Below are 56,365 nucleotides of genomic sequence, written 5' to 3'. Positions count from 1 at the left end.
ACCGGGCCCCCGCTCGGCGGGGGCCCGGAGTCGGTCAGGCGTCGGCGATGGGCGAGGTGCTCAGCCTGATGTTGTCCACCGCCCAGAACCAGTTGTTGCCCGCGTGGTGGATGCGGAAGCCCACCTTCACCGAGCGCGCGTCGGCAGGCACCGGGACGGACGCGGTGACGAGACGGTTCTGCTGGTCGCGGCCGCCGTTGCTGTTCCCCGACGCCGCGCTGGAGTAGTACAGCACCCGGGAGGTGGCGCCGGTGTCGAAGGCCACGGTCACCTCCGCCTCCTGCGGGCTCTCCTGCCGGTAGTGGGAGTCGAAGCCCAGGTGCAGCGTCGGGGTCCCCGCCGGGATCGCGACGGCGGGCGTCGTCAGCGTCGAGTCGAAGGTGCCCCGGCTGGACGGGCTGCCGGTGTCGTCCCAGTCGTCCGGGTCGGCGACGGCGACGATGCCCAGGGACCGGCCGAACGCCGCGCGTTCCTGGCCGGCCGGGAACCAGAACTGCCGGGACAGGAACGCCCAGCCGTTGAGCTCCTCCGTGCCCTGCGGCATCCCGGGGGCGTTGGTGACCGTCCATCCCTCGGGCGCGGTCCGCGTCCACCCCCGCAGCCCCGGACGGCTCAGATCGGTGGCCGGGGCCAGCCGGTCGGCGAGGGACTCGAAGTCCTCGGCGAGCAGGTAGCCGGTCATCACCGGGCCCACCCGGGTGGCCAGCGATCCGGTCTGGTCCACCGTCGTGCCGGCCGCGGTGCGCCCGCCGACGGTCGCCGTCAGCGTGGCGGAGGTGCGGGCCGCCGACGCGGGCGCGGTGACCTTCCAGACCACCTTCGCCGAGGCACGGGCCGGGACCGAGGCGGGGGTCCCGGCGGCCGGCTCGGCACGCCACCCGTCCGGTACCGCCAGCCGGGCGGACAGGGCGGTCAGCGGAGCGCTCCCCGCGTTGGTGACGGTCGCGGTGACGGTCAGGGGCTTCTCCGGGGACAGCACGCTGCCGTCGGTATCGGGAGAGCTCGCGGGCGCGGTCAGGGTGAGGCTGACCGCGCGGGCGACCTGCGCCCGGACCCGGGCGTCCGCGACCCGGAGCAGGCCGTCGCCCTCGGCGCGGGCGGCGACGGTGAGCGTTCCGGCCGTGGCGTCCGCCGCGGGGGTGACGGTGAATCGCAGGTCCGCCGTCCCGCCGCCGGGCAGGCCGCGTGGGACGGGCCCGGAGGACTTCACCGTCCAGCCGCCCGGGGCCAGCAGGGACACGGCCAGGTCCCGCAGCCGTCCCTTCTCCTCGTTGCGTACGCGCACCACGACCTCGGCGGGGCTGCCCTGCACGAGCGGCGCGGTCAGCGGGGGCAGCGGCTCGGGCAGCACGATCGCCGCGCCCAGCGCCGGCGCGGTCCCGATCGCCGGGTCGGTGGTGCCCCGTCCGCCGTCCGCGGGCCTGCCGGACATCCGGCGCAGGAAGCGCGGGTCGTCCTCGTCGAGGACCACGATGTCGTACCAGCCGTGCCGGGCGAGCGGTACGGACACGGTCCGCTTCCCGCCGGGCGCCAGCCGCACGGTCTGTACGCCGCCCTCTCCGCGCCGCTCGTGGGTGGACTCGCCCACCACGAGCGTCCGGGTGCGCCGGGTGGGGTTGGTGCACCGCACGTCCACGTGACGGGCGTGGGCGTGCTCCACCACGTGCGCCTCGGCGCCGATGCCGGCTCCGCGCAGCTCCCACAGGGCCCAGCCGGGGCCGTGCACCTGGAGGTCGTAGCCCTCGGGACCGTACGGGAGGCTGCCGGTGGCGCTGTCCCGGCCGGCGACGGTCCAGGCGCGCGGGGCGGTTCCGTCGCCCGGGTACGCGGTGATCGGGGCGCTCCGCCGCCCCTCGTTGCCGAGGGTCAGTCGTACCTCGGTCTCGGTGACGGTGGCGCTGAGCGCGAGGCGGTACGGGGAGGGCCGGGTCGGGCGGACGCCGGTCTCCTGGGCGGGGCGCTCCTGCGTCGACGGGGGCACCGGGTTCCAGCGGCCGATGGGTGCCGGAACCGCGCCGGGGCGTTCCACCTCGGGCTTGCGGTAGGCGCGGTCGAAGTCGAACACGGAGGTCAGGTCGCCGAAGACGCTGCGGCGCCAGGCGCTGATGTTGGGCTCCTGGACGCCCGTCCACGTCTCCAGGAACCTGATCACCGACGTGTGGTCGAAGAGCTCCGAGTTCACGAAACCGCCGACCGTCCAGGGGGACACGACGGTCATCGGGACGCGGGGGCCGGGCCCGACCGGACGGCCGCCCACCCAGTCGTCGCCGTCTCCGCTCTCCGGCCGGGGGGCGGTGGGGGCGGGGACGTGGTCGAAGTAGCCGTCGTTCTCGTCGAAGTTGATGAACAGCGCGGTCTTCGACCAGGTCTTGGGGTCGGAGGCGATGGCGTCGAGCAGGTCGTAGACGAGGCCGGCGCTGCCGACGGGCGTGGAGGAGCTGGGGTGTTCGGAGAGGGCGGCCGTGGGCACCACCCAGCTGACCTTCGGCAGGGTCCCCGCCTTGATGTCGGCCTTGATGCGGGTGAGCAGGGTGCCGGGTCCGGACCGGTGGGCGCCGCGCCGGAAGAGTCGGCGCTCGTCCTCGGGAAGGGCGTCGACCGCGGCCTCGAACCGGGCCAGGTCCGCCTTCCGCGTGCTGTCGCTCTTGTCCCACAGCTTGTCGTAGAACTCCTCGGTGGTGGCGTAGGCGAACCCGGCGGCGTCGAGGATCTTCCGGCCGATCCGCTTCCACGGCTTGAAGTACTCCACCGCGTTGTCGGTGAAGTTGTCCCACTCCTGGTAGATCTGCCAGGACACCCCGGCCGCCTCCAGGCGCTCCGGGTAGGTGGTCCAGTCGTAGCCGGCGTGGCCGTAGGAGTACGCGGCGTTGGTGACCGCGCGTCCGCCGCCGTTGGGCTCGAACCCGGTCGTGCCGGTCCACAGGAAGTTGCGGTTGGGGTTCGTGGAGCCGAAGACGGAGCAGTGGTAGGCGTCGCAGATGGTGAAGCGGTCGGCGAGCTCGTACTGGAGGGGGATGTCGCGCCGGTCGTAGTGGGCCATGGTGCTCTGGCCCTTGGCCGCGATCCAGTCGTTCCACCAGCCGTTCGCGCGGGCCTGCACCCCGTCGTTGAAGCCGTGCGGCAGTGAGCCGAGGTACTGGATGTCGCCCTCGGGCCGTCCGGCGGCGAGGGCCGCCCCGCGTGCGGAGAACGGCAGGACGGAGGAGCCGCCGGAGCGGGGCTGCTCGAACACGCTGGCACCGTCGGGCAGTCGCAGCGCCCGCCGGTCGCCGAAGCCGCGGACGCCTCTGAGGGTGCCGAAGTAGTTGTCGAAGGAACGGTTCTCCTGCATCAGCACGATGACGTGCTCGACGGCCCGGAGTCCCCCGCGGGGCAGGGGGGCGGCCATGGCCGTCAGGAGGGACGGCGGGAGGACGGAGAGCGCGGAACCGGCGGCGAGGGTGCCGAGGACCTTACGGCGTGAGAAGTCGGACATGGCGGGGAGGCTAGGGCGTGGCACAGCGCCTCCGAAACCCATCCCGCCAGGGGTTCGCCGACTGTTCACGCTCGCGACTCGTACGAAATCCGCAGGTCAAGGCCATGATCACGGTGAGTCGGTACGGAGGGAGCCACCCTCGGGCCCCACCGCCTCGACCGCTGCCCCGGCACCCCGGCGTCCAGGCACCGGGCATCCGGACAGTCCCTTTCTCGGTTCTTCACGGCGCGGCCGATGAGTTTGCGGCTCCGGAGCGGTCCAAGCTCGTGACACACCAGGAAAGGACACCGCCATGTCGGAGCTTCTCGTCGACTTCATCACCTCCCTCGACGGATACGCGTCAGGAGAGGGATGGCCCGGGTTCTGGGGCCTGGAGGGCCCGGAGTACCTCGCCTGGCTGGGTGAGCAGCCCGAGGTCACCTATCTGATGGGGGCGAACACGTACCGCCTGATGTCGGGCTTCGCCGCCGGCGAGGTGCCGAGCGGTCAGGACGACTTCAGGCCCGAGGAGGAGGCGTCGGTCGACGCGCTCACGCGCGCGTCGAAGGTGGTCTTCTCCCGCTCGCTCGCGTAGCCGCTCACGTGGGCCAACGCCACGCTCGTCCGGGACGACGCCGTCGAGACCGTCCGCGCCATGAAGACGAGCGGCTCGGGAGTGCTCACCACGATCGGCAGCCTCAGCCTCGCCCGGTCCCTGCTGCGGGCCGGACTCGTCGACCGCTTCCGGGTCGTGATGTTCCCGGTGATCACCGGGGCCACGGGCGCGGAACGCATCTACGACGGCTACCCGGACGTGGCCCTCGACATGACCGGGCACCGCACCTTCGACGGCCGCATCCAGCTGGTCGAGTACCGGCCCCGCGTGCTCGACCACCCGCCGCTCGGCGCCCCTGCGTGACGTCGCGTACTCGCCTGGTGCGAGTGGCCCGGCTGGGCCGGAGGCGGCCCGGCCGTCGGCCGGTCGGGACGGGCAGGGCGGGCGGGACGGGTCGGCGCCGAAGGGCTCGGAGCACGACCGACCGCCGGTCGACGCCCGCCCGGGGCACCGGGGAGGGCCGCCGCGCGGGTCAGCGGCGTGAGAAGTGGATGCTGAGGACGTTGGCTCCGACGACGGCTCCGATGGCGGCCCCGTCGGTCCGTCCGAGGCTCTGCCCGAGACCGACCCAGCCGACCACGGCCGCGAGCACCGGATTGACACTCATGAACAGGCCGAAGGCGGCGGCCGGTACATGGCGCAGCGTGTACAGGTCCACCAGGTACGGCACCGCCGAGGCGAGGACCCCGGCGGCGACGGCGTACGCGAGGGAGACGGCCGTCGGCGGGTGGCGCAGCACGACGTGCAGACCGACCGGCAGGAACATGACGGCGGAGAGGAGCGCGGCGGCGGCACTGCCCTGCGCGCCCGGGACGAGGCGCCCGACCTTCTGGTTGAGCTTGATGTACGAGGCCCAGCACACGGCACCGAGCAGCCCCGATGCCATGCCGACGTAGTCGGTGGAGGGCTGGGGCCGCATCAGGGTGACGACCCCGGCCGCGGCCAGCAGGGCGCACAGCACGTCGGTCCGGCGGCGGGTCGCGGCCAGGGCGATGGCGAGCGGACCGAGGAACTCCAGGGTCACGGCGAGCCCCAGGCCGACCCGGTCGATGGCGGTGTACAGGGAGAGGTTCATCGTCGCGAACACGACCGCGAGCAGGATGACGAGCCGCCACTGCCGCCAGGTGAAGCCGCGCAGCGCGGGCCGGCCGACGGCGAGCAGCACGGCGGCGGCGACGTACTGGCGGACCGCGACGACTCCGACGGGCCCGATGGCGGGAAAGGCGAGGGAACCGGTGGCCGCACCGATCTGGTTGGAGAGGCCGCTGCCGAGCATGGCGGCCACACCGGCCGGGGAGGCCTGGGGCGTCGGCGGCGCGCTCGTCGCCAGGGCGGGTTCGGACGGGGCTGTTCGCATGAGTCGATGCTGGCGGCGAGGCTTCTTTGCGCAAAATGCATGTACGAGATCGATCTATACGCTGAAGTCATGGATATCGAGCTCCGGCAGCTGCGCTGTCTCGTAGCGATCGTCGACGAGGGCACCTTCACCGACGCCGCGCTGACGCTGGGTGTCTCCCAGGCGGCCGTCTCCCGGACCCTGGCCTCTCTCGAACGGACTTTGGGCGTACGGCTGTTGCGTCGCACCTCGCGTTCCGTGGCGCCGACGAGTGCCGGGGTGCGCGTGGTGGCGCACGCACGGCTGCTCCTCGCGGCGGCGGACGAGCTGGTCCGCGAGGCGACGGCGGGACAGCGCGTCCTGCGCGTGGGCTACGCCTGGTCGGCGCTCGGCCGCCACACCCCGGCGTTCCAGCGCCGGTGGGCCGCGGCGCACCCCGGCACAGAGCTGCACATGGTGCGGGTGAACTCGGCGACGGCCGGGCTGGCAGAAGGCTCGTGCGACCTGGCCGTGCTGCGCAGGGGGCTGGAGGACCGGCGCTTCGACTCGGCGATCGTGGGTCTGGAGCGACGGCTCTGCGCGATGGCGGCGGACGACCCGCTCGCCCGGCGCCGTTCGCTGCGCCTGGCGGACCTGAGCGGGCACACCCTGCTGATCGACCGGCGCACCGGCACCACGACACCGGAGCTCTGGCCGCCCGAATCCCGCCCCGCGACCGAGGACACGTACGACGTGGACGACTGGCTCACGGCGATCTCCACCGGGCGATGCATGGGCATGAGCGCGGAGGCGACGGCCAGCCAGTACCGCAGACCGGGCGTGGTCTACCGGCCGGTCCGCGACGCCGAACCGGTCGCGGTACGCCTCGCCTGGTGGCGCGACGACCCGCATCCGGCGGCCCCACACGTCATCGAGCTGCTCAGCGAGCTCTACCGGGAGGCGTGACGTCCGCCCGTTGGCCGGCCCTCGGGTGCCGTGTTCCCGGCCTGACCGAGGCCCCCTTTCGTCACGCGGCGCCGAAGGGTTCGGCGGCGCGCAGGAGGTCCTGCGGGAGGTAGGGCGAGTCCACGCGGATGGTCCAGCCCCGGCGACGCGCGTGGCAGGCCAGGGCGAGGACGTCGAGATCGACGGAGACGCCGGGCTCCTCGGAGCGGTCGGCGACCTGGTAGTGGGCGCGATGGGCTTCGAGCGCGTCGGCCAGGGCAAGGTTGAAGCTCTCCTCGTCCCCCTCCACGAGCTGCGACAGCAGCACGGCCGGTGGCATCGGGAGGCCCCAGTCCTCGGCCTTCTCGGCTTCCCGCAGCGCCCGCTGGGCCGCCGCTTCGGGCTCGACGCCCTTCAGATAGGCGTGCAGGGCTTCGCGGTACGCGGTGAAGGCGGCGCCGTCCGGGCGGGCGCACGTGGGGCCGGCGAGGACCAGCGGGGCCAGGTCCTCGCGTGCTCCGGCGACCAGGGCGCAGGCGACGGCCGTCTGCCAGTTCCCCGCGTTGACCTCCCGGCCTCGCTCGGCCGGACAGCGCAGGCTGTGGCCGTGGAGGGTCAGCTCGACTTCCGTGTCCGGTTCGGCCAGGGCGATGCGGAACAGGGACGCCCCGATGCGCGAGGCCAGCCGCAGCGTGGCCAGCTGGGCGGCCGCGTTGTCGCCGGGGTTCCCCGCCCGCCACAGGAAGAGGCGGCGCTGGTCCGCCAGGGCACTGCCCAGACGCCGGACGGCGAGCGGCTTCCCCTCGTCGGCGGTGAGCGCCTTCTCCAGGTGCTCCTCGTACACGGCCTCGATCCGCGCGATGCCGACCCGCTCGCAGGGCGGCCGGTCCACCACCAGGGGGCCGGCGGCGAGCGCGGCCACCGCGTCGGGCCGACGGTCGCGGCCGAAGCCCGCGACCCGGGGTGCCCGGGTCTCGAAGCCCGTGATCAGCGCGTGCGGGAGGTAGTCGGTGTGTACGGCCGGTGTCCAGCCGAGCGTCCGGTACGCGAGCGCGGCGAGGGTGAGGGGTACGAGGGGGAGCAGCGTGCGCGCCGATGCCGTGGGGCCCTGGAGGGCGGCGTGCCCGAGGAGCAGCTCGGCGAGCGCGGCGTCGAAGGCGTCCCGGTCCTCGACGACCAGGGCGCGCAGGGCGTGGAGGGCCCTGCTGTCCGGGCGGTCCAGGAGGGGGGCGCCGGTCCGCGCGCCGTGACTGCGGATCCGGTCCAGAGCGGCGGCGACGGCGGCGAGCTTGGCCCGCGCACCGAGCGGGTACTCCTCGTCGCCGCCCGTCCAGTCCAGGACCACGGCCGTCAAGCCGGTCACGAGTTCACCGGCAGGTGTGCCCCGCGCCCGGTCGTCGAACTTCTGGCGGGCGAGGTGGAAGGCCTCGCCGTGCCACGCGGCCTTGTCCCTGAGGACGGCGAGGCAGAGCGCGTCGATCCAGTCTCCCGCGGTGACGCTCTCCGCGGGGGCGTCCTCACCGGGGTCGTAGCTCATGCCGAAGTTCACGTAGTCCAGGAACACCTGGAAGGAGCAGTGCGGGTGGTACGCGGCGTAGGCGACGGCGCCGGCCGCGGCTTCGGAGGCGTCCTTGAGCGCGGCCTTGGCCTCCGGGGTGTCGAGGTCGGGTGTCTCGACGGAGAGCGCACCCAGGTAGGCGACGAATTCGTCGGCGATCGACTGCCACGCGTACGTGGTCATCCGGTCGGCCCTCGACAGGGAGTGCACCAGGCGTCCGATGCGGTTCGTGAAGTCGTCGCGCGCCGCGGACACGGCGGCCTCGTCCACCTGGTGACGCTCTATTCGCACAGCCCTGCTCCTTGATCGACGTTCCACGACAGCCTAGGCCGTGGTGCCGACAGTCGTTGAAGCTCTCAGGTCGTCGTCGGGGCCCAGAGGCCCTCTGCCTTGCCGCGGGCGAGGTGTTCGGCGTAGACGGCCACCTTCCAGGTGATGAGGGACCTGCACTCCTCCAGCGCGTGAATCTGTTCCTCGACGCGCTGCCGGTGAGCGTCGAGGAGCCGCAGGCGTTCGGCCTCGTTGCCCTGGCCCTGCCGCACGAGCTCGGCGAACCGCTTGAGGTCGGCGAGCGGCATGCCCGACTCCCTCAGCCTGACGCAGATCTGGAGCCACTCGACGTCCACGGTGGTGTACCGCCGCCGGCCGCCGGAGGTGCGCCGGACCGGTCCGACGAGCAGGCCCTCCCGCTCGTAGAAGCGCAGGGCGTGCACCGTGAGTCCGGTCCGCTCGGCCACCTCGCCGATGCTCATCGGCTCCGCGGGGGTGTCGCTGCTTGCCATGGCCCGCAGTCTAGGACTTGATCTAGACCTCACTCGAGTTCGTAACGTCGTCGGCATGACCAGCATCGAACAGCAGCCGCTCGGCTCGCCCTTCTCCGCCACCAGCACCGCCCAGGACATCACGGCGGGGCTCGACCTGTCGGGAGCGAGTGTCGTCGTGACCGGTGGCTCGTCCGGACTCGGGTGGGAGACCACCCGCGCCCTGGCCGCCGCCGGCGCCCGGGTCGTCGTTCCCGCCCGCCGACCCGACGTCGCGCGCTCCGCCCTCGCCGACGTGAAGGGCTGCGAGGTCGTCCCGATGGATCTGACGGACCTCGCCAGTGTGCGGGCCGCGGCCGCGTGGATCAGCGGCTCCCGGACGACGATCGACCTGCTCATGGCCGTCGCCGGTGTCATGGCCACTCCCGAACGCCACGTGGGGCCCGGTTGGGAGAGCCAGCTGGCCGCCAACCACTTCGGGCACTTCACCCTCGTCTGTGAGCTCTACCCCCTCCTGGCCGCGGCCGACGGCGCCCGCGTCGTGGTCAACAGCTCCGCCGGTCACACGCTGACCGACATCCGGTGGCACGACCCGCATTTTCGTACCGGCTACGACAAGTGGCTGGCCTACGGCCAGGCGAAGACCGCCAACGCCCTCTTCGCCGTGCACCTCGACGCCCTCGGGAGGGGTGACGGCGTCCGGGCGTTCGCCCTCCACCCGGGCAAGATCATCACCGGGTTGCAGCGGGAGATGGCCCTCCAGGAGCAGATCGACCGGGGGTGGGTGGACGAGCGGGGCCGGGTGATCGCACCCGACTTCAAGACCCCGGCACAGGGCGCCGCCACCGGTCTGTGGGCCGCCACCTCTCCGCTCCTCCAGGACCGGGGCGGCCTGTATCTGGAGGACTGCGACGTCGCCCGCGTGTCCGCGCCCGACGCGCCCATGGACGACGGCGGCGTCCGCGCGTACGCCGTCGACCCCGACGCGGCCGCCCGCCTCTGGGACCTCTCCCTCGCCGCGACCGGAGCCGCACCGGTCCTCTGACAGCAGGCGCCGGCCGCTCGTCGGGCGCGAGGTCGGCCGCGTGTCGGTCGTACGTCGGCGGGCCGCAGGTGACGCCTGGAACCGTGGGCGTCGCCCGGCCCCGGCGAACAGCCGCGGCCGCCGTCGACAGCGAGGGAGTCGCGTCACCATGCCGTCCCATCTGCCCTGGAGCGTCCGCCACCTGCCCGATGCCGGGGGACGCGTCTTCCTGGTCACCGGCGGCAACGCCGGCATCGGGTACTTCACCGCCGAGCAGCTGTCGGCGACGGGAGCCACCGTCGTGCTCGGCAGCCGGAGGCCCGACAGGGCGGAGGGCGCCCTCGCCTCGATCCGTGCGCGGGTCCCCGGCGCCTCGGTTCGGGCCGTACGGCTCGACCTCGCCGATCTCCCGTCGCTCGAAGCGGCGGTCCGGTCACTGGAGACGGACCGCCTGGACGCGGTCGTCCTCAACGCGGGCGTCGCGCTCGACGACCCGCTACGCAGGGAGACCGGGGACGGGCACGAGCTCATGTTCGGCACGAACCACCTCGGGCACTTCGCACTGACCCACTGGCTGATGCCCCTGCTGTCCGCCGCGCCGGACGCCCGCGTCGTGACCGTGGGCAGCTTCGCGGCGAAGTCCGAGCGGCTCGACCTCGACGATCCACAGTCCCGGCACGACTACAGGGCCAAGCGCGCCTACGGACGCTCCAAGCTGGCGCAGATGTGCTTCGGCATCGAGCTCGATCGTCGCCTCCGGGGCGCAGGAAGTACGGTCACGAGCGTGGTGGTCCATCCCGGCGGCGCCCTGGACTCCCTCACCCCGTCGCGGCCTCCGGTCCATGTGCGCACCGCCGTGGCCCGGCTGAGCGCCGCACCCACGGGGCTGCTCGTCCAGGGCAAGGACGCGGGAGCATGGCCCTCGGTCCGGGCGGTGCTCGACCGGGGCGTGGGCGGCGGCGAGTTGTGGGGGCCTCGCGTCTTCGGCCTGCGGGGCGAGCCCCGGCGTGAAGCGGTCTGGAGTCAGCTGGCCGACCTGTCCGTCGCGGCGCGGTTGTGGCGGGCGAGCCGCGATCTGACCGGCGTCGACCCCGGCGTCCTCTCCTGACGGCCCGGCCGTGCGCGCACGGCCCGTGCGGGCACGGTCCTCCGCCGGGTCGCCTCTTCCTCATCGGCCGACGGCTGTTCAGGGCGTCTGCCGCCGCGCGGTGGCCGCCGTCCGCTCGGCGGGACGCCGAGGCGTCGCACCGGCTTCGGCGGGCCCGGTCGCCGTGAGCCACAGGCCGGTGAGCACGGCGGTGGCCAGAGTGACGCACCCGGCCACGAGGAAGGCGCTGTCGAGGCCGGTCTCGAAGGATGCGCCGCCGGACTGGCGGGTGCGGACCACGGCTCCGAGCACTGCCACGCCGAGGACCGCGCCGATCTGCCGGGTCGCGCTGCTGACGCCCGAGGCGAGGCCGCCCTCCTGCGGGCCGACCGCCAGGACGGCGGCTCCCGTCAGCGGGGACATGGCCAGGGCGAAGCCGGCGCCGACGGCACCCAGTCGCCACCACACGTTCCCGTAGCCGGTGTCGGCGTGCACCGTGCCGAGCGCCAGAAGTCCCAGACCGGCCAGGGCCAGACCGGCGGTGACCACGACGCGGAAGCCGTGCCGGACCGCGAGCCGCCCGGCGTACGGGCTGACGACGACCATGGCGAGGGAGACGGGCAGGGTCTGGAGGCCGGCGCGCAGGATCGAGCTTCCCTGGACGTACACGAAGAACTGCGAGAAGAAGAACGACGCGCCCATGAGCGCGAACCCGACCACGACCATGGCCGTGTGGGACACGGTGAACTGACGCCGTCGGAACAGGCGCGGCGGCAGCATCGGCGCCACGCGGCGCGCTTCGACGGCGACGAAGACGCAGAGGAGGACGGCCGCGGCGGCGAGACTTCCCACGATGACCGGTGAGGTCCAGCCCCGGGCGCCCCCTTCGATGAGCCCGTACGTCAGCGCCCCCACCCACAAGACGGACAGCAGCGTTCCCGGGACGTCGATCGCCGGGGCGTCCGGGTTGCGGGTCTCCCCCAGGCCGCGCCCGCCGAGCACCAGAAGGGCCACGCCGACGGGGAGGTTGACCAGGAAGACGGCGGGCCAGCCGAAGGCGTCCGTCAGCAGCCCGCCCGCCACGGGGCCCGCGGCCAGACCGATGCCGCTGAAGCCCGCCCACAGCCCGATCGCCCTGACGCGTTCGTGCGGCGCGGGATACGCGGCGGCGAGCAGGGCGAGCGAGGCGGGGCTCAGCGCCGCGGCTCCGATGCCCTGCAAGACCCGTCCGGCGACGAGCCAGCCGAGCGAGGGCGCGAGGCCGCACAGCACCGACGCGGCCGTGAACACCGCCACGCCCGCGAGGTACACCCGCTTGCGGCCGAACCGGTCGGCGAAGACACCGCCGGAGAGCAGCAGCATGGCGACCATCAGGACGTACGCGTCGACGATCCATTGCAGCCCGGTCATCCCCGTGTGCAGGCGGTCGCGCATGTCGGGGAGCGCCGCTCCGACGATGGTGTTGTCGAGCAGGACCATGAACTGCCCCAGGCAGGTCATGGCGAGCAGTGCGGTCCGGCTCGATCGACTGCCTGCGGTCACGTGCGGTACGGCCATGAACTCCCCCTGGATCGTGAGTCGTGCCGGGCCGCTGTCCACGTGGTCGACGCGACACCCGGGCACACTAAAGCAGCCTAGGGCTGCGTTAGTGGACTGTAGAGAGGGTCGCCCTCAAACGCAAGCACGGCCTGCGTTAAGGTGCGTGGCATGAACGAGCGACAGCCGGCCCGGCGGCCCGGCGGACGGAGCGCCCGCGTCGGCGCGCAGGTGCACCAGGCCGTCACCGACCTGATCGGTGAGCGCGGTTACGGCAACTTCACCGTCGGCGAGGTCGCCGCCCGGGCCGGAGTGGCCGACAGCAGCATCTACCGGCGGTGGGGCAGTCTGGAGAGCCTGCTCAGCGATGTGGCGCTCACCCGCCTCAACGCGCGGTCGCCGATGCCCGACACCGGGAGTCTGGCCGGCGATCTGCGCACCTACGCGGCGCAGGTGGCCCGGGAGATCACCGGGCCGGACGGTCCGGCCGTGCTGCACCTGGCCGTCGCCCTGTCGAGCAGCGGCCGGCGGGGGCTGGAGGCCGGCGCCGACCTCCGCGCCGAACGCACCCGGCAGCTCCAGTCCATGCTCGATCGCGCCCGCGACCGCGGTGAACGGGCGCCCGACGCGTTCGACGTGCTGGACCACATCCTGGCCCCGATGTACATCCGGGTGCTGTTCGGCATGGAACTCACCCCGGAGTACGTCGACGGGCTGGTCGACCGCATGCTGTGACCGGCCGCGGTCCCGCGGCACGGCCGGCCGGGCTCAGGGGCGGAGCGAGCCTCGGCGGGTGCCGTCGAGGCGGGCGCCGTTGAGGACCGTGCCCGTGGTCCTGGCCGCGACCAGGACGGCGTCCGAGAGGTCGGCGTCCGAGAGGTCGGCGTCGCCGAGTTCCGCCGCCACGAACTTCACGCGGCGCAGGGACGCACTGGTGAGCCGGGTGCCGACGAGGCGGGCGCGGGAGAACACGGCGTCGTCCGCGTGCGCGCCGCTCAGGTCGGCGCCGCTGAGGTCGCTCAGTCCGGCGTTGACGCGGGTGAGGGTCGCCCGCGTGAGCGTGGCCTCGCGCAGGTCGGTGCCCGTCAGGAACGCGTCGGTGAGGTCGCAGCCGCTCAGGTCGCAGCCCCGCAGGTCGGCGTAGCTGAGGATGACGCCCGTCAGGTCCGCGCCGGCGAGGCCCGCACCGGCGAGCGGGATGCCGGCCAGGTCGTTCTCGGTGGCCCAGGGCAGGGTCCACTCGCGTACGAGCGCACGCCAGTCACCACCCCCCGTGAGGGCGGCGCGGAGGGCGTCGAGGGCCGGGGCGTTCTCCGGGCGGGCCCATCGCTCCCGTACCTCGGAGGCGTGGCTGTTGTCGTCGGTCATGGACGCACTGTTCCGTTTCTGGGGGTCGGGGAGCCGGTCACGGCTGTTGTTTGATCTGGTGCAGGAAGCCTTTCACACGGTCCAGGTGGTAGACGGTCTCGTCGTGCTTCTTCAGGAGCACTTCGAGTCCGCGCTCGGACATGCCCTCCGGAAGTTTCTCCATCTCCTTCCAGAGCGCCTTGCGGACGTTCTCCAGTCCGTTCGCGGCCTGCGTGAGGTCCTGCACGTGGTCGAAGGGGGTCCCGTCCGGCTTGCGCGCCACCACCTCGCCGTTCGCCTCGCGCCGCGCCGCCGAGTAATGGTTGTGATTGGGTTCGGAGTTGATGCGGCCGATCGGGTCGGCCTTGATGTTCTCCAGTTTCTGGATGGCGTTCATGGCCTCGTCGCTGAGGCCGAGCCCGCGGTACGGGGACAGTCCGAGCGGGTCGCACCAGGTGACCGGGTTGTGGACGTAGGCGGCCGGGTTCGGTGCGGGAAGGAGCCCCAGCGGGTCGGGGGTGAGGTAGCGGGCGGTCTCCGGGTCGTACTGCCGGAAGTAGTTGTGGTGCAGGCCGGTCTCGGGGTCGAAGTACTGGCCGGGGAACCGGAGCGGGGTGTAGGCGGTGGCGCCGCTGTTCCACGTGGTGGTGCCCCAGAGCGTGGCGCGGCTGTGCCACGCCACCTGCCCGGTCTCGTCGACGAGTTCGGTGGGGGTCCCGACGAGGTCGGTGGCGATGGCGAAGAACCGCTCGTCGACGGCCTCGCGCGAGGCGTCGGGGCCGAGGACGCGCTCGGTCTGGGCCAGTGGCTTGGCGTGCCGGTGGTCCCAGGTGAGGGCGACGGGGAGGGGCAGCTCGGGTGCGGTCGTGACCTGCTCGCACAGGGTGGGTCCGTCCCAGGTGAAGAGCGTCTCCTCGACCACCGTGTCGCCGTCGGGGGCGAGCCGCTGCTTCGCGGTGCGGCGGCCGAGCGGGTCGTACCGGTAGCGCCAGCGCGTCCCGTCGGGTGTGGTGACGGCGGTGAGGCGGCTCTCGGCGTCCCAGGTGTACCGCCAGGTGTCCGTCTTTCCGGAGAGGCGGACCCGGCGGCGCGAGGTGATCCGGCCGCCGGAGTCGTGGGCGTACCGGACGGCTCCGGCGCGGGTGAGGGTCGTGCCGGTGTAGCTGCGCGGGCCCGTGGCGTCCTGGCCGGGGTGGCCGCCGGGCCAGGACGCGGAGGTCTGGTTGCCGGAGGCGTCGTAGGCGTACGACTCCGTCCAGCCCTCGGCGGAGACCGTGGTGACGCGGCCGGTGGTGTCGAGGCCGTAGTGGAAGGAGCCGCGCAGCGCGTCGTCGAGCGTGGTGAGGTGGCCGTCGGCACGGTAGGTGTAGGCGCGGCGGTTGACGGTGCGGGCGCCCGCGGTCAGGTGCTGGCCGGCCAGTCGCCCGGAGCCGTCCCAGGACGAGGCGAGCGCGAGGGTGTCACCGAAGTCGCGGCGCAGTTCCCGTCCGGCGGCGTCGTGCGCGAAGGAGATCCGCCGGGTGCCGCTGGTCAGCAGGGCGAGTCGGCCGGTGGTGTCGTAGGCGTAGCCGGTGACGTGGCCGGTGGGGGTGACGCGGCGGGCGAGGCGCCCGGTGTCGTCGTACGTGTAGGTGAGCGGACGGCCGTCGACGACTTCGGCCTTGAGTTCGCCGCGGCGGTCGTACTGCCGGACGAGTTCGCTGTCGGGGCCGTCCGCGCGGACCATGCGGCCGGCGGTGTCATAGGCGTACCTGGTGACGGCTCCCGCCGCGTCCTTGCGGACGACCCGGTCCAGGGCGTCGCGCTCGTAGCGGACGGTCTGTCCGGTGGGGGCGGTGCGGGCGGTGACCTGTCCGACCGCGTCCAGCTCGTACGCGACGGTACGGCCGTCGAAGTCGGTCTCGGCGACCGTGCGGCCGGCCCGGTCGTAGGTGTAGTCCCACGTCAGCCCCCGCGGGTCGGTGACCCGGGTGAGGCGGAGGGCGGCGTCGTGCTCGAAGGCGTGCCGGGCGCCGTCGGGGCCCGTGCGGGCGGCGAGCAGGTCGAAGTGCGTGTAGGAGAAGCGGGTCGTGAGACCGTTCGGATCGGTGTACGCGGTGCAGTTGCCCTCGCCGTCGTAGGCCCAGGCCTCGGCGGTGCCGTCCGAGCGGCTGCGGCGGGCGAGTTCGCCGTCCTCGGTCCACTCCAGCGTGGTGACGGTGCCGAGCGGGTCGGTGATGCGGACGAGCCGGCCGTGGGCGTCGCGGGCGCACCGTGTGGTGCCGCCGAGGGGATCGGTGACCTCCAGGGGAAGACCGGCGGGGTCGCAGCGGAAGGCGGTGACCGCGCCGGAGGGGTCGGTGGCGGCGACGAGGTGGCCCCGGTCGTAGGCGTAGCGGGTGGTGCGGCCGGAGGGGTCGGTGACGGAGGTGAGGTTGCCGCGGTCGTCGAACTCCTGGCGGGTCCGCCCGCCGTCGGCGTCGGTGAACTCCACGGGCAGGCCCCGCTCGTCCCGCACGGTGGAGAGGCGGCTGCCGTCGGGACGCAGGACGGTGAGCAGGCGGCCCTCCTCGTCGTACGAGAAGGCCGTCGTCCGGCCGAGGGCGTCGGTGCGGGTGAGCAGGTTCCCGCGGGTGTCGTGGCCGAGCCGGGTGGTGTGACCGAGGGGGTCGACGGTGGCGAGGACCCGGCAGGCGCCGTCGATGAGGTGGCGGGTGGCCCGGCCGTCGGCCGTGGTGAGGGTGGTGGTGCGGTGGCCGGTGGCGGGATCGGGGTGGCCGTAGGCGAGGGTGAGCTGGACGTGGCCGTCCTCGCCGCCCTCTCCGACGACCCGGTCGTGCTCGTCGTAGGCGTAGTCGTAGCGGCTGCCGTTGGAGTCGGTCCAGGTGATCACCCGGTGCCGTTCGTCGTAGGCGAGGGTGAGGGTGGCGCCGGAGGGCTTGGTGATGGTGGTCAGGTCGCCGTCGGTGTGGCCGTAGCGGACGAGGACGTCTCCGGTGCCGTCGGGACGGCGCAGGGCGAGGCCCGTCACCCGGTCGTGCTCCGTGGTGACGTCGACGTGGTAGCCGGCCGTGTGCACGAGGGCGAGCGGGGTGCCGTCCTCGGTGCGGTCGACGGTGACGGCGTGGCCGTTGCGGTCCACCGTCCGTACGAGCCAGGCCTCTCCGTCGCCGCCCGGTTCCGTGCCGGCGGGGGCGGCGAAGTGCCGGGTCAGGCCGGTGTCCGGGTCGGTGAGGGTGTAGTCGCCCGCGGCGTCGAGGGCGAGTGCCCGTCGGCCGGTGCCGGAGGCGGGGAGGGTGGGGAGGCCGGGCACGGGGTGCGGGTAGGGAAGCAGGAGGCCGTCGTCCGTCACGTGGACGACGCCCTGGGCGTCGATCTCCAGGTGCTCGTCGACGGTGGAGGACCACGAGGGGCCGAAGAAGCGTCCGGCGGTGTAGCCGGACTCGACGCGCCGGGTGAAGGCGAGCGGCAGGGTGCCGGGGAGGTCCACGTCGGTCTGGGGCAGGAACATGCGGCCCGAGGCGAGGTCCACCGGGTCGGTCTCGTCGATGAGCCGGTGGGCGTCGGGGCGGGTGTGGGTGCCGTTCGGAGATCCGTCGATCAGGCGGCGGGCGCGGTTGGCGTCGGAGGCCAGGTCCGCTCCCTCGGCGGCGACCCGGACTCCCTTGACGGCCGCTCCGCCGCCGGCGGTCGCGGCGGTCAGCACCAGATCGGGGACGAGCCGGCCGAGGCCCTCCGCCGGGTCCTTCATGAAGTTGTCGATCATCTGCTTGCCGGTGCCCCACGGGTCGTTGGCCATGACGACGAGACCGGAGGCGAGGCTGTTGAGCTGGGTGAAGTACTCGGCGGGGTGGGTGAGGTTGTACGGGTCGGTGGGGTTGACGCTGCGGACGAAGCTGAGCAGTCCCGCGGTGCCCTTGACGATGCCTCCGCCGAAGTGGTTCTGCATCACCTGGAGTTCATCGAGCCCGTCCATGGCCTGCTCGGCGTACGAGGGTTTGGGCGGGGCGGCGTCCCGGGCGGCCCGGATGGCGCCGCGCGCCGTCTCCGCGGCGGCGTTCCGCTGGGTTCGGGCCTCGGCGAGGATGTCCTGCGCCTCCTGCATCCCCGCCTTGCCGGGATCGGTGAAGGCGCCCGGCTTCGGTGGCAGGGAGGCCGGGTTCCGCTTGTCGGCCGGCTGGGCGTTGTAGGCGTCGACGGCCTTGTTGTACCCGTCGACGCTCTTGTTGTGCGCGTCGGCGGCGTCGGCCGACGCCTTGGTCCCGGCCTTCCACTTGTCGATGGCGGTCTGGGCCTGTCCCTGGGCCCACTCGACGGTGAGGCCGAAGCTCGCCAGGGCGTCGGCCGCCTTGCCGAAGGCGTCCGCGCCCTTGAACCACTTGGGCGGCTCGACGGCGACCTTCTCCCGGAAGGCGTCGGCGGCCTCGCCCTTCACGGCGGACGCGTCGAGCCCCTTCAGCCCCTTTCCCACCTTCTCGAAGGAGGCCTGGAGGTCCCGCAGGTGGGCGGCGGTCTCCGACAGCTTGGAGGGGCTGCCGTAGATCAGCTTGGTCTTGTCCTCGGTCTGGCCGAGGTCCATCTCGTCGACCTCGGCGCCCATCCGGTTCGCCACGGAACGCGACTGCTCGCGCACCCAGTCGGCACCGGATTCCCAGCCGACGTCCTCCAGCCGGTCCGCGGTCCAGTTCCCGGCGTCCTCGACGCGGTTGCCGACCCACTCGACGCCGTCCTCGACCGCGTCCTCGACGACGTCCGGCGTGAGGTCGCTGATGAAGTCCCCGATGCCCACGGTCAGTTCCCCTGGTTGTTCTGCTGCTGGGCCCGCTCCTCGGGGGACGGTCCGAACGTCTCGTCCACGGCGCGGTCGTATGCTCCCTGGTCCACTCCGAGGAGCTCGTTGAGGATCCGGGCGCGGCTTCCGCCCTGGCCCTCCGTGAGGACCGTCCGTCCGGTGTCCTTCCAGGTCTGGGCGGCCTCGTCGCCGGCGCGCCGGAAGGACTCGGGGCTCCAGTCGGGGTTCAGGTAGTCCGGGGTGAGGACGTCGCCCCAGCCCTGCTTGACGATGTCGGCCTCGGAGGCGTGCGGGTTGCCCACGGCGGAGTTCACGGCGACCTTGAAGGCCCCCTGGAGGTACTGGTCCTCCTCCCACACCAGTCCGGCGGAGAGCCCGAGCGCGGCCGCGAGCGTGTTGGCGTCCTGGATCTGTGCCCGTACGCCCCATTCCCAGCGCTCGCAGTAGTCCTCGAAGTCCACGGAGAGACCGTGGTGCCCGGCTTCCATGCCGGTCATCGAGAGGTCGGAGAAGCCCTTGCCCAGCACGGCTCCCGTCCCCGTGCCGATGTCACGGAGTTCGGCGGTGGCCGCGCGGATCCCCTCGGTGATCTGCTGGATGCTCTCCGCGTCGAACCGCAGGTTCTCCTGCCCGCCGCCGCTCATCGGACGCCGCCCTCGGCGTCGGGACCCGGGGATGCGGGCGGGGCGGGGGGCGTCGCGGTCGGCGGGGTGGCCGGCGCTTCGGCCAGGACGTCGACGGCCACGGAGTCGGGCACGATTCCCTGGACCGGGGGGAAGGCCATCGCCCCTTCGGGATCGGCGACGTCGACGGCCACTCCGGCGGGAACGCCCAGCGCGGGGACGATCTCGTCCAGCAGTCGGGCTCCGCGCAGGACGGCGTACTCCCAGGCGTCGCCCGCCTCCCGCCCGGTGTCGGCGGCCGTCCGGGCGCCGGCGAACCGGGCCAGCGCCGCCTCGTCGGTGAAGGCACAGATCCAGCGCACCCCGCCGAACTCCGCCGTCCACAGACCGCCTGAGTCCATCGGCACGAGCACCAGCGCGCGCCGCAGCTCCCCGACCAGCTCCCTGGGGTCGCCGCCCCCGGCCCGCCGCTCGGCGATCCTCTCCGCCAGTGCCGTCGCTCCGCCCACCGCTCCGCCTCCCCGTCGCCGTACCTGGGGCCTCCCCCGTCTCGCGGGAATACACGCCTGCTTCTGCGCCCCCGGTTCCCGGACCGTCGGAACGGACACCGCCCTGACGGCTCCGGGCCGGGGAAAGGCGACCCTCCGGTGACCCGGCAGCGGCGGCGCTCGTGACGGTCGGCGCGAGGTCCGCACACAGGACTGCCGCCGCCTCGCACGTCGTGCGAGGCGGCGGCAGTGGTGTCCCGCGCGGTGGGCGCGCGGCGGCGCGTTGCGGCGTGGGCCCGGTGCTCGGGTCAGGGAAGGGTGACGTTGTTGAGGGCGTCGTGGGTGGGCAGGGTGTCGGCGACGCTCGCCTTCTGATCGCCGTTTCCGAAGGCCTGGGACAGGAGTCCGGCCCCGGGGAGCTTGTTGCCGACGCTGTCGGCCGATGCCACGCCGGCGGAGGCGAGGACCGCGGTGGCGGCGACGGTGGCGGCGGCGATTACGCGGCGGTGGAAGATCGTCATGCCGGGCTCAACGACGCAGGCCGCGAGGGGACACGCGCCGACGGCGTCCGGCGGTGCTGTCGACCGAGCCTCGGACACGCCGACGGCGTCCGGCGGCGGAGTGCCGGACGCCGTCGGGTGTCGTGGAGAGGATCAGCCGGTGGTGCGAGGCGCGTGGAGCCTGCGCTCGAAGGCGGTGAAGGCCGCCTCCTGACGCCACTCGGCCGTCGCCTTGGCACTGGTGTCGAGCAGGCGCCGGCAGGCGGGGCGGGGCGCTGCCGTGCCCGGGCGCTCGCCTCGGCAGGGGCCGGCGAGGCGGTAGCCGTCACGGGTCGGGTTGCCCTGCCACAGGCTCGTACCCGGCAGGAACGCGTACTCCAGCGAGGCGCGGGCCAGGTCCTTGAGGTCGCGGTAGCCCAGGCCGTAGGTCCTGCTGGCGTACGCGTACTCGTGGGTGATGTCGATGCGCGAGACGCCGGGGTCGTCGGTGGCCAGGACGACGGGGACGCCGAAGGCCCGGTAGGTCTCGAAGGGGTGGTCGGCGCCCTTGACGCCGAGGATCTGCGCGTTGCTGGTGAACGGCACCTCGACGGCCGTCTCGCGCGCGGCCATGGTGGCGGCGGTGCGCTGCCAGGTGTCCTCGTGGCGCAGGTCGACGCCGTGGCCGACGCGCTCGGTGCCCGCCACGTTCACGGCCTCGGCGATGTGGAAGCTGAGGTCCTCGGGCTTGACGAGTCCGGGCCAGAGCTCCCCGGCGTGCAGGGTGAGGTGGGCCTTCGGGTAGACCCCGCGCAGGTACCGGAGCATCCGCATCTGCACACGGTAGTTGGCGAGGGAGGTGTCCCAGTCCTCGGGCTGGACGAGGTTGACCGCGACGAAGCGGGGATCGCGCTCGGCCAGGCGCATGCCGAGCGCCATCTGGGTGAAGACCCGCTCGTTGGTGCTGCCTCGGGAGACCTGGGAGATCCAGCGTACGGCGATGCGGCAGCCGGGTCGGGCCTGGGCGGTGCCGCAGCGGGACTCGGTGCGGAACTCGGTGTCGCCGTCGTCCGCCTCCTCGACCGCCGCGTCGACGACCTTGTCGAGCTTGCCGTCCGCGACGAGCTTGCCGTGCAGCCGGGCGAGGTCGGCGTCCCAGCCGACGTCGGTGGCGAGCTTCTTGGCCTCCTCCGAGGCCGGGGAGACCATGGCCTCCAGGTAGAACTGGTTCTGCGCGGCCATGGTGTCGGCGAACTCGGCCAGCAGCTTGCCCCGGTGGCGCCAGGTGACCTCGCCGAACTTGCCGAAGGTGTCGAAGAAGTGGTCGTGGCCGTTGCCGTCCGGCGGGAAGTCCTGCATGGACCAGGCGCGGACGATCGCGTCCCGGAAGGCGGGGTCGGTGCGGGCGTCGGCCGCGGGGCGGGTGCCGGGGCCGCACGGCGGCACGACGGCCGTCATCGTGGTGGTGTCGACGCAGAGCCCGTCCTCGGCGGCCAGCTCGATGAGGTACTCGGTGCTGACCGCGCCGGAGAGGTGGTTGTGCAGCTCGCCGCCCTTGGGCAGGGCGCGGAAGAACGCGCGGAGCGCCGCCGGGTCGTTGCGGATCGCGGAGAGGCGGGCCGAGGCGCGGGCCTCCCCCGGTGTCGCGGGCGGCCGGTGCGCGTCGGCGGGTGTCGTGACCGGCGTGGCGGGGGCGGCCGCGGGCGCGGCGACGGCCGCGGTCGGGAGCAGACAGAGGGCGGTCAGTGCGGCGACCCCCGTCGCGGCGGGACGCAGGCGTACGGTCCGCTTCGTGCCCGGGTCGCGCGTCTCGCGCGCCGCGGAGTCCTGGTTGGCGTGGAAAGAGATCACCCGCGCATGATCGCCACCGAAACAGACCGCTCGGGCGGTTTCCGCGCCGTTCGCCGTCCACTCCACCCGCACGGGGGAACTTTCGCACTCCACCGCCGCGCGGCGGGGCGGCACTTGTCGCCCACGGCTCCCGGCACGTGCGCACCGCCAAACCGGCGTACGGGAGTGTGCGCGCCGACTGTCGCGATCTCGTGCGCCGTTGGCCCGTCGGCGCGGTGGGGCAGCCTGCCCGCAGCACTGTCGACGAGGAGGCACGCGATGGCGAGTTCGTTCCAGCGGGCGAAGGTCCGGGCGATGTTCGAGGCGTTCGACGCCGACGGCAACGGCTACCTGGAGGAGCGGGACTTCGAGGCGCTGGCGGCGCGCTGGGAGCTGCTGCCGAGGGTCGCGTCAGGACCCGAACTGACGGCCCGCGTCCGTGCCGTGATGCTGGGCTGGTGGCAGCACCTGTCCACCGTCGCCGGCGGCGGGCCCGCCGAGCAGATCGACCTGGACGACCTGATGGCCATGGTCGACCGGCTGCCGGCCATGCGGGAGGCGGTCGTCGCGACGGCCGACGTCGTCTTCGACGCGGTCGACGAGAACGGCGACGGCCGCATCTCGCGGCACGAGCACGGGCGGCTGGTCGACACCTGGCACGGCCGGAGCACCCCGACCGGTGACGTCTTCGACCGGCTCGACCAGGACGGCGACGGCTTCCTCAGCCGTCCCGAGTTCGCGCTGCTGTGGACGCAGTTCTGGACCAGCGACGACCCCGCCGAACCGGGCAACCTGATGTGCGGGCCCGTCAACGGCACGCCTGCCGCCTGACGACGCGCCGGCTGCTCAGAGGCACGAGCGGACCGCCTCGTCCCAGGCGCCGGGGCTGCGGTGGTGGTTCTCGTGCCCGGCGGCCAGGACATGGCGCAGTGCGGCGAGGTGCTGGGTGTCCGCGGGGAGATCCAGCTGGTCGAGGAGGGCCAGAGCGGCAGCGGCTTCCAGGTCGCCGTAGATGTCGTGGAAGCTCGCGCGCAGGCCCCGGAAGACGGCCGGGTGGAGGGCCGGCAGGCGCAGGGCCGTGCGGTACGTCGGCTCCTTCACCGCCCACTCCACGGGGCCCGAGCACTCCAGAACCCGACGGGCTCGGCGTAGCAGGGCGTCCGTCCGCTCGGCCACCACGCGGCCGATGTCGTGACCCAGGACCTCGGCGAAGGCCGTCGCGGACGTGGTGCGGTCCTCGAACCAGTCCACCCACAGCGAGTACGTCACGGCCTCGGCGTCCCGGTCTCGCTCCAGCCGTCGACGGTAGCCGTCCCACAGCGCGTCGGCCGGCAGCGGACCTGCCGCGGCCTCGTTCGCGAACCGGATCTCGCACGTGACCCAGTACTCGCCGAGGACATCCAGCAGCCCGAACGCCAACCGCACCTGGTCCGCCGCGTCCAGGTCCTCGGCGAACACGTCACCGGCCCAGGAATGCGCCACCTCGCCGGCGGTCAGCGACACCTCCGGCTTCCCGTCGCTCACCCACCCCTCACCGGCCTGTCTCACGCCCTGCTCGGCGAGCCAGCGCCGCGCCGCGTCCTCGTCTCGCCTCTCCACTCGGAAAGTATGACGAGCCTGCTGGGATCGCGACGAGGCGCCGCGTTCTCCGCCCTCCTCAGTCGGAGGACGGCGGGTTGGGGCGGCCGCGGAGCGCGCGGCCCACGAGGACGGCGAGGGGAACCACGATCACGACGTACGCCGCGCAGGCCACCGAGGCCACGACGCTGCCGCTGAGTGCGAGGACGAGCCCTCCGAGCACGAGGGCCCCGGTGAGGGTCCAGAAGAACAGGCGCATAGGACCATTAACGACCGACGGGGCGTGGGGATATTCCGGCCGTAACAGGACTTTCTTGCTAGGGGCGGCGTCAACGTCCACTGGGGTGACGCGGATTGAAGACTGAGGCGCAGGTGACGCGGACACCGACGCCGGGTCGGAGCGCGCCGCCCTGCGCGCGGTGCTCCCCCGTACCACCCCGTACCACCCCGTACCACCCCGAGCTCCTTCGTGCGCCTTCGTGCTGTGACCCCGTCCCTCCATGTGCCTCGTGCCCCCTGTGAGCGGCGATTCCCATGTCCTGCGCGCGGGTGCCTTTCTCGTGACCGTGCGGGTTCAGCGACGGGGGCGCGCCGGCGGGAAGGCGAGGCCCGTCGGGGTGTTGAGGCCGGTGACGGGGAGGGTGGTCTGTCCGCCGCCCGACTCCTCGACGCGGACCACGCGGTTGTTGAAGCCGTCGGCGATGTACAGGCCGCCGCAGCCGTCGAGCGCGAGGCCGAGCGGGTCGCTGAGGCCGTTCGTGGGGACGGTCGTCTGGCCTCCGTCCTTCGCGATCCTCACGACCCGGTTGTTGCCGCTGTCGGCGACGTACAGGTCCCCCGCGGCGTTCAGTGCCAGGCCCGTCGGCTGGGAGAGGCCGGTCGTGGGGACCGTGGACTGGCCGCTCCCGTCACCGGCCACTTTCACGACGCGGTCGTTGACGAAGTCGGAGACGTACAGGTCTCCGGCGGCGTCCAGGGCCAGCCCCCAGGGGTGCAGCAGCCCCGTGGTCGGCACGGTCGTCTGGGTACCGCTCGCCACGGACACCTTCACGACCCGGTCGTTGAAGCTGTCGGCGACGTAGAGGTTCCCGGTCGGGTCCAGGGCGAGGCCCAGGGGGCGCGACAGGCCGTCGGTGGGGACGGTGGACTGCCCGCCGTCGCGTGCCGTCCTGACGAGCACGCGGTTGTTGCCGGTGTCCGACACGTAGAGACGGCCGGCCGCGTCCGCGACCATGCCGGTCGGCCGTACGAGCCCGTCGAAGGGGACGGGGGTCGGGGCGCCGTCCCTCGCGGGCAGGGCCACGACCCGGTCGTTGCCGTAGTCGGACACGTACAGGGGCGCGTGGCGGGAGGTCGTGCCGGTCTCGGGCGGGGTGGCGCCCGCCGTGGCCGTGGGCAGCGCGGACAGCGCCACGAGGCCCACCGCGGCGGCGAGCCGTCGGGCCCATCGGCGCGCGGCGGGGGCGGGCGGCGGGGTTCCGGGCTCGGCCTGCGTACGTGTCATGACTCCCCATCGGGTCGGAGCGGCCGGCCCACTGCCGTACCTGGGCCGACCCTAGGAACCGATGCCGGGCGATCCGGGAACCACGCCGCCCGGCCGTCCCGCGACCACTCCGATGTCGGGCGCGCCGTCGGAGACCGGGGACGACTGTGGGGCGGCGCTCGGGTCCGCCGGCGAGCGGCCCGCGCGCCTCGGTGTCACAGCGCCTGCGGGAAGTCGAAGAGCCTGTCCGGGTCGTAGCGGTGCTTCAGCTCGGTCAGCCGGTGCGCGGCCGCGCCGTAGTACGCGGAGCGCCAGTCGCTCAGCTTCGCGTCCGTGTAGTTCTGGTAGGCCGCGCCCGAGGCGTACCGGCGCATCGCGGTGTGCGTGCCGTCCAGCCAGGCCGTCTGCGGGGCGCCGGTGCGGCCGGCGGGCCAGGACGCGGTGTACTGCGCCAGGAAGCGCGACCTCCTGTGCACGAAGGCCGTCGCCTGCGGGGAGACGCGGTTGACGGCGCCGCCCAGCGCGGTGAGCGCGACGGACACGCCGCCACCGCCGCTGCCGCGCCCGTACCGCTCGACCTGGTCGAGCAGCGCGCGGATGCCGGCGGCGCTCAGCGAACGGTCGAAGAAGTCCGAGCGCGCCGCGTACGTCTCCCTCCGCAGCACGCCGCCGGGCTGCCGGCCCGGTGTGCTGCCCGGCAGGTGACACTGCGTCGTCGACGTCGTCGAGCAGCCCGCGTACATCCGCATGGTGTCGAGGTGGCCGCGGCGGCGCATGGTGATGCGGGATGCGGAGCCCGGGCCGCCGGAGCGGTCCGCCAGCCGGTCGACGGCGTTCTGGAGGGCGCCGTACGTGCCCAGCGAGAAGCAGCTGATGGAGACGGTGGGCGTCCGGCCGGGAACGGCCGACAGGTGCAGGGCCGACCAGATCTCGTCGGGCTGGGTGGGTCCCCACTCCTGCCAGGAGCGGAGCGCGGCGGCGGCCTTGGACCACGGCCACGTCATGTACGCGGTGACGCCCTGCGCCGTCTGGTGCGTGCGGAACCGGAGTTCGGTGACGACGCCGAAGTTTCCGTTCCCGGCGCCGCGCAGGGCCCAGAAGAGGTCGGCCTCCCGGTCCTTGGACACGTCGAGGGTCCTGCCGTCGGCGGTGACGATCCGGGCGCCGGTGAGGTTGTCGGAGGTGAGGCCGTAGGCGCGGGAGACCACGCCGTGGCCGCCGCCGAGCGTCAGCCCGGAGATGCCGACGGTCGGGCAGGAGCCACCGGGGATGGTGACGCCTCGTGCGCCGAGCTCGCTGTAGACGTCTATGAGCTTGGCGCCGGCCCCGATGACCGCGCTGCCCGTGCCCGTGCGGACGGTCTTCAGCGCGGAGACGTCGATGACGAGCCGTCCGTTGCCGCTGGACCAGCCGGCGTAGGAGTGGCCGCCGTTGCGGATGGCGACGGGCGTACGGTGGCGGCGCGCGAAGGCCAGGCACTCGGTGACGTCCGTGGGGTTGGCCACGTACGCGACGGCGGCGGGGCGCAGGCTGTCGAAGCGGGTGTTGTACAGCTGGCGGGCGGTGGCGTAGTCGGCGTCGCCCGGGCGCACCAGACCGCCCTGGAGCCCCCTGCCGAGCGCCGTCCAGTCCGCGGTGGTCGGCGCGGCCGCACGGGCTCCGGCCGCGGCGGACGCGAAGCCCCGGGGTCCGGGGTGGCTGTCGGCGCCGACCGGCTGGGGGCTCACCCGGCCGTTGTCCCGGCTCACCGTCAAGACGGCCGCCGCCGCGTAGCTGGTACCCGCTGCGAGCAGGGTGCGCCGGTTCATGGCTGCCTCCGTTCTCGATGTACTGCTGTCGCCCAGACAGAGTAAGAATGAGCGGAGTTGGTTCCGTGCGGCGGACAAGTGCGCTCTCCGCTCTCCCAGGTGCCCCAGCGGTCACTCCCGTGCCGGAGTTGTCCCTTCGTCAGATACCGTCTCGCCCCGCGGGGGCGTCATCTCCACAGGGCGAAAGGGGACTTCCCCGGCCTCGCACCGACCGCCGTAAACTGCCGCGATGGGGTTCTTCGAACGGCTGAACGGCACCAGGCGCCCGCCGAGCGGCGTGACACCGCGGACCGCGGCCGAGGTCCGCGACGCCGTCCTCGCGGTGAGCGGTCCCGGGACGCCCTACCGGGTGCGCCGCGCCGCTCCTTCGGAGAAGGCCGACCTGGTGGCGGACTGGAGGATCCGGCACCGGTCCTCCGGCGAGGACGTGGACCTGCGGGTGAGCATCCGCATGCGGCTGGACCCCCACCGGCGTGAGGTGCGGGCCCTCCAGGAGCGGCGGTCGACCACGAAGGGGCGGCTGTCGGCCGCGCGCGAGTACGGCCGCGGGCCCGGGTTCTCGGTGGAATGGACGTACGAGCGGGGTCCCGACGGCCGTCGCCGCAGGGTCACGTCGTTCGACACCCGGGACCTGCGGAACGCCCTGCGTGAGGCGGTGGTCGGCGCCGGGTGGACCTGGCGACCCCGCCTGCTGAAGCTCTGACCGTCCGCGCCCGGCGCGGCGTCATCGGCCGTTCGGGCGGCGCGGGGCCGTGACCCGCCGTGGTCGTGCGCGGGCCGTCGTGGGGTCTGGTGCACTGGGGCCGTGACGTGGGCGCGGGCCGTGGGCGGCGGGGCGACGCGGGCGGTGGCCCGGTGGATGTTCCCCGAGGGGCATCGTGACTCGCGGCTCGCCCCGCTGCTGCTCGTACTGACCTTCGTCAGCGGCCTGGTCGACGCGGCGAGCTTCCTCGGACTCGGGCGGGTCTTCGTGGCCAACATGACGGGCAACGTGGTCTTCCTCGGTTTCGCCCTGTCCGGTGTCGCCCAGTTGTCGGCCCTGGCCTCCGTCGTGGCGCTGGCGGGCTTCCTCGCCGGGGCGGTCGCGGGCGGTGCGTGGCGCCGGGGCGGGGCGGCGGGAGAGCTCTTCGCGCCCCTGGTCGCGGTGCAGGCGCTTCTGGCCGCGTGCGCGCTCGCCGCCGCGACGGCCGGATGGGGGCGGTACGCGGTCCTGGTCCCGCTGGCGTGCGGCATGGGTCTGCAGAACGCCGTCGTGCATCGCCTCGGCGTCCCCGATCTGACCACCACCGTCATGACCCGCACCCTCACGGGTCTCGCGGCGGACCGCGCGGGACGGGCGACCGTGCGGCGGGGGGTGTCGGTGGTGGCGCTCGCCGCGGGCGCGCTGTGCGGCGGTCTGCTGCATGCCCGGGGCGGAGTGGAGGCGGTGGTCGCCGTGGTCCTGGGCCTGTGGTTCCTGGTCGCCCTCGCCGGGCTCCGGTGGCGCCGGGGGCCGCAGCCCTCGGCGGTGTGAGGGTGCGGCGGCTCCGATCCAGGGGTTGATCGGAGCCGCCACAGCGCACCGGCCACAGGGCGGTGCGGACCGTTGGAACATCGGGGCCGTTAAGAGGAGGAGGGGGCACGGCCTTCGATGTTCTGTTCGGGCCCGGGGGCCTAGTAAATATATATACCGTCGAGTAGGCAAGAGCATGAAAATTTTCATGCCAGACCTCGCCTTCCCGGGCCGTGTCACTCCTCCAGGAAGACGTCGTTCTGCTCCGCGGCGTGCTCGTACTTCTCGAGCCGCGCCTGCGTGCGCTCCGGGTCCGCGTCGGCGATGGCCTGGAGGATGCCCGCGGAGAGCAGTCCGGGCGCCGCGTACGAGTCGAAGACCAGCCTCGAGCCAGTGCCCGCGGTGAACACCTCGTCGGCCTCGTCGACCAGCGGCCCCAGCGCGAGGTCCGTGATCAGCGCGACGCGCAGCCCGACGCCGTGGGCCGCGCGCACGACGGCGAGGGTCTCCTTGGCGTGCCGGGGCATCGCGAAGGCCAGCACCCAGGTGCCGCCCGCCTCGCGCGCCTGGAGCAGTCCGTCGTAGGCGACGCTGCCGCCCCGCGTCACCACCCGGACGTCGGGATGGATGCGGCGCGCCGCGTAGGCGAAGTACTCGGCGAGGGAGACCGAGATCCGCAGGCCCAAGACGGTCAGGGGGACGGACCGGGCCAGCTCGTGGCCGATGCCGACGATCCGGTCGGGGTCGGCGAGGGCACGGCGCAGGGACATCAGGTTCTCGATCTCGGCGTCGATCGCCGACTGGAGCTCGTTGCGGTGCTGCTCCTCGCCCTCGCCCGGGGCTCCGGCGACCGCGCTGAGCGCGATCGGCTGAAGGGCCTCCCGCAGGGCGGGATAGCCGCTGAATCCCAGGGAGGAGGCGAACCGGGTCACGGACGGCTGGCTGACCCCCACGCGCTCGGCGAGCTCGGTGATGGACAGGAACGCGGCCTCGGTCAGGTGGTCGGTCAGGAACTGGGCGATGCGCCGCTGCGCGGGAGACAGCCGGTGACCACCGAACAGTGCCCGTACGCGCTCGGAGGGAGAGGCCGCCGTCGCCTCTCCCCCGGCCCCGGGCGCGCGCCCGCCCGGTGTGATCGCGGCCGCCTGCGCACGCTCCCGCTGCCCCGATGCCACAGGATGCCTCCTCCTCGTCCCAGTGCCGCCCAAGATAGTTCACCCGCGCCACGCCCCCACGAGAACGACCGCGCCGCCGTCCCGTCCCTCGCGGGGACGGGTGGCGTGGGCCGGTGCTCGTCGGCGTGGTCCAGGAGCGGCTCGACCGTGCCGTGCGGAGGGGTGGTCTCGGGGTCAGCCCCTCAGGGTGGCGAGGGCCTTCTCGATGCGCCGAAGCCGCGTCTCGGGCTTCTTGGCGCTCTCGACGGCGCGCACGTGCTCGCGCTTGCGGCTGGGGGTGAGGGCGTCGTACGCGGCACGGGCGGCGGGGTCGTCGTCCAGGGCCCGGGCGAAGTCCTCGGGCTCGACGACGGTGCGCGGCTCGGTGTCGAGCTCCAGCTCGACCTCGACCTCCTCGCCGACCGAGACGCCGGCGGCCTGCCGGTGGGCATTGCTGAGGCCGAGCAGGTGACGGCCTCGCAGGATGGCGACCCGGCTCTTCCAGGCATGCCCGTTGACCGTGATCGTCACGGGCGGGCGGGCGCCGCCGCCGAGCGCCGCGACCACCTCGGGCGGCACCTCCAGACCCCGCATGGGCTCCGGCGGCTCGACCTGCGCACGGAACTTCATGATCGTCCTCCTGTTCGTCTGTCACGTCGGCGGGTGGCGGCGGTCGGTGCGGGATGGTGGCGCGGCGGCGGGTGGCAAGGGCGGCCGGTGCGGGCCCGCCACCTGTCGGCGGGCGGCAAGAGCCGGTGCGGCCGGTCACCTGTCGGCGGGTGGGCGGCGCGTCCCCGGAAGCGCGGGGAGCCGGCGGTCGCTACGGCGTGGGGACCGGCGCCCCGGTGGCCTCCCAGACGAACCCGTCCAGGTCGGTGAAGGCCCCGGCGGTGCCGCCCAGGACGAGGCGGTGCGCGCCGGTGCCGTCGACCGGGACGCCGAGGTCCTTGGCCAGCGCGCGGCGCTTGTACAGCGCCAGCTTCACGGCGCCGGGCCGCCCCGGGGCGAACTCGGCGTACTTGCCGCCGAAGCTCTTCGCCGCGGTGAGGCCCCGGCCGACGTAGAACTCACGGGTGGCCTTCACGTCCTCGACGCCGATCAGCAGCACGACCTCGTCGATCTCCCGGGTCGCGGGGCCGGTGTGCTTCTTCTCCGAGGTCGCGATCTTCCAGATCGTCCCGTCCGGGGCCCGCACGACGCCTCCGTAGCCCCACAGGGACCGTGTGGCGGGCTTCAGCACCGTCGCGCCCGCCGCCATCGCGGCGCCCACGAAGCCGTCGACGGTCGCCGCGCCGGTCACGGTGAGCGCCAGGGTGAAGCCGCGGAATCCGGCCGAGGGCGTCTCGGCCGCCCGCAGGCGTACGTACGCGTCGACGCCGAAGTCGCGGTAGAAGCCGCGAGCCGCGTCGAGGTCGGCCACCTCGAGCGTGACCGAAGCGAGGGACATGGGGACCGTGGTGGAAGTGGTGTTCGCCATGACCACCACGCTAGGCGCCGCGTATCCACCGGCGCTTCTCGAATCCTGACCGGTCCCGAGGACGGCTGGACGGGGGCCTCATCGACGGAGTCGTCCGACGCTTCCGGCGCGCGGCCCGCCCCGTGGTACTTTCCCGCACCGGATGGCCGACATGGATCAATCTTCGGAAGCGCGGGACGAACTGGACCGGCTGGGCCGGGCCCTGCGTCGACAACTGGTGCCGCTGATCAGGGATCTGACGGTCCGGGTCCATCTCCGGTGGCTGGCTCTCGACGAGCCGAAGGTCGCCGGCCGGGGCGAGCCGCCGCGTCACCACTACGTGGCGGACTACCAGGGGAATCGCCCCGGCGGCGTCAGCGCCGCCGAGACGGCGTCGCGTGCGAGCTCCGCGCTCCGCGCGGCCGGCTGGGACGTCACGGTGTCGCGGGAGGACGACGACGGGATCCTCTGGACCGTGATCGACGCGGACCGGGACGGCACCCGCATCCGCGTGCTGACGGGCGAGGACACGGCCGCCGTGGTGGTCCGGGGATGGACGCCGGCGCTGGACCTGTCGCCGGACCGGCGCGGCTCCGCTCCGGGGCTGGAGCCGCGTACCGACTGACCGGCAGGGCTCACATCCGGGATCTCAGCACATCGACCTCGCAGCCCGGTGCGAACGGGTCGAAGCCGTGCTCGGTCAGCCAGCGCACCGCCAGCAGGCTTCGCAGCGACCACCAGGCGCGGATGACGTCGAGGTCGACGGCGGTGCCGTATCCGGCGAGGACGTCGTCGAGGTGCTCCTCGTGGCCGAGCAGGAAAGTGGCGAGGTCGTAGAGGGGGTCGCCGTGGCCCGCCTCGGACCAGTCGATGATGCCCGTGACCTCGTCGTCGTCGAGGAAGACGTGCGCGATCTGAAGGTCGCCGTGCGTGAAGGCGGGAGTCCACGGCCGGAGCGCGGCCTCGGCGACCTGACGGTTGCGGGTGACCAGGGCGGCGGGCAGGAGGCCTCTCGCGACGAGCGACGCGCACTCGGCGTCGAGTTCCGCCGCGAGCGCGACGGCGCTCCGGCCGGCGCGGCCGGGCCAGGGCGGCGGGGGCGCGTCGTGCAGCTTCCGGAGGGCGGCTCCCGCCGCGGCCCAGGCCGCCGGCGACCCGGTCGACGGCCCGCCGAGCCTGCCGAGGGTCGCCCCCGGGAGCGCGGCGATCGCGAGCACGGGCGGCTTGCGCCACAGGACCTCGGGGGTCGGGACCGGCGCACGGGACATCGCCTCGACCTCGATGTCGATCCGCGCCTGATCGGCGTCCACCTTCAGGAAGACGTCGCCCACGCGCAGGGTGGCGCGCTCGGCATGGGCGACGACGACACTGACCTCATCCATGGGCGTCGAGTATCCCGGAGCGGATCGCGGTCCTCACCGGATTTCCAGCGCGCGACGCGCCCGGACGGCCCCGGGGACGACGGTGCGCGGGGCGCCGTCCCCGTGGGCCGTGCCGTAGCCGTGCTCGTCGGGGTGGCGGGCCAGGCGGACCGTCGCCCAGGCCGTACCGGCCTCCATCCCCGCGCCGAAGTCGGCGGCCAGGCGCCGTGCCTGTCGCGTCGTCCGCGGGGCAAGCACCCACCGGACGAGCGGGAAGCGGAGCCTCCGCGTGCCCGTCGCCGGCGCCGTGTCCGCGGGGACGGCGGCGGGACGCGTGTCGGGGGGACTCGTGTCGGCGGCGGGAGGCGTGTCGAGGGCGGTCGGCGCCGCGCCTCCCGCGTCGGCACGGCCTCTGCCGGCGGGCGCGCCGCTGTCCGGACCGTCCCCCACCGCCGCCGCCCGCCGCTCGACCCGCCGCGCGCTACTTGCTCGCCGCGAAGCGCATCAGGGCGTGCTCGTCGCCCTGCTTGATCTTGCCCGTCTGGTTGATGACCTCGAGCTTCCAGCTGTCTCCGGCCCGCATGGCCTTGGCCACGGCACAGCCGTTGTCGCTGGTGAGCAGGCTGGGCCAGATGTCGGCCACCTGCTGCGCGTTGCCGCCGGTCGCGTCGTACACCTTGAAGCTGATGTTGCGCGCCTGCTGGAAGGCGCTGCCCTTCTTGTACGCGGCGGCGACGAACACGATCGAGGTCACGTGGGCCGGGATCCGCGCGAACTCGACGGTCACCGTCTCGTCGTCACCGTCCCCGTGACCGGTCTGGTTGTCGCCGCTGTGGATCAGGGAGCCGTTGCCCATCGGGTCCAGGGAGTCGAGACCGGCCAGCCGCACCGGGTCGCCGTCGTGCATCGCGATGGCGATCAGGTCCAGGTCCGTGCCCTTCTTGCGGCGGAGCTTCCCCATCACCCCGCCGCTGCTTCCGGCCGTGGGGTCCCAGGACACGCCTATGGACATGTGGGTCACCCCGTCCAGGTCCGCCGGGCCGTCTTCCTTCGTGAGCGTGATCATGCGTGGATCATCCTCTTCGCCACGGCGTGGTGGAACGTGAACCGCACACGGATCATGTGGTGTTCCCCGTCCCGTCCGCCGGTCGCAGTCCGTTCTCTGTCTTCTGTCTACCGCCTGCTCGACGGCTCAGTTCCGCGAGTTGCCGAACAGGAGCCGGTATCCGACGAGCAGGACGAAGGAGCCGGCGATGGCCGCTCCCCAGGTGGCGAGGTCGAAGAACTCGTTCGCCACGGGCCGGTCGAGGAGGCGGGCGGAGAGCCAGCCACCGACGAAGGCCCCCGCGATCCCGATGAGGGTGGTGACGATCAGTCCGCCCGGGTCCCGTCCGGGAAGGATGAGCTTGGCTATGGCCCCGGCGACGAGCCCGAGGATGATCCAGCTGATGAAGCCCACGGCGTTGTCCTCTGTCCTGCGCCGACGGCGGATCCGGTCCGCCCTCGGCAACCCTGTATTGCGCAGTTGCGCAACTCTACTCAGCCGGAATGACGCGCCCGGGGCGTGGAAGGTTGCGGCCCCCGTGGACGCGTGCGTCCGCCGCCCTCACCGCGCCTCGGGCCGGCCGGTCTCTCCGCTGCCGGGGGAAGGGGCCTTCGCGGGACCGCCGTCCGTACCGTCCTCGCGCATGGCCCGCGTCTCGCTCTTGAGGATGCGCAGGGACTTGCCCAGGGACCTGGCCGTGTCCGGCAGCCTCTTCGATCCGAACAGCACGATGAACGCGATCGCCACGAGCAGCAGATGCCACGGTTCCAGCGCGTTGCGGAGCACTTGGCCACTCTCCCTCTTGTCCGCTTCGGGCGCGGCCGCCCGGTTCCGTTCCGGATCCCAGCGGGCCGTTTGCCCTTTTGCGCAACTGTACAACCGAGTGGAGCCCGGCTCCGTCCCGCCGTGCCGGAGCGGTACGTGACGGACCTCACGATACTTCAGGAGTTGCGCAACCTTTAAAGTTGCCTCATGGGGACGAGTGACATGACGGCCCGCCGGAGCGCGGTGCTCCTGGGCGGGCCCGCGGACGGGGTGCGCGTGACGGTGGCCGGACGGCCGCTCCTGCTCCAGGTGACCTACCCGTGCGCGGTCGAGGAACCCGCCGCCGGGGTCCGCGTCGAGGCGATCCACGTCTACCGGCTCGACGGGAGCGACGGAGACGGGCCGCTGCGCTACGGGTACGACCCCGCGAGCCCGTAGGCACGGGCCGAGAAGGGCCCATGGGCACGGGCCGGGGACGGGCACGTGGGCACGGGCCGGGGACGGGCACGTGGGCACGGGCCGGGGTCTGGCTCGTACGCGGCGGTCGACTCTGCCGGATTGCGCAGCCGCGCAACTTTTTGAAGGCATGCGCCGTCCTCCTCACCAGGGGCCGGGACGAATGAGGGCACGCACATGACAGGCGGAAGCCGCAGTACGCACGCACACCGTTCCGGGACGCCGGGCACGGCCCGGAAGCGCGGTCGGGCCGGGCGTCTCCTGGTCACGGCGCTGGCCCTCCTCGTGCTCGCGACCGGGGGGTTCGGCTGGGTCTATCTGAAGCTGAACGGCGACATCAGCACGTTCGGCGCGGACGGCCTCTCCGACGACCGGCCCCCGGCCTCCGTCAGGGGGCAGAACGTCCTGGTCATCGGCTCGGACGCGCGGACCGGTGGGAACAGCGACCTCGGTGGCGGCGACAAGGACGACATCGGCCGCTCCGACACCGCCTTCCTCCTGCACGTGTACGCGGACCAGCGGCACGCGGTCGCCGTGTCCTTCCCCCGGGACTCCCTCGTGGACATCCCGCCCTGCCGCCTCCCCGACGGCTCGTGGACCCGGGCGCGCAGCGGCGCCATGTTCAACTCGGCGTTCTCCGTGGGCCAGACCGCCGAGGGGAATCCGGCGTGCACCCAGAACACCGTCGAGAAGCTGACGGGGCTGCGCGTGGACCACACCGTCGTCGTCGACTTCAAGGGCTTCGCCGCCCTGACCGACGTCGTCGACGGCGTACGGGTGTGCCTGCCCGACGACGTGTACCAGAAGGACCTGAACCCCAAGCGGGCGTCCCGGGGCGAGCGCATCTTCGCCAAGGGCGAGCAGACCGTCTCCGGGCAGAAGGCCCTGGACTACGTGCGGCTGCGTCACGGGATCGGGGACGGCTCCGACATCGGGCGGATCAAACGCCAGCAGGCGTTCGTGGCCGGGCTGCTCAAGAAGGTCAAGAGCGACGGTCTCACCCCGACCCGGCTGCTGCCGCTGGCGAACGCGGCGACCGACTCGCTGACCGTGGACCCCGGCCTGGGCTCTGCCGACAAGCTGGTCTCGTTCGCGATGTCGCTGAAGGACGTCGACCTGCACAACACGAAGTTCGTCACCGTCCCCTGGCGCTACCAGGGGGCCCGCGTCGCCATCGTCGAGCCTGAGGCGGACGCCCTCTGGTCGGCTCTGCGGGCCGACCGCACCCTCGACGGCCAGAACGCGAGCGGCCACCCGGCGAACGGCGGCAGCGGCGGCACGGGCACGGCGCCCACGGGCGGCACCTCCGCCTCACCGGTGTCCGGAGCGGGCATCGCCGTCGGCGTGTACAACGGCACCCGGACCCGTGGCCTGGCCGCCCGGGCGGCCGAGCGGCTGCGGTCGGAGGGCTTCACCGTCACGGAGACGGCCACGGCGAGCACCCAGGACCACACCGCCACCGTGATCGAGTACGGGCCCGGTCAGAAGGACCGGGCCGGGACGGTCGCCCGGTTCTTCGCCTCCGCCGAGCTGCGTCCCGTCTCCGCTCCGGGCATCAGCGTGGTCCTGGGGCAGGCCTACGCCGACCACCCCTCCGCCACCCCCGCCGCCCCGTCCGCGACCGTACCGGCGCGGGACACCCGTTCCGCGGACGACGACCCCTGCTCCGACCTCTCGTACGGGTGAGACGCCCGCGGCCGGAGCCGGTCGCTCATGCCTCCCGGGCCGGAGGCATGACCTCCGCGCGCCGCCTGTCGTAGCGGGACCGCGCCGCGCGGAGCGCCACCGCGTACAGCGCGAGGACCGCCGCGAGGAGCAGGTAGTACAGCGGGGGCAGCGGGGTCATGGCGAGCGGGGGCCCGAGCGGGGTCAGGGGCAGCAGGATGCCGATGACGGCGAGGGCGGCGGCCGCGTACCTGACCGGACCGGGAGGGGCTCCGTCGCGGCGGGTGCCGCGCAGCAGGAGCATCACGAGCGCCTGGGTGAGCAGGTTCTCGGTGAACCAGCCGGCGTGGAAGACGCCCTCGGCGTCGTCCGAGGCGCTGGTGCTCACGAGGAGCACGGCGAAGGTGGCGATGTCGGCGAGGGCGTTGAGCAGTCCGAAGCCGGTGATGAAGTGCAGGAACCCGCGGGTCCGGAGCCGGGTGGGGGCCCGCAGGACGGCCCGGCCCGGGTGGTCGTAGGCGAAGGCGAGCTGGGCGGCGTCGAAGCAGAGGTTCTGCACGAGCACCTGCGCGGGGAGCATCGGCAGGAAAGGCAGCAGGAGCGCCGCGGCGAGCATCGCGATGACGTTGCCGAGGTTCGAGGACAGGGTGAGGTGGAGGTAGGTGGCGATGTTGCCGCCGCTGTGACGGCCCGTGGTGATCGCGTGGTCGACGGCCGCGAGGTCCTTCTCGGCCAGCACGACGTCCGCGGTCTCCCTGACGACGGCGACGGCGCCCCTGGGGCAGATGCCGACGTCGGCGGCGCGCAGCGCGGGCACGTCGTTGACGCCGTCGCCGAGGAATCCGGTGACGTGCCCCTGGGCCCGCAGGGCGGTGACGACGCGGGCCTTGTGCTCGGGGGCGCAGCGGGCGAAGACGGTGGTCCGCCGGGCTGCCTCGGCCAGCTGGGTGTCGTCGAGGCGGTCGATGTCCTCGGCCGTGAGGACCCGGCCGGGGGCGAGTCCGAGTTCGCGGCAGGTGTGGGCGGCCGTGCCCGGGTGGTCTCCCGTCAGGATCCGGACGGACACGCCCCGCCGGGCGAGGCGGCCGAGCGCCTCCGCCGCGGTGGGGGCCGGTGCGTCGCGCAGGACGACGAAGCCGAGGAAGGTGAGTCCGCGTTCGTCGGCGGGCGTGTAGTCCCGGTGGCGGGCCGGCCGCTCGGCGAGGGCGAGCGCGAGGAGGCGGGCGCCCGTGTCCGCCTCGCGTCCGGCCAGGGCGAGCAGGCGGTCGTGCTCGGCGTCGTCGAGGGCGCACCGTTCGAGGACGCTCTCCACGGCTCCCTTGACGACGAGGGTGTGGGTGCCGAGGTGGCCGGGGCGGCGCACGACGGCCGTCGCCAGGCGGCGTACCGGGTCGAAGGGCAGGGCGGCGACCCCGTCGCAGTCCGGCGGGTCGGCCTCGTCGGCCGCGTCCAGGAGGGCCTCGTCGAGGGCGTCGGGGGTGGGCAGTTCCGCGAGCTGGAGCGTCCACCAGGCGTTGACGGCGGCCCAGCGCAGGACGTCCGGGGCGTGCTGTCCGTGGGCGTCGACGGCGCGGGTGACGACGGGCCGGTCCTGGGTGAGGGTGCCGGTCTTGTCCAGGCACAGGACGTCGGCGGCGCCGAGGTCGTGGAGGGCCGGGAGCCTCTTGACGATCACCCGGTGGTCGCGGGCGAGGCGGGCGGCTCCGCGGGCGAGGACGGTCGTGACCACGACGGGCAGCATCTCGGGGGTCAGGCCGACCGCCACGGCGACGGCGAAGGGGAGGGTCTCGAGGCCTCGGCCGTGGAGTGCGGCGCCCGCCATGAGGACGAGGGGCGGGGTCAGCAGCATGAACCGGATCAGGGTCCAGGAGATGCCGTGGACCGCCTGGTCGAAGGCGCTGTCCCGGCCGCGGGCGGTGGTCCCGTGGGCGGCGGCGAAGCGGGTGCGGGCCCCGGTGGCGACGACCACCGCGGTGGCGCTGCCGTAGGAGACGCTGCTGCCGAGGAAGCACAGGTGGGGCTGGGTGGAAGTGCCGGGGCGCGCGGCGTCGGGGGCTTCGAGGGGGTACTTCGCCACCGGGGCGGACTCTCCGGTGAGTGCCGCCTCGTGGAGACGCAGGCCGGCGGAGCGCAGCAGCCGTACGTCGGCGGGGACGAGGTCTCCGGGTCCGAGGCGGATGACGTCGCCGGGCACGAGCTCGTCGGCGGGTATCTCCCGGGGCGCGGCGGCCGGCCCGTCGGGGTCGGGGCGGCGCAGGACGGTCGCGGTGGTGGCGACCGACTCCCGCAGCGCCGCCATGGCCTGGTCGGCCCGGTGCTCGCCGGAGGAGCGCAGGGCGCAGCTGACGGCCACGAGGAGGAGGATCACGCATCCGGTGCCCCAGGCCGCGACGGTCACCGAGACCAGTCCGAGGCAGAGGAGCACGGCGGTGAACGGGTCGCGCAGGCTGCGCAGGAACCGCCGGGCCCAGCTGGTCGGCCGCCGGGCGGGCAGGACGTTCTCTCCGTGCCGGGCGAGTCTCCGCTCGGCCTCGGCGTCCGTGAGGCCGCGCGGTCCGCTGTCCAGGCGCCGCAGTACCTGGAGCGTGGTGAGCGCCCCGGGGGTCTCCGGTCCGGCGGGCGCCCGGCCGTCCTCGGTGTCCGGGGCGAGGGGGCCGGGAACGGCCGTGTCAGGCACCGGAGCCGCTGCGGCGTACGAGCGTCAGCGACCTGTCCGTGCGGGCGGTGAGCTGGCCGACCATGACCCGGACCACGGTCACGACCTCGGGGTCGTCGACGAAATAGACCTGGCGTCGGCCCTCGCGACGGGAGCGGACCAGACCGGCGAGCTTGAGCTTGGTCAGGTGCTGGCTGACCGCGGGCAGCGCGCCGCCCACCCGCTCGGCGAGCCCCGTCACGTCGCTCTCGCCCTGGGCGAGCGCCCACACGATGTGGAGGCGTGAGGGCGAGGAGAGCAGCCCGAAGGCCGCGGCGGCCTCGGCCAGTACCTCGGCAGGAGGGTCCGTGAAGTCACCCGCGTCTGCCGCCACCGTTGCTCTCCCGTTCCACGTACACCCGAAGGGTCCCAGTCTAGAGCGGCCCCCCGGCCGTGCCGTCGCCCCTCAGTCCCGACCGGCCCGGCCCGCCGCGCGTCGCAGCTCCATGGTCCTGCGCGTCAGTCCGGCCGCGGGGAGTCCAGGGTGACGATCAGGAGGGTGACGTCGTCCTGGATCTTGGGGGCGTAGCGGCTGAGGTCGGCCCAGATCGCGTCGGGCAGCCGGTCCAGGCCGACACCGGTCATGCGGGCCAGACGCTCGACGAACGGGTAGAAGGCGCCCGAGGCGTCCCGTGCCTCCAGGACTCCGTCCGACGCCAGGAGGAGCAGGTCGCCGGGCAGCAGTGACACCGTGGTGGCCGTTCCGTGCAGGACGTCGGCGAGTCCGAGACCGAGCGGTGGTCCGGGGTCGAGTTCCACGGTGCTCACCGTCCCGCCGCGCACCAGGACGGGTGGCGGATGGCCGCAGGCCAGGACCCGTACCTCCGGGCCCCGGGGGGCGAAGTCCAGGAGGACGGCCGTGGCGAAGAGCTCCGCGTGCTCCGTCCGTGCCGAGTCGACGACGAGTCTGCGGTCCAGCCGGGCCGCGATCGACTCCGCGTCCACGTCGTCCAGGACCGCCTCGCGGAAGGCTCCCATGACGGAGGCCACCGTCGCGACGGCCGACAGGCCGTGCCCCTGGACATCGCCGAGGACCGCCCGCACCCCGTGGGGGCCGGGCCGGACGTCGAAGAAGTCGCCGCCCACCAGCGTGCCGCGCTCGGCGGCCCGGTAGAGGCTCGCGCAGCGCACGGGCCCGACCCGTGGCCGCACGTCCGGGACGATGGCCCGCTGGGCGGTCTCGGCGACGGTGCGTTCCAGGTCGAGCTGTGCGTCCCTGCGCCCCCGGACGAAGGAGACGAAGACGCTCAGGGTCGCGACGAAGCCGAGGGTGAAGAGGTCGGTGTTGCCCGGCCGGTCCAGATGGAAGACGGGAACGGTCAGCAGGGCGATGGTCGCGGCGCCGAGCAGGGCCGTGGCCAGCGGTCCGTACGCCAGGACCGCCAAGGGGGGCACCGCGCCGAGCAGGAAGCCGATGTCCACCGGGACGGAGTCGGTCGAGGAGGCCACTCCGACGCCGACGAGCAGCAGCACGGGCAGGACCCGGACCCAGCGGGGCGGCGGGGCCCCGCGCAGCCAGCTCCGTCGGTACGCGTCGGTCGCCGCCTTGCTCGCCTTCACCACACCACCAGGCTCCTATGCCGGAGTGCGGCGCGCACTCCACGGCGCCCTCCGGGAGCGGGAGCGGACACGCCGCTGTCGCCCGCTGGGGCTTCCCGCAGGTCGGTGCCGGTACGGTCCGGGGGGGGCGCGCCCCGGCGCGGTCAGGCCGGCAGGCCCGCCAGGTGGAGCGGTTGCTCCGTCCAGATCGTCTTGCCCCGCGCCCCGTAGCGGCATCCCCAGCGGGCCGCGAGCTGGGCGATCAGGAAGATGCCCCGGCCGCCCTCGTCGGTGATGAGGGCCCGCCGCAGCCTCGGCTGCGTGTTGCTCGGGTCGGAGACCTCGCACACCAGGACCGGGCCGCGGATGAGACGCAGGCCGACGGGGCCGCCGGCGTACCGGATGGCGTTGGTGACGAGCTCGCTGACGATGAGTTCGGTCGAGAACCGGAGGTCCTCGAGACCCCAGGTGTCGAGCTGGCCGTCGACGTCGGCGCGGGCGTCGTGGACGGCGACCGGGTCGGCCGGGTACTCCCAGTGGACCGTGTCCTCCGCCGCCACCGCGCGCGTGCGGGCGAGCAGCAGGGTGACGTCGTCGGCGGGGCGCTCCGGACTCGGATGACAGGCGATCAGGTCCCGTCCCACCGCCTCCAGGGGCCGGGACGGGGCGTGGAACCGGCGCAGGTTCCGCAGGAGCTCCTCCCCGCCCCGGCCGATGTCGTGGTCGTAGTCCACCAGGCCGTCCGTGTACAGGGCGAGGACGCTCCCGGGGGGCAGGACGACCTCGCAGGTCTCGAAGGGGTTGTCGCCGACGCCGAGCGGGGGTCCGGGGACGACGGGCACGAACTCGGTCCTGCCGTCGGGCAGGACGAGGCCGGGGGCGGGATGTCCGGCGGACGCCATCTGGCAGAAGCGGCTGACGGGGTCGTAGACGGCGAAGAGGCAGGAGGCGCCGACGGCGTCCGGGTGCTCCGCCTCGGCCTGCATCCGCTGGACGAGGTCGTCGAGGTGGGTGAGGAGTTCGTCCGGCGGCAGGTCGAGATCCGCCAGGGTCTGGACCGCGGTGCGGAGCCGGGCCATGGTGGCGGTGGCCTGGAGTCCGTGTCCGATGACGTCGCCGACGACCAGTCCGGTCCGCATCGACGACAGCGGAAGGGCGTCGAACCAGTCGCCGCCGACGCTGACGCTGCCGCTCGCCGGGAGGTAGATGCCGGAGGTCTCCGCGGCGGCGCTCACGGTCACCGCGGGAGGGAGCAGGCTGCGCTGGAGGACGAGGGCGGCGCGGTGCTCCCTCATGTAGCGGTAGGCGCTGTCCAGGGCTACGGCGGTGCGGTCGCACAGGTCCTGGAGCAGCCGTACCTCCGCCTCGCCGAAGGGCCCGGGGGTGCGCGTGCGCCACACCGACACGTATCCGAAGAGCCTGGAGCGGTGGTAGAGCGGGCATCCGAGGGTGCTGTGCATTCCCTCGGGCATGATGCGGGCGGCCAGCTCCGGATCGCCGCCCAGCATGGCCCGTACGGCCGCCGCGTCCGCCTTCAGCACCGCGCCGACGGCGACGGCCGCGTTCGAGGCGCGGTCCGGTACCGGGGGGATGCGTTCGCCGGGCTGGACCATCGCGGACGGCCACGCGCCGTCGGCGGACTTGACCGCCACCCGGCGGGGCGCGGAGGCGTCGAAACCCGGGTACCCGAGGGTGGGGTCGCGTCCTTGCAGCACGTCGTCGGGGAAGTCGACGCAGGCGAGGTCACCGAGGCCGGGTACGAGGAGTTCGACGAGGTCCCTGGCCGCGTGGACCACGTCGAGGGACTCCCCGATCTCGAAGGCGCGGCGGTACGCGTCGGTGATCCGCTGGTGGGCGCGGAGCCGCGCGGTGGGTTCGGTCGCGACGACGGCGAGGCCGACGCGGGTCCCGTCGGCGTCGTCGACGGGGAAGCAGGCCAGGGTCAGGACCGGGTCGGATCCCGCCGGGCCGGAGCGGCAGTCGACGCCGACGACGGGGGTTCCGTCGGTCATCACCCGGGTGAGGAGCTCCCGCACCGGCTTCTCGCTGTCGCAGTCCTCCAGCGCGGCCAGCCAGTCCTCGTCCGCCCCGGCCGGACGCAGCGCCTCCATGGCCGGGTTGGAGCGCGTCGGGCGCAGGCCCGTGTCGAACTCGGCGACGCCCAGGCGGCGCTGGTTCAGCAGCGACCGGGCCAGCTCGCCGTCGCGGTCGGGACGGCCCGCTCCGGCCGGGGGTCGGAAGACAAGGAGGGACCCTCCGTCGGGGGCGGCGGGGAGCCGTACGACGGTCGTCTCCGGCGCTCCCGTCCCCAGCACGTCCTCGACGGGCCGCCCGGCGGCGTCCTCGGGGGTGTCCCCCATCAGCTCCTCGGCCGCGCGGGACCACCAGACGACGCGTCCGCGGCCGTCGAGGAGGAGGACCGCGACGTCCTGTGCTCCGGCACCGTCGGAGCCCGAAGGCCGGTCCAAGAGGCTCACGTCGCGTGCTCCCTCGCTGAGGACGACGATGGGGTGCCCCGGAGGTCGCCCCTGCCTCCAGGATGCACCCTCGCCGTCGCGCGGGCGCGCACGACGGCCTCACGCTCGGCGACGGTCCCGCTGCGCTCCGTACGCCGAACGCCCCGCCCGGACGGGTGGTGTCGGCGGGCCGGGCCCCGGTGGGTCGCGACAGCACGCCGGCCCACGCGTCGCGCGACGCACCGCCGTCGACCCAGGGGCTCGTCGGGTGGTCGCCGGTGGGGCCGGAGGCCCTGTCGATCGGGCGGCGACCGAGGCGAAACGCGCACGGAACCTCCCCCGCCCCCACGGCTACTATGGCTCAAAGGTCTGACCTAAGACCTTCTCTAGTAGGCTCTCCGTCCGGGCCGGCCCGCCTTCTCCCTCGCGGGCCTTCCGCCGCCCGGATCAGACGGAAAGAAGGAACATGAAGATCGTTCGATCGGCCGCCTTCGTCGCCGCCCTCGTGGCGACCGCCACATGCGCTGCCGCGAACCCCAGTTCGGCGAATCCGGCGACGACGGTGCGGTCGTGCCCCGAACTGAGCAAGGACCTCGCCTGGTACGGGGACAACCGCGAGGCCCTTCAGGACTTCATCGACGAGAACGGCAGCTGCTCCGGCGCGAGGGGCCGCCTGGCCCTCTTCGACTGGGACAACACCGTCATCAAGAACGACGTGGGCGACGCGACCACGTTCTGGATGCTGCGGAACGGCAAGGTCCGCCAGCCCAGCCGGGGCGACTGGACGACCACCAGCCGCTACCTCACCCCGTCCGCCGCCACGGCGCTCAAGGCCGCCTGCGGGCCGGCCGCGGCGCCCGGCCGGCCGCTCCCGACCGGCTCCGACACCGACTGCGCCGACGAGATCCTCTCCGTCTACAGCGAGGGCGAGACGACCGCCGGGGACACGGCCTTCTCCGGCTACGACCACCGCCGCATGGAGCCGTCCTACGCCTGGGCCGCCCAGCTGCTCTCGGGCTACAGCGCCGACGAGGTCAAGAGGTTCGCCCGCCAGGCCCGGGCCGAGAACCTCGCCGCCCCGGAAGGCACCGAGCAGCGGGTCGGCACCAAGAACGTCACCGGATGGGCCCGCTACTACCCGCAGCAGAAGAACCTGATCTCCACCCTCCAGCGGGCCGGTTTCGACGTGCGCATCGTCTCCGCCTCCGCACAGCCGGTCGTCGAGGTCTGGGCCGAGGGCGTGGGGCTCGGACCCCAGCAGGTCACCGGTGTGAAGACCCTCTCTGCGGGCGGCAGGCTGACGCCGCGTCTCGCCGACTGCGGCGGCGCTGCGAAGGACTCCGTCATCCCCTACATCGAGGGCAAGCGCTGCTTCGTCAACCAGAACCTGCTGCACGTCAAGGGAGCCGCCGCCTTCCGCCAGCAGCCCGCTTCGAAGCGTCAGGTGTTCGGCGCCGGTGACTCCGACACGGACGTCACCTTCGTCGGCGACGCCACGAAGGCGCGTCTGGTCCTGAACCGGAACAAGCCGGAACTCATGTGCCGTTCGTACTTCAACAGCGACGGCAAGTGGCTGGTCAACCCCATGTTCATCGGAGCCAAGCCCCAGCTGCCCTCCGCCTACCCGTGCTCCACGGCCGGCTTCACCCGGCCCGACGGGGCGAAGAGTCCGGTCGTCGACACCGACGGGCGGATCATCCCCGACCAGCAGGACCGGGTCTTCTGATCCGAGGGAGCACCCTTCGGCAGGACAGGGGGCGGGGCGCCGGTCGTTCGACCGGCGCCCCGCCCGCATGTGGTCCCCTTTAGGCGCCTTGTCCAGTCCATAGGCGTTACTGTGGGGTCGCGGGAGCATGCCCGTGTCCGGCACCGTTCGGGTGGAAGAGGAGCCATGATGGGCCAGGCGCTCGGCGAAGACGGCAGAACGTCCAAGGACGTCGTCTTCCGCCCCGTACGGGCGGGCAACGCGTTCGAGGAGACCGTCGAACGCCTGCTGTGCGCCATCAAGCTCGGGTTCATCTCCCAGGGCGAGACACTCCCGCCGGAGCGGGAGCTCGCCGTACAGCTGGACATCAGCCGCGTCACCCTGCGCGAGGCGATCCGCGCGCTCCAGCAGGCCGGGTACGTCGAGCCCCGGCGCGGACGCTACGGCGGCACCTTCGTGACCTACAGCCCGTCGGCGCCCAGCGAGGGCGACGTCCGCCGCATCGCGGAGACCATGGGCGACGAGCTCGCGGACGCCCTGGCGTTCCGGCAGGTCATCGAGCCCGGCGCCGCCGCCCTGACCGCGCAGCGGGCCCTCACGGCGGAGGAGCGCCGGCTGCTCCAGGCCCGTCTGGACGACGTCCTGGCCGCCGACGCGTCGACGTACCGCCTGATGGACTCGCGCTTCCACCTCGCGATCGCGGAGATGTGCGGCTCGCCGTCGCTGTACGCGAGCATCGCCGAGACCCGGCTCCGGCTCAACGACCTCCTCAACGCCATACCGCTGCTCCAGCGCAACATCGAGCACTCGCACGAGCAGCACAACGACCTCCTGATGGCCATCCTGCGCGGTGACGCGCACACCGCCCGCTCGGTGATGGAGGACCACGTCGCCGGCACCGCCGCCCTGCTCCGGGGCTTCCTCGGCTGACGCTCCGCGCGGCGGGCCCCGGTGCGGACCTGAGCCGCCCGACGGGGGCCGGTGCGGACCTCAGCCGCGGGACGGGACCCGGTGCGGACCTCAGCGCGCGCCGTCGGTCGCCCGGCTCCATCCTTCGCCCACGGCCTTGCCGGCCTTCGCCATCTGAGCGCTCGACGGGACGACCGACTGGTCGTGCGGGAGCCTCGGGAGCCAGCCCGCCGCGATCACGTCGAGGGATCCCGACTTCTGCATCGGCTTCATCAGGACGGGCCGGGCGAAGCCCTTCAGCCTGAGGTTCTGCGCCTCGTCGCTGAACAGGTACTCCTGCCACAGCCTCGCGGCGGCGGGGTGAGCGGCCTTGCGGTTGATCGCCGTGGCGTAGTGGCCGGCGAAGACGCCGTCCTCGGGGATCGCGACCGCCCACTGCGCGTTGGTGTGGAGCAGCGCCTTCCAGGACGTGGAGTTCTTGAAGTCCCAGTTGATGACGATGGGCGTCTTCCCGCTCTTGATCGACTCCGTGGTCGGCTTGACGGAGATGTAGTTGCCCCGGTCCGTCAGCTTGGCGAAGAACTCGACGCCGGGGGTGATGTCGTCGAAGGAGCCGCCGTCGGACAGCGCGGCCGCGAAGACGCCGGAGAGCGCGGAGTTCGACTTGGTGGGGTCGCCGCTGAGCGCGACCTTCCCCTTGTACTCGGGCTTCAGCAGGTCCGCGAAGGTGTCGGGGCAGATCCTCATGAACTGGACCGCGCAGCCGATGGAGATGTAGCCGCCGTAGTTGGCGTACCACGTGGAGCCGGGATCCCTGCGCCCCGAGGGGATGTCCCGGTCCCGCTCGATGCGGTAGCGGGCGAAGAGCGCCTGGTCCGCCGCGGCCTGGGCCTGGGCCACGCCCACTTCCACGACGTCCACGGCCTTGTCCTGGGGGCGGTCCTCCTGGACCGCGCGGATGGCGTCCTGGCTCGTGCCGTCCGGGTTCTCCACGGTCACGTCGATCCCGTACCGCTTCTCGAAACGGTCGATGATCTCGCTGTAATTGGCCCAAGTGGCGGGCATCGCGACGGCATTGAGCCTACCCTCCTGCTGGGCGGCGGCGACGAGCGTCTCCATCCCGCCGACCTCGTCCACGGAGCTCGCGCCGCTCAGGGTCGCCCGGTCGGGGATCTCGGGTCCGCTCCCCACTAAGCCGCAGCCGGACAGGGAGACGGTCGTCAACAGGGCCGTACAGGCGGGGACGGCGGCGAACAGGCGCCTTCGCCGGTCAGTGGACATGCGGAACTCCCGAGGAACAACTAAAGGTCTAATGGCCTGAGGATAGTACCTTCCGCTTGACTGGTTCGATGAAAACGGGCAAAGGGTGCAAACGTGCCACGCTTTCCCGCCGCGCCCGGGGCCCCGCCTTTCCTGCCGTGTCAGTACGTGTGGTCGGCGGTGACGTCGGCCGACAGGTCCAGGGCCTTCTCTGCGTCGGCGCCGCGCAGGGTCAGCAGGGTCTGGGTCAGGGCGTCGACGACGGCGAGGTGGGCCAGCCGGGAGGCCACGGTCTCCAGCCCGAAGATGAGGTCCTGGCCGCCCGCAACCAGCGTGCAGGTGCTGGTCCCGCTCAGTGGCGAGTTGGCGTAGCTGGTCAGGGCGATGACGTCCGCTCCCGCCGCGCGGGCCCGGCGGGCGGCGTCGACCGTGCTGCGGGTGGCGCCGGTGTGGCTGACGGCCAGGCAGACGCCGGACGCGGGCAGCAGGCCGGCGGAGAGCTGGGCGGTGATCGCGTCGGGCGGAGCGTCGACGGCGCAGCCCAGGGCGCGCAGCCGGTAGGCGGCGTCGGCGGCCACGGCTCCGGACAGGCCCGCCCCCACGACCAGGACGCGCGGCGCCCGGTGGAGGGCCGCGGCCGCGGAGCGCAGCGCGGTCGGGGAGAGCGTGGCGGCCAGTCCGTCCAGGGCTTCCTTCGCGGCCCGCACGGTGTCGGCGAGCGCCCGGGCGGCGGGGTCCGGATCGTCGGCGGGGCGGGGGCTCGGGGCCTGGCGGGCCGCCGCGATCTTCACCTCCTGGTATCCGCGGAAGCCCAGGCGCTGGCAGGCCCGGACGACGGACGAGGGGGCGGCCCCGGCCAGGACGGCGACGTCACTGACGCTGAGGCGCACCAGGTCGGCGCCTTGGTCGAGGAGGACGCGGGCGACGCGGGCCTCGGCGTCGCGCAGCTGCGGCAGACGGGCGCGGATGTGTGCCGCCAGCTGCGGACCCGGTTCGGAATGAGATTCCATGCCGACATAGTATCGCGGAATCACATTCCACGAGGATGAGGAGGACGTCGATGTCCCTGGCCCTGTCGCCGATGACGGGAGCGGCTGCCGTGCCCGTGGTGGTGCTCGCCGCTGCGCTGCTGCACGCGGTGTGGAACGCGCTGGCCCACAAGGCCGACGACCGCCTGGCGGTCTTCGTGCTGATGAACCTCGCCACGACCGGGTGCGCCGCCGTGGTGGTGTGCCTCACTCCCCTGCCGGACCCGAGGGCCTGGCCGTACCTCGCCGCCTCGGCCGTCCTCCAGGTCGCCTACCAGGCACTGCTCCTTCAGGCGTACCGGCTCGGCGACTTCGGCCAGATGTACCCGATCGCCCGCGGCACCTCGCCCCTGCTCGTGGCGCTGGTCTCCGCCACCGCGCTCGGCCAGCGGCTGTCCGCGCCGGAGACCCTCGGCGTGCTGGTGATCTCCCTCGGCCTCGTCGACCTGGCCCTGGCCGACGGCCTGCCCGGCCGCGCGCAGCTGCCGGCACTGGCGGCGGCCCTGGGAACCGGCGTGATGATCGCCTCGTACACCCTCGTCGACGGCAGCGGGGTGCGGCAGTCCCCGTCGGGCGCCGCAGGCTACGTCGCCTGGCTCTTCCTCTGCCAGGGGCCGGTCCTGCCCCTGCTGGCCTGGGCCCTTCGCGGCCGCTCCCTGACGGCCCGGCTCAGGCCGGTCCTCTGGCGCGGTCTGGCCGGCGGGGTGCTGTCCCTGCTGGCGTACGGACTCGTGGTGTGGGCGCAGGCCCACGGCAGCCTGGCCACGGTCGCCGCCCTGCGCGAGACCAGCATCGTCTTCGCGGCGCTGATCGGCCTGGTGCTGTTCCGCGAGCCCTTCGGGCGCCGCCGCATCACGGCCGGCGCCCTGGTGGTGACCGGGATAGCCGTCCTGGAACTCGCCCATCCCTGACGCGGCCCCACCCGGCTACCGGGCGGACTCGGGCCAGGGGTGCCGCGTCGCCCGGTGGGCCCCGGCCACCAGGGCCGCCAGGACGGCCGGCAGCCCGCCCAGCACCATGACCGTCGCGGGCGAGGAGTGGTCGAGGACGGCCCCTCCGGCCAGCGCGCCCAGCGAGATGGTGGCCTGGAAGGAGGCGGTGAAGAGGACCGAGGACGCCTCAGGACGGTCCGGGGAGGCACGGGCGAACCAGGTCTGCGAACAGACCGGGACGGCTCCGTACGCGACGCCCCAGACGACCAGCAGCGCCACCGCGCCCGCGTCCGACCGTCCGAGCACGGGCAGGAGCAGGGTCGCGGCGGCGATCAGGCACGCCGCCACGGCGAAGGTGGCCCTCGGGAAGCGCCCCACCGCGGATCCGCCGAGGAAGTTGCCGGCGATGCCGGCCGCTCCGTAGAGGAGCAGATACACCGTGACGAGCCCCGGAGCGACGCCCGTCACCCGCTCCAGGAAGGGGGTGACGTACGTGTACGTGCCGAAGTGGGCGAGCACCACGAGGAAGGTGGTCAGCAGAGCGTAGCGGGTGTCGACGCTCCGGAGCATGCCCCGGAGGACGTCCGGACGCGTCGCCCGGTCCGAGGGCAGGGACGGGACGACGGCGAGGATCAGCACGAGAACGGCCAGCGTGAAGCCGCCCATGGCGAGGAACGCGGTCCGCCAGCCCGCGACGTCACCGATGAACGTGCCCAGCGGCACGCCGAGCACGGAGCCGAGCGGCACCGCGGAGAAGATCACCGAGGTCGCGCGGCCCACGGAGGCGGCCGGCACCAACTGACCGGCGAGTCCGGCCCCGACGGACCAGAAGCCACCGATGGTGACGCCCACGAGGACGCGGGAGACCAGGACCAGCCAGTAGCTCGTCGCGGCGGCGGCCAGGAAGTCGGCCAGTGCCAGCAGGAGGATGAACGCCGCCAGCATGACCCTGCGGTCGACGCGCCCCGTGGCCACTGTGACCACGGGTGCCGCGATCGCGGCCAGGAACCCCGGCATCGTCATCATCAGACCGGCCACCCCGTCGGAGACGGTGAAACTCGCGCCGATGGAGGTCAGCAGACCGATCGGCAGGATCTCGGCGGTGACGAGGGAGAAGATCCCCAGCATCACCGCGACGACAGCCGGCCAGGAGGCCCGGGGCGGGCCGTCCGGCGGTGTGGACGGCTGGGCGAGAGAAGGGGTTGCCGTGGACATGGATCCCGTCCTGAAGTGGTCGACACGTACGAGCGTGACGACCAGTCCAACAGGAATCCCCGCTGGTCTCCGGCAGGTTTCCGACGTCGACGATCAGCCCTCGGCCCGTACCGGCTCGCGCGCGAGAGAGGCCGTCGGACACGCGTCGGCCTCCCCCGCGCGCGTCTACAGCGGGCCGTCCGGGGCGCCCCCTCGAACTCGGCGTGGTCGGCTGCGGAGGGCGCTCCGGTGACGTGCCGTCCGAACTTCGCGGCCCGGCGCGCCCGGGAGTCGGGACGCGCCCGACCGGGCGACTTCGTCCCCCGCGTCCAGAAGCCGACAGGCCGGGGCGCGGCCCGGTTCCGCGCTCGTCGTGACCTGCCCGGCCGTCGCTTGTTCCGATGGTCCGATTCCCTGACAGATGGTGACCATGTGGACACAAAGGGTGGCAGAGCGTCACACTCGGCTCGGCACCTGATGGGAATTCAGCACTCAGGACGGAGACGTGATGCCGCGGCACATCAGGCGATACGCCCGCACTTCGGCCCTGGCCGGGGCAGGCCTGACGGAAGGCCACGGACGACCCGCCCGATCCTGATCGGCCCCGGGGCCCCGCACGGCGGCGTCCGAACGCCGCGCGGGGCCGGCGACTCCACCGGGGGTCGGGGCGCCCTCCGTACGGGACGACCCAGCCCCTCCCCCTCCTCTCTTCCCCTCGCTTCCGCACCCCAGTAGGAGAGTCCTTCCGATGTCGTCACGCACCACCTGGCCCGCCCGTGCCGGGACCGCCGTCCTGGCGGTTCTCGCCGGAATCGGCGCGGCCACGGCGCCCGGCCCGGCCGCGGCCGCCTCGCCGCCCACGACCGGCCGGCAGATCGTCAGCTATCACGGCTACCGCATCGCGGTGCCCGCCGACTGGCGGGTCGTCGACCTGGCCGCCGACCCGCGGGCCTGCCTCCGCTTCGACACCCCCGCCGTCTTCCTCGGGGAGCCCGCCGAGGAGAACGACTGCCCCGCCCACCTCATCGGCCGCACGGCGGGGATCGTGGTGGAGCCGATCACGGACGGCTCCGCCGCGCGCACCACGGCGGCGACCGCACGGACCCTGCGCGGGACGGCCTCGGTGCCGGACGCGCGGTCCAGCGGCGACACGATCCAGGTCGCGGTCGAGGACGCCGGCGTGCTGGTCACGGCCCTCCACACCCCGCAGACCGAGAGCCTGGTGCGCGCCACGCTCGACTCGGCCGAGCTGACCGAGGGTGCCGAGCGCACCGAGCTGGTCCGCCCGCGCCCCGAGACCACCCGGGCCGCACCGGGGCCGCAGCCCGGGAGTTACCTCGGCAAGGGCTTCGACACCTGCACCGCGCCCTCCAAGGCCGCCATGGACGCCTGGAGGTCGAGCTCGCCGTACCGTGCCGTCGGCGTCTACATCAGCGGTTCCTTCCGTGCCTGCGCGCAGCCGAACCTGACGGCGAGCTGGGTGACGCACCAGACCGGCAACGGATGGCGGCTGATCCCGCTCGACGTCGGCCGCCAGGCCCCGTGCACGAGCTTCGCGCAGCGGATGTCCTCCGACCCCGCCACCGCCAAGTCGCAGGGCGTCAGCGCGGCCGCCGCCGCCATCACCGCGGCGAAGGGCCTCGGGATCCCCACGGGCAGCGCGATCTACAGCGACATCGAGTCCTACACCTCGACGGCCTCCTGCCGGGCGGCCGTGCTGTCGTACCTGTCCGGCTGGACCGAGCGGCTGCACAGCGGCAGTTACCTGTCCGGCTTCTACTCCAGCGCCTCCTCCGGCATCAAGGACGCGGCCGGCGCGTACGACAACAGCGCCTACACGAGGGTCGACCACATCTTCTTCGGCTGGTGGAACGGCGCCGCCGACGTCAAGACCGGTTCCTACGTACCGGCCGGCTCCTGGGCCGACCACCGCCGGATCCACCAGTACGCGGGCGAGGTCAAGGAGTCCTACGGCGGCTACTCGATCACGATCGACCGCGACTACCTGGACGTGGGCGCCGGTGCGCAGGCGTCCGCCTGCTCGGACACGAACCTCGCCTTCACCGCGTACCCCACGGTCCAGAGCGGTTCGACGGGCGAGCAGGTCGCGGCGGCGCAGTGCCTGCTGACGACCGCCGGATACGACCCGGGGGCCGCCGACGGGGCCTACGGCCCCTCCACGACCACTGCCGCGGGGCAGTTCCAGAGCAGCAGGGGACTCACCGCGGACGGTGTCATCGGGCCGAGGACCTGGACCGCGCTGCTGGCCCACGGTGCGACCCCGACCGTGCGGAGCGGCTCGACGGGAGAGTCCGTCGCCCGGCTCCAGCGTGCCCTGACCGCCGCCCTGGGCCGGAGCGTGCCCTTCGACAGCTCCTTCGGGCCGGACACGGAGCAGGCCGTGCGGGACTACCAGACCTCGCGCGGTCTGAACGCGGACGGCGTCGTGGAGTCCGCCACGTGGGGCGCCCTCCAGTCCGGGAAGTGAACGCGCCACCACGCGGGAGGAGCGGCCGACGGCTCGGGCCCAGCCCGTCGGCCGCTCCTCCGGGCCTGGCGCGCGGAGGGCGGGTCGGGGGGCGTCGCGCCGCGCCCCCGACCCGCCGTCACGCGCGGCCGACGCCCGCGTCCGCCGTCACTTGCGGCCGACGCCCGCGTACATGGCGACGTCCGGCGTCGGTCGCTCCGGGCGCCAGGCGGAGCAGGACACCACGCCGGGGTCGAGGAGTTCCAGGCCGTCGAAGTAGCGGGCGACGGCGGCGGGGGTCCGCTGGGTGAGCTTCGGCGTGCCGTGCTCGTTCCAGAACGCCACGGCCGCGTCGACGTCCGGCATGTCGGGGTGCGTGACCGTGTGGGACAGCACGAGGTGACTTCCGGGGGCGAGCGCGTCCATGAGCCGGCGGACGATCCCGTACGACTCCTCGTCGTCCTCGACGAAGATGACGACCCCGAGGAGCATCAGCGCGACCGGCTGGGAGAGGTCGAGCGTCTTCCCCGCGGCCGCGAGGATCGCGTCGACGTCCCGCAGGTCGGCGTCCAGGTAGTCGGTGCGGCCCTCGGGCGTGCCGACCAGCAGGGCGCGGGCGTGTGCCAGGACGAGCGGGTCGTTGTCCACGTACACGACCCGCGCGTCGGGGGCGACGCGCTGGGCGACCTCGTGCGTGTTGTCGGCGCTCGGCAGGCCCGTCCCGATGTCCAGGAACTGCCGGATGCCCACCTGCTCCGCCAGGTGCCGCACCGCCCGTCCCAGGAACAGCCGGTCCGCCTTCGCGTAGTCCCCGATCCCGGGGTGCAGGGCCCGGATCTGGTCGCCGACCTCCCGGTCCACCGGGTAGTTGTCCTTGCCCCCGGTCCAGTAGTTCCATATCCGGGCGGTGTGCGGCCGGGAGGTGTCGATGCGCGATTCGATGTCGGTCACGGCCTCAACGTAACCCAGTGCCCCCCAACTCCCCCATTCCAAGGCTCTTTTGCCTCTGATGTTCACGTAGCCTCGGCTTTGTCCCGCGCCTCGGCCGGTGTCGTCCCGGGGCGCGGGACGCACCCGGTGGGAAACCGGCGAGACGTGCCGCGTGTGCCGATCGCCCGCCGCTTCCGCCGTTGGCCCGACCGGGTCCTCCGTGCGTCGCCCGCCGGTGTCGCTCCCCGGGGCGGACGCGGCCGCCGTGAGGATCGGTGGATGCTCGTCGTCCTGCCGGTCCTCTTCGCCCTGTTCGCCGCGTTCAGCAACGCCTGGGCCACCGTGCTCCAGCGGCGTGCGGCGCTCACCGTCCCGCAGTCCGACTCCTTCCGGCCCGGACTGATCCTCGACCTCCTGCACCGCCCCGTGTGGGTGGCCGGGATCCTCGCCGTCATCGCCGCCGGCGTCGGGCAGGCGGCGGCGCTCGCGACCGGACCGCTCGCCCTCGTGCAGCCGCTGTTCGTCCTGGAGCTGCCCCTCGCCCTGCTGATCGCCTCCCTCCTGACGCGCGAGCGGCTCCCCTCCCGGCTCTGGGCGGCCGTGGGCGCGGTCGTGGCCGGGCTGGGGATCGCGCTCGCGGCCGCCTCGCCCACCGGCAACCGGACCCATGTGGAGGTGGAGCGCTGGGTGCCGGTCCTGGTGGCCTGCGCCGTCGCCGTGGCGGCCCTCGCCGCGGTCGGTCTGCGCCGGCCGGCGGGGCGTACGCGGGCGGCGTGTCTCGGGGCCGCGACGGCGATCTGCTACGCGCTCACCGCCGCCCTCATGAAGACGTCCATGCACATCCTCGGCGACGCCGGCGTCGGCGGCTTCCTGACGGCCTGGCAGACCTACGCCTTCTGCGCGGCGGGGATCGCCGCCCTCCTGCTGCTCGAACACGCCATGCAGGGCGGCCCCCTCGTCGCCTCCCAGCCCGCGCTGACCCTGGGCGACGCCACCGTGAGCCTGCTGCTCGGCGTCCTGCTGTACGAGGAACACCTGCGGTCGGGCTGGTGGCTGCTGCCCCAGCTGGCGGGCGTCGCGCTGATCGTCCTCGGAGTCTTCACGCTGGCGCGGGGCGGCGCGCGCACGGCCTGACCCGCCGCCCCGGTGACCGCCGCTCAGGCCTTGCCCCCGTCGGCGCCCTCCCGTACCGCGGAGAGCGGTTCGGCGATGTCCTCCAGCGAGCGGCGCTCCGCCTTCACCGCCAGGAAGGCCGCCACGATCCCCGCCGCGCACATCAGCGAGGCACCGATCTGGAAGGCCAGCACCGTGTCCCCGACGACGCCCGACTCCGTCAGCTCGGCGAAGACCAGCGGGCCGGTGATGCCGCCGGCCGCCGTCCCCAGCGCGTAGAAGAAGGCGATGGCCATGGCGCGGGTCTCCATCGGGAAGATCTCGGAGACGGTCAGATAGGCGCTGGAGGCGCCCGCCGAGGCGAAGAACAGCACCACGCACCAGCAGGCCGTCAGCGTCGTCGCCGACAGCGAGCCGCGGTCGAAGAGCCAGGCCGTCCCGAAGAGCAGCAGACCCGACAGCAGATACGTGCCCGAGATCATGATCCGGCGGCCGACGGTGTCGAAGAGGCGGCCGAGCAGCAGCGGGCCGAGGAAGTTGCCCGCGGCGATCACGGCGAAGTAGTAGCCGGTGCTGCCGGTGGGGACGTCGAAGAAGGTGATCAGGATGGTGCCGAAGCCGAAGGTGATCGCGTTGTAGAGGAACGCCTGGCCGATGAAGAGGGCGAGGCCGAGGACGGCGCGGCGCGGATAGCGGCCGAAGACGGTCTTCGCGATCGTGCCGAAGCCGATGCTCTTGCGCTGGTGGATGGTGATCTCACCGGCCGGCGGCGGCAGCTCCGCGCCCTTCTCCGCCTCGATCTCCCGCTCCACGGAGGTGACCAGTTCCTCGGCCTCCTCGCCGTAGCCGTGGATGAACTGCCAGCGTGGGCTCTCCGGGACGTGCCGGCGCACCAGCAGGATGACCAGCCCGAGGACGACGCCGAGGGCGAAGCTGAGCCGCCAGCCCACGTCCTGCGGGAAGATGTCGGTGTCGAGCATGACGATCGACAGCAGGGCTCCGCCGATCGCGCCGAGCCAGTAGCTGCCGTTGATGATCAGGTCGACGCGCCCCCGGTAGAGGGAGGGGATGAGCTCGTCGATCGCGGAGTTGATGGCCGCGTACTCTCCGCCGATGCCGAAGCCGGTGAGGAAGCGGAAGAGGAAGAACCACCAGGCGTCGAAGGAGAGGGCCGTCATCGCCGTGGCGCCCAGGTAGACGACCAGGGTGACCATGAACAGCTTCCTGCGGCCGTAGCGGTCGGTCAGCCATCCGAAGAACAGCGCCCCGGAGCACGCCCCCGCCACGTACAGGGCGGCGGCGACGCCCGTGACCTGGGCCGCGGAGATGTCGAGGCCGCTGCCGTCCTCGGCCAGCCGGCCGGCGATGTTGCCGACGATGGTGACTTCGAGGCCGTCGAGGATCCAGACGGTGCCGAGGCCGATGACGATCATCCAGTGCCAGCGGGACCAGGGAAGCCGGTCGAGCCGGGCCGGTACGGCGGTGGTGACCGTGCCGGTCCCGGCTCCCGCCGAAGAGCGTGTCGCGCCCATGGTGCTCCTTTCCTCGCCGGTGCGGATCCTCCGCACACGAGCGTTCATGCGTCGGCGCGGGCGGTCCGGCGGGGGCCCCACCGGTCGCGGAGGGTGAGCCGGCGGCGACGGTCGTGGCTCTCCCGGACGTGCCGGTCCAGCTCCTCCATCAGCCGCCGGCCCCGGTGCTCGGGGTCGAGTTCGTCGAGGACCCGGTCGACCTCGGCGAGCAGCGCCCCGTACAGCTGCCAGCGGCCGGGATCGGCGAGGGCGAGGGCGAGCAGCCGGTCGGCGGCTGCGTCGCGGCAGGCCCTGGCCGCCCGCAGGTCGCCCGCGAGCCGGGTCTCCGCGGCCTCGGCGTCCTCGCTGCCCCGGGCGGTGACCAGGACGGCGAAGCTCACCAGGGCGTCGGCGGTGTACTGGGCGGTCTCGCGGAGCGCGAGGGCGGCGCGCTCGGGAAGCAGCTGGTCCCCGTCGCGGTGCTTCGCCAGGTCGGTGAGGGTGCGGGCCAGGACCCGCAGGACGACCG

The 56,365-nt window shown here is 73.4% G+C and carries 48 protein-coding genes and 1 pseudogene (1 of these 49 running past the window's edge); 16 read left to right on the top strand and 33 right to left on the bottom strand.

Going from position 1 to position 56,365, the window contains the following annotated elements:
* Positions 1-34: 34 nt before the first annotated feature.
* Positions 35-3,475, bottom strand: a complete 3,441-nt coding sequence (locus ACFYXU_RS17520; RefSeq protein WP_389458305.1) for a phosphocholine-specific phospholipase C — start codon at positions 3,473-3,475, stop codon at positions 35-37.
* A gap of 292 nt (positions 3,476-3,767) precedes the next feature.
* On the opposite strand from ACFYXU_RS17520, the pseudogene ACFYXU_RS17515 reads away from it, so the two are divergent.
* Positions 3,768-4,373 (top strand): annotated as a pseudogene (locus ACFYXU_RS17515) (dihydrofolate reductase family protein).
* A 169-nt stretch (positions 4,374-4,542) separates the two neighbouring features.
* On the opposite strand, the gene ACFYXU_RS17510 reads toward ACFYXU_RS17515, so the two are convergent.
* Complete coding sequence (locus ACFYXU_RS17510) at positions 4,543-5,427, bottom strand: DMT family transporter (RefSeq protein ID WP_389458303.1); 885 nt, start codon at positions 5,425-5,427, stop codon at positions 4,543-4,545.
* 69 nt (positions 5,428-5,496) lie between these two features.
* Here ACFYXU_RS17510 and ACFYXU_RS17505 point away from each other — a divergent pair, with 69 nt between their 5' ends.
* Positions 5,497-6,351, top strand: coding sequence for a LysR family transcriptional regulator (locus tag ACFYXU_RS17505; protein ID WP_376510792.1), 855 nt, complete (start codon positions 5,497-5,499; stop codon positions 6,349-6,351).
* Between the two features lie 61 nt (positions 6,352-6,412).
* On the opposite strand, the gene ACFYXU_RS17500 is transcribed toward ACFYXU_RS17505, so the two are convergent.
* Both ACFYXU_RS17500 and ACFYXU_RS17495 read right to left on the bottom strand, forming a co-directional pair.
* Complete coding sequence (locus ACFYXU_RS17500) at positions 6,413-8,179, bottom strand: Imm49 family immunity protein (protein WP_389458300.1); 1,767 nt, start codon at positions 8,177-8,179, stop codon at positions 6,413-6,415.
* 65 nt (positions 8,180-8,244) lie between these two features.
* Complete coding sequence (locus ACFYXU_RS17495; protein WP_389458298.1) at positions 8,245-8,670, bottom strand: MerR family transcriptional regulator; 426 nt, start codon at positions 8,668-8,670, stop codon at positions 8,245-8,247.
* A gap of 55 nt (positions 8,671-8,725) precedes the next feature.
* Here ACFYXU_RS17495 and ACFYXU_RS17490 point away from each other — a divergent pair, with 55 nt between their 5' ends.
* Together ACFYXU_RS17490 and ACFYXU_RS17485 are read left to right on the top strand one after the other, a co-directional pair.
* Positions 8,726-9,694: an SDR family NAD(P)-dependent oxidoreductase gene (locus tag ACFYXU_RS17490; protein WP_389458296.1), complete on the top strand. Its 969-nt coding sequence runs from the start codon at positions 8,726-8,728 to the stop codon at positions 9,692-9,694.
* Positions 9,695-9,842: 148 nt separating this feature from the next.
* Positions 9,843-10,781 (top strand): SDR family NAD(P)-dependent oxidoreductase, encoded by a 939-nt coding sequence (locus ACFYXU_RS17485; RefSeq protein WP_389458294.1) that lies wholly within the window; start codon positions 9,843-9,845, stop codon positions 10,779-10,781.
* Positions 10,782-10,859: 78 nt separating this feature from the next.
* On the opposite strand, the gene ACFYXU_RS17480 is transcribed toward ACFYXU_RS17485, so the two are convergent.
* Positions 10,860-12,317 (bottom strand): MFS transporter, encoded by a 1,458-nt coding sequence (locus tag ACFYXU_RS17480; RefSeq protein ID WP_389458292.1) that lies wholly within the window; start codon positions 12,315-12,317, stop codon positions 10,860-10,862.
* A 150-nt stretch (positions 12,318-12,467) separates the two neighbouring features.
* Between ACFYXU_RS17480 and ACFYXU_RS17475 the strand changes: the two genes are divergently transcribed.
* On the top strand, positions 12,468-13,031 hold the full coding sequence (locus tag ACFYXU_RS17475) for a TetR/AcrR family transcriptional regulator (RefSeq protein WP_376510802.1): 564 nt from the start codon (positions 12,468-12,470) through the stop codon (positions 13,029-13,031).
* 33 nt (positions 13,032-13,064) lie between these two features.
* Here ACFYXU_RS17475 and ACFYXU_RS17470 read toward each other — a convergent pair whose 3' ends face one another.
* The 6 genes from ACFYXU_RS17470 to ACFYXU_RS17445 all read right to left on the bottom strand — a co-directional run bounded on the left by ACFYXU_RS17470 (position 13,065) and on the right by ACFYXU_RS17445 (position 21,780).
* Positions 13,065-13,664 carry a pentapeptide repeat-containing protein gene (locus ACFYXU_RS17470; RefSeq protein ID WP_389458290.1) on the bottom strand — a complete coding sequence of 200 codons (600 nt, stop codon included), beginning with the start codon at positions 13,662-13,664 and terminating at the stop codon, positions 13,065-13,067.
* A 37-nt stretch (positions 13,665-13,701) separates the two neighbouring features.
* Positions 13,702-18,411, bottom strand: coding sequence for a putative T7SS-secreted protein (locus ACFYXU_RS17465; RefSeq protein ID WP_389458288.1), 4,710 nt, complete (start codon positions 18,409-18,411; stop codon positions 13,702-13,704).
* Between the two features lie 2 nt (positions 18,412-18,413).
* Positions 18,414-19,058, bottom strand: a complete 645-nt coding sequence (locus ACFYXU_RS17460) for a hypothetical protein (RefSeq protein WP_376510808.1) — start codon at positions 19,056-19,058, stop codon at positions 18,414-18,416.
* Entirely contained in the window at positions 19,055-19,546 is a 492-nt protein-coding gene (locus tag ACFYXU_RS17455; protein WP_376510810.1) for a hypothetical protein, read from the bottom strand. Before ACFYXU_RS17455 ends, ACFYXU_RS17460 begins: the two co-directional genes overlap by 4 nt.
* 287 nt (positions 19,547-19,833) lie before the next feature.
* Positions 19,834-20,046 (bottom strand): hypothetical protein, encoded by a 213-nt coding sequence (locus ACFYXU_RS17450; protein ID WP_376510811.1) that lies wholly within the window; start codon positions 20,044-20,046, stop codon positions 19,834-19,836.
* A gap of 132 nt (positions 20,047-20,178) precedes the next feature.
* A complete protein-coding gene (locus ACFYXU_RS17445; protein ID WP_389458511.1) occupies positions 20,179-21,780 on the bottom strand; it encodes an adenosine deaminase in 1,602 nt (533 codons plus the stop codon).
* A gap of 333 nt (positions 21,781-22,113) precedes the next feature.
* Here ACFYXU_RS17445 and ACFYXU_RS17440 point away from each other — a divergent pair, with 333 nt between their 5' ends.
* Positions 22,114-22,665, top strand: coding sequence for an EF-hand domain-containing protein (locus tag ACFYXU_RS17440; protein ID WP_389458286.1), 552 nt, complete (start codon positions 22,114-22,116; stop codon positions 22,663-22,665).
* A 15-nt stretch (positions 22,666-22,680) separates the two neighbouring features.
* Here the strand turns inward: ACFYXU_RS17440 and ACFYXU_RS17435 are convergent, their stop codons facing one another.
* The 4 genes from ACFYXU_RS17435 to ACFYXU_RS17420 form a co-directional block, all read right to left on the bottom strand.
* Positions 22,681-23,433 carry a hypothetical protein gene (locus tag ACFYXU_RS17435; RefSeq protein ID WP_389458284.1) on the bottom strand — a complete coding sequence of 251 codons (753 nt, stop codon included), beginning with the start codon at positions 23,431-23,433 and terminating at the stop codon, positions 22,681-22,683.
* 58 nt (positions 23,434-23,491) lie between these two features.
* Complete coding sequence (locus ACFYXU_RS17430) at positions 23,492-23,671, bottom strand: hypothetical protein (protein ID WP_329857493.1); 180 nt, start codon at positions 23,669-23,671, stop codon at positions 23,492-23,494.
* A 315-nt stretch (positions 23,672-23,986) separates the two neighbouring features.
* Complete coding sequence (locus tag ACFYXU_RS17425; protein ID WP_389458282.1) at positions 23,987-24,916, bottom strand: SMP-30/gluconolactonase/LRE family protein; 930 nt, start codon at positions 24,914-24,916, stop codon at positions 23,987-23,989.
* A 194-nt stretch (positions 24,917-25,110) separates the two neighbouring features.
* Positions 25,111-26,703 carry an FAD-binding oxidoreductase gene (locus tag ACFYXU_RS17420; RefSeq protein WP_389458280.1) on the bottom strand — a complete coding sequence of 531 codons (1,593 nt, stop codon included), beginning with the start codon at positions 26,701-26,703 and terminating at the stop codon, positions 25,111-25,113.
* A 229-nt stretch (positions 26,704-26,932) separates the two neighbouring features.
* On the opposite strand from ACFYXU_RS17420, the gene ACFYXU_RS17415 reads away from it, so the two are divergent.
* Positions 26,933-27,406, top strand: a complete 474-nt coding sequence (locus tag ACFYXU_RS17415) for a hypothetical protein (RefSeq protein WP_376510820.1) — start codon at positions 26,933-26,935, stop codon at positions 27,404-27,406.
* Between the two features lie 102 nt (positions 27,407-27,508).
* Positions 27,509-28,216, top strand: a complete 708-nt coding sequence (locus ACFYXU_RS17410; RefSeq protein WP_389458277.1) for a YoaK family protein — start codon at positions 27,509-27,511, stop codon at positions 28,214-28,216.
* Between the two features lie 215 nt (positions 28,217-28,431).
* Here the strand turns inward: ACFYXU_RS17410 and ACFYXU_RS17405 are convergent, their stop codons facing one another.
* The 3 genes from ACFYXU_RS17405 to ACFYXU_RS17395 all read right to left on the bottom strand — a co-directional run bounded on the left by ACFYXU_RS17405 (position 28,432) and on the right by ACFYXU_RS17395 (position 30,826).
* Positions 28,432-29,370 carry a MurR/RpiR family transcriptional regulator gene (locus ACFYXU_RS17405; protein WP_389458275.1) on the bottom strand — a complete coding sequence of 313 codons (939 nt, stop codon included), beginning with the start codon at positions 29,368-29,370 and terminating at the stop codon, positions 28,432-28,434.
* A gap of 174 nt (positions 29,371-29,544) precedes the next feature.
* A complete protein-coding gene (locus ACFYXU_RS17400; protein ID WP_389458273.1) occupies positions 29,545-29,979 on the bottom strand; it encodes a YdeI/OmpD-associated family protein in 435 nt (144 codons plus the stop codon).
* Between the two features lie 190 nt (positions 29,980-30,169).
* The gene (locus ACFYXU_RS17395; protein ID WP_389458271.1) at positions 30,170-30,826 is read right to left on the bottom strand and encodes a glyoxalase; all 657 of its coding nucleotides are present in this window, start codon (positions 30,824-30,826) and stop codon (positions 30,170-30,172) included.
* A gap of 151 nt (positions 30,827-30,977) precedes the next feature.
* Between ACFYXU_RS17395 and ACFYXU_RS17390 the strand changes: the two genes are divergently transcribed.
* Positions 30,978-31,430 (top strand): hypothetical protein, encoded by a 453-nt coding sequence (locus ACFYXU_RS17390; RefSeq protein WP_389458269.1) that lies wholly within the window; start codon positions 30,978-30,980, stop codon positions 31,428-31,430.
* Between the two features lie 10 nt (positions 31,431-31,440).
* Here the strand turns inward: ACFYXU_RS17390 and ACFYXU_RS17385 are convergent, their stop codons facing one another.
* From ACFYXU_RS17385 to tatA, 5 genes are all read right to left on the bottom strand, one after another.
* A complete protein-coding gene (locus tag ACFYXU_RS17385) occupies positions 31,441-32,187 on the bottom strand; it encodes a phosphotransferase family protein (protein ID WP_389458267.1) in 747 nt (248 codons plus the stop codon).
* 33 nt (positions 32,188-32,220) lie between these two features.
* Positions 32,221-32,424: a hypothetical protein gene (locus ACFYXU_RS17380; RefSeq protein WP_389458265.1), complete on the bottom strand. Its 204-nt coding sequence runs from the start codon at positions 32,422-32,424 to the stop codon at positions 32,221-32,223.
* 223 nt (positions 32,425-32,647) lie between these two features.
* The gene (locus tag ACFYXU_RS17375; RefSeq protein ID WP_329857516.1) at positions 32,648-33,232 is read right to left on the bottom strand and encodes a TerD family protein; all 585 of its coding nucleotides are present in this window, start codon (positions 33,230-33,232) and stop codon (positions 32,648-32,650) included.
* Between the two features lie 126 nt (positions 33,233-33,358).
* Positions 33,359-33,625, bottom strand: a complete 267-nt coding sequence (locus ACFYXU_RS17370; protein ID WP_329857518.1) for a GlsB/YeaQ/YmgE family stress response membrane protein — start codon at positions 33,623-33,625, stop codon at positions 33,359-33,361.
* A 147-nt stretch (positions 33,626-33,772) separates the two neighbouring features.
* Entirely contained in the window at positions 33,773-33,997 is a 225-nt protein-coding gene (tatA, locus tag ACFYXU_RS17365) for a Sec-independent protein translocase subunit TatA (protein ID WP_389405650.1), read from the bottom strand.
* A 186-nt stretch (positions 33,998-34,183) separates the two neighbouring features.
* On the opposite strand from tatA, the gene ACFYXU_RS17360 reads away from it, so the two are divergent.
* The gene (locus ACFYXU_RS17360; protein ID WP_329857521.1) at positions 34,184-34,414 is read left to right on the top strand and encodes a hypothetical protein; all 231 of its coding nucleotides are present in this window, start codon (positions 34,184-34,186) and stop codon (positions 34,412-34,414) included.
* Positions 34,415-34,609: 195 nt separating this feature from the next.
* Positions 34,610-36,118, top strand: coding sequence for an LCP family protein (locus tag ACFYXU_RS17355; RefSeq protein ID WP_376510839.1), 1,509 nt, complete (start codon positions 34,610-34,612; stop codon positions 36,116-36,118).
* Positions 36,119-36,143: 25 nt separating this feature from the next.
* On the opposite strand, the gene mgtA is transcribed toward ACFYXU_RS17355, so the two are convergent.
* The 4 genes from mgtA to ACFYXU_RS17335 form a co-directional block, all read right to left on the bottom strand.
* Complete coding sequence (gene mgtA / locus ACFYXU_RS17350; protein WP_389458263.1) at positions 36,144-38,774, bottom strand: magnesium-translocating P-type ATPase; 2,631 nt, start codon at positions 38,772-38,774, stop codon at positions 36,144-36,146.
* Entirely contained in the window at positions 38,767-39,126 is a 360-nt protein-coding gene (locus tag ACFYXU_RS17345; protein WP_361398345.1) for a metalloregulator ArsR/SmtB family transcription factor, read from the bottom strand. Before ACFYXU_RS17345 ends, mgtA begins: the two co-directional genes overlap by 8 nt.
* Before the next feature lie 125 nt (positions 39,127-39,251).
* On the bottom strand, positions 39,252-40,355 hold the full coding sequence (locus ACFYXU_RS17340) for a PP2C family protein-serine/threonine phosphatase (RefSeq protein ID WP_376510844.1): 1,104 nt from the start codon (positions 40,353-40,355) through the stop codon (positions 39,252-39,254).
* A 140-nt stretch (positions 40,356-40,495) separates the two neighbouring features.
* Positions 40,496-42,808, bottom strand: coding sequence for a SpoIIE family protein phosphatase (locus ACFYXU_RS17335; protein WP_389458261.1), 2,313 nt, complete (start codon positions 42,806-42,808; stop codon positions 40,496-40,498).
* Between the two features lie 445 nt (positions 42,809-43,253).
* On the opposite strand from ACFYXU_RS17335, the gene ACFYXU_RS17330 reads away from it, so the two are divergent.
* Together ACFYXU_RS17330 and ACFYXU_RS17325 are read left to right on the top strand one after the other, a co-directional pair.
* Positions 43,254-44,513 carry a haloacid dehalogenase-like hydrolase gene (locus tag ACFYXU_RS17330; RefSeq protein WP_389405653.1) on the top strand — a complete coding sequence of 420 codons (1,260 nt, stop codon included), beginning with the start codon at positions 43,254-43,256 and terminating at the stop codon, positions 44,511-44,513.
* A gap of 165 nt (positions 44,514-44,678) precedes the next feature.
* Positions 44,679-45,422, top strand: a complete 744-nt coding sequence (locus ACFYXU_RS17325; RefSeq protein WP_389405654.1) for a FadR/GntR family transcriptional regulator — start codon at positions 44,679-44,681, stop codon at positions 45,420-45,422.
* A 90-nt stretch (positions 45,423-45,512) separates the two neighbouring features.
* Here ACFYXU_RS17325 and ACFYXU_RS17320 read toward each other — a convergent pair whose 3' ends face one another.
* Positions 45,513-46,682: an extracellular solute-binding protein gene (locus ACFYXU_RS17320; RefSeq protein WP_389458259.1), complete on the bottom strand. Its 1,170-nt coding sequence runs from the start codon at positions 46,680-46,682 to the stop codon at positions 45,513-45,515.
* A 140-nt stretch (positions 46,683-46,822) separates the two neighbouring features.
* Positions 46,823-47,671, bottom strand: a complete 849-nt coding sequence (locus tag ACFYXU_RS17315; protein WP_389458257.1) for a MurR/RpiR family transcriptional regulator — start codon at positions 47,669-47,671, stop codon at positions 46,823-46,825.
* A gap of 50 nt (positions 47,672-47,721) precedes the next feature.
* Between ACFYXU_RS17315 and ACFYXU_RS17310 the strand changes: the two genes are divergently transcribed.
* Positions 47,722-48,600 (top strand): EamA family transporter, encoded by an 879-nt coding sequence (locus ACFYXU_RS17310; RefSeq protein WP_389458255.1) that lies wholly within the window; start codon positions 47,722-47,724, stop codon positions 48,598-48,600.
* A gap of 15 nt (positions 48,601-48,615) precedes the next feature.
* Here the strand turns inward: ACFYXU_RS17310 and ACFYXU_RS17305 are convergent, their stop codons facing one another.
* Complete coding sequence (locus ACFYXU_RS17305) at positions 48,616-49,836, bottom strand: MFS transporter (protein WP_389458253.1); 1,221 nt, start codon at positions 49,834-49,836, stop codon at positions 48,616-48,618.
* A gap of 727 nt (positions 49,837-50,563) precedes the next feature.
* On the opposite strand from ACFYXU_RS17305, the gene ACFYXU_RS17300 reads away from it, so the two are divergent.
* Positions 50,564-52,303 (top strand): glycoside hydrolase domain-containing protein, encoded by a 1,740-nt coding sequence (locus ACFYXU_RS17300; protein WP_389458250.1) that lies wholly within the window; start codon positions 50,564-50,566, stop codon positions 52,301-52,303.
* A gap of 147 nt (positions 52,304-52,450) precedes the next feature.
* On the opposite strand, the gene ACFYXU_RS17295 is transcribed toward ACFYXU_RS17300, so the two are convergent.
* On the bottom strand, positions 52,451-53,233 hold the full coding sequence (locus ACFYXU_RS17295; protein WP_389458248.1) for an SAM-dependent methyltransferase: 783 nt from the start codon (positions 53,231-53,233) through the stop codon (positions 52,451-52,453).
* Between the two features lie 258 nt (positions 53,234-53,491).
* Here ACFYXU_RS17295 and ACFYXU_RS17290 point away from each other — a divergent pair, with 258 nt between their 5' ends.
* Positions 53,492-54,346, top strand: coding sequence for a DMT family transporter (locus ACFYXU_RS17290; protein ID WP_389458246.1), 855 nt, complete (start codon positions 53,492-53,494; stop codon positions 54,344-54,346).
* 23 nt (positions 54,347-54,369) lie between these two features.
* On the opposite strand, the gene ACFYXU_RS17285 is transcribed toward ACFYXU_RS17290, so the two are convergent.
* Together ACFYXU_RS17285 and ACFYXU_RS17280 are read right to left on the bottom strand one after the other, a co-directional pair.
* Complete coding sequence (locus tag ACFYXU_RS17285; RefSeq protein WP_376516531.1) at positions 54,370-55,857, bottom strand: MFS transporter; 1,488 nt, start codon at positions 55,855-55,857, stop codon at positions 54,370-54,372.
* A gap of 44 nt (positions 55,858-55,901) precedes the next feature.
* Positions 55,902-56,365 carry the 3' portion of an aromatic acid exporter family protein gene (locus ACFYXU_RS17280; RefSeq protein WP_389405659.1) on the bottom strand. Its footprint extends 784 nt past the window's final position, so only the last 464 of its 1,248 coding nucleotides appear in the window; its start codon lies beyond the right edge, outside the window — the gene reads right to left on this strand; it ends in the stop codon at positions 55,902-55,904.

The organism is Streptomyces sp. NPDC002232 (genome assembly GCF_042890295.1).
GTDB lineage: Bacteria > Actinomycetota > Actinomycetes > Streptomycetales > Streptomycetaceae > Streptomyces.
The sequence above is the reverse complement of the archived record's forward strand: the minus strand, read 5'-3'. Positions and strand labels throughout refer to the sequence as shown.

Coding starts and splice junctions, on each gene's coding strand:
- ACFYXU_RS17450 (WP_376510811.1), bottom strand. CDS start 20,046: ATGACGATCTTCCACCGCCGCGTAATCGCCGCCGCCACCGTCGCCGCC.
- ACFYXU_RS17400 (WP_389458273.1), bottom strand. CDS start 29,979: ATGAAGTTCCGTGCGCAGGTCGAGCCGCCGGAGCCCATGCGGGGTCTG.
- ACFYXU_RS17355 (WP_376510839.1), top strand. CDS start 34,610: ATGACAGGCGGAAGCCGCAGTACGCACGCACACCGTTCCGGGACGCCG.
- ACFYXU_RS17300 (WP_389458250.1), top strand. CDS start 50,564: ATGTCGTCACGCACCACCTGGCCCGCCCGTGCCGGGACCGCCGTCCTG.
- ACFYXU_RS17320 (WP_389458259.1), bottom strand. CDS start 46,682: ATGTCCACTGACCGGCGAAGGCGCCTGTTCGCCGCCGTCCCCGCCTGT.
- ACFYXU_RS17325 (WP_389405654.1), top strand. CDS start 44,679: ATGATGGGCCAGGCGCTCGGCGAAGACGGCAGAACGTCCAAGGACGTC.
- ACFYXU_RS17375 (WP_329857516.1), bottom strand. CDS start 33,232: ATGATCACGCTCACGAAGGAAGACGGCCCGGCGGACCTGGACGGGGTG.
- ACFYXU_RS17285 (WP_376516531.1), bottom strand. CDS start 55,857: ATGGGCGCGACACGCTCTTCGGCGGGAGCCGGGACCGGCACGGTCACC.
- ACFYXU_RS17395 (WP_389458271.1), bottom strand. CDS start 30,826: ATGGCGAACACCACTTCCACCACGGTCCCCATGTCCCTCGCTTCGGTC.
- ACFYXU_RS17490 (WP_389458296.1), top strand. CDS start 8,726: ATGACCAGCATCGAACAGCAGCCGCTCGGCTCGCCCTTCTCCGCCACC.
- ACFYXU_RS17310 (WP_389458255.1), top strand. CDS start 47,722: ATGTCCCTGGCCCTGTCGCCGATGACGGGAGCGGCTGCCGTGCCCGTG.
- ACFYXU_RS17510 (WP_389458303.1), bottom strand. CDS start 5,427: ATGCGAACAGCCCCGTCCGAACCCGCCCTGGCGACGAGCGCGCCGCCG.
- ACFYXU_RS17425 (WP_389458282.1), bottom strand. CDS start 24,916: ATGACACGTACGCAGGCCGAGCCCGGAACCCCGCCGCCCGCCCCCGCC.
- ACFYXU_RS17505 (WP_376510792.1), top strand. CDS start 5,497: ATGGATATCGAGCTCCGGCAGCTGCGCTGTCTCGTAGCGATCGTCGAC.
- ACFYXU_RS17385 (WP_389458267.1), bottom strand. CDS start 32,187: ATGGATGAGGTCAGTGTCGTCGTCGCCCATGCCGAGCGCGCCACCCTG.
- ACFYXU_RS17315 (WP_389458257.1), bottom strand. CDS start 47,671: ATGGAATCTCATTCCGAACCGGGTCCGCAGCTGGCGGCACACATCCGC.
- ACFYXU_RS17495 (WP_389458298.1), bottom strand. CDS start 8,670: ATGGCAAGCAGCGACACCCCCGCGGAGCCGATGAGCATCGGCGAGGTG.
- ACFYXU_RS17390 (WP_389458269.1), top strand. CDS start 30,978: ATGGATCAATCTTCGGAAGCGCGGGACGAACTGGACCGGCTGGGCCGG.
- ACFYXU_RS17430 (WP_329857493.1), bottom strand. CDS start 23,671: ATGCGCCTGTTCTTCTGGACCCTCACCGGGGCCCTCGTGCTCGGAGGG.
- ACFYXU_RS17485 (WP_389458294.1), top strand. CDS start 9,843: ATGCCGTCCCATCTGCCCTGGAGCGTCCGCCACCTGCCCGATGCCGGG.
- ACFYXU_RS17290 (WP_389458246.1), top strand. CDS start 53,492: ATGCTCGTCGTCCTGCCGGTCCTCTTCGCCCTGTTCGCCGCGTTCAGC.
- ACFYXU_RS17415 (WP_376510820.1), top strand. CDS start 26,933: ATGGGGTTCTTCGAACGGCTGAACGGCACCAGGCGCCCGCCGAGCGGC.
- ACFYXU_RS17330 (WP_389405653.1), top strand. CDS start 43,254: ATGAAGATCGTTCGATCGGCCGCCTTCGTCGCCGCCCTCGTGGCGACC.
- ACFYXU_RS17440 (WP_389458286.1), top strand. CDS start 22,114: ATGGCGAGTTCGTTCCAGCGGGCGAAGGTCCGGGCGATGTTCGAGGCG.
- ACFYXU_RS17475 (WP_376510802.1), top strand. CDS start 12,468: ATGAACGAGCGACAGCCGGCCCGGCGGCCCGGCGGACGGAGCGCCCGC.
- ACFYXU_RS17420 (WP_389458280.1), bottom strand. CDS start 26,703: ATGAACCGGCGCACCCTGCTCGCAGCGGGTACCAGCTACGCGGCGGCG.
- ACFYXU_RS17520 (WP_389458305.1), bottom strand. CDS start 3,475: ATGTCCGACTTCTCACGCCGTAAGGTCCTCGGCACCCTCGCCGCCGGT.
- ACFYXU_RS17470 (WP_389458290.1), bottom strand. CDS start 13,664: ATGACCGACGACAACAGCCACGCCTCCGAGGTACGGGAGCGATGGGCC.
- ACFYXU_RS17360 (WP_329857521.1), top strand. CDS start 34,184: ATGGGGACGAGTGACATGACGGCCCGCCGGAGCGCGGTGCTCCTGGGC.
- ACFYXU_RS17305 (WP_389458253.1), bottom strand. CDS start 49,836: ATGTCCACGGCAACCCCTTCTCTCGCCCAGCCGTCCACACCGCCGGAC.
- ACFYXU_RS17480 (WP_389458292.1), bottom strand. CDS start 12,317: ATGGCCGTACCGCACGTGACCGCAGGCAGTCGATCGAGCCGGACCGCA.
- ACFYXU_RS17460 (WP_376510808.1), bottom strand. CDS start 19,058: ATGAGCGGCGGCGGGCAGGAGAACCTGCGGTTCGACGCGGAGAGCATC.